A 56899-nucleotide genomic window follows, 5' to 3' on the forward strand; every position below is an offset into this window, starting at 1 on the left:
TTTTGTCGCGACTGACAAAAGTAGGTCGCCAGAAAGCGGACGAAGTCCGCGTGGCGAAACGCCTGTAGCCAGAACCCCGGCACAGCCGCCGGACAGGGCTCCGGCAAGACGCGAAGAAAGCAAACCACCTCTCAGCCAAAGCCTGTGGCCGACCAGCGACGGCTTGGCCTGGCCCTGGCTTCGAGGATGCATCCGGGGCCACTGTACCCCGCAGCCGGAATCAGCCCGGCCACGTTCCGACCATCGGCCCACCGTCGCTGCCCGAAAGCCACTGCCCGTTCCGCCGCCTTCGAAGAGCGCTGTTGCCCACTGGGGTGCAAAGACCGCACAAGAGCTGAACCCGAAATCCGAAGCCAATCGATCCCGCGCTCTACTCTCTCGTCCCTTCTCCCTCGTCCCTGGTCAGGAACATCCTGCGTTCCGGAATCACCGACAGCGCCTTGAAGAACGGCACCGGCGGTTTGCCGACGACCAGCCGGGCCTTGTGATACCAGGGAAGGCGGGCGGCGTAGAAGTTCTCGACCAGTGCTTCGGACAGGGTGTAGAAGCGCTCCATGACCTTGTAGCGTTCGTCCGGCTCGCCGGCTCGGAACAGGAAGCGGTTGAGTACGCGGAAGAAGGCGGTGGTCGTCCACAGCCGCCGTGCGTGGTCGCGGGTGAAGCGGGCCAGCGCGGGACCGTCCATCGGCCAGCGGTCGCAGATCGCGTCGGCCAGCGCCAGGGCCTGCGGCAGCGAATAGCCGGTGGTCGGATGGAACAGCGCGGCGCGCAGGCCGGCGCGTGCGACCGGCGCGTCGGCCGGCCAGAAGCGGTCGAAGTCGGCCGCGATCAGGATCGGCAGGATGCCGCGTTCTTCCCGGATCGTCCGGGTCAGGGTCCAGCCCTGCGCTGCGGCATAGTCGTCGATGGCAGCCGACAGGTCGACATCGTCCAGTGCGGCGCCGTCGCTGTAGCGGGTGTCCTCGATCAGCAGGCGGCTCGCGCTGAACGGCAGCAGGTACACAAAGCGATAGCCGTCGGCCTGCGAGACGGTGGCGTCCATGATGACCGGCACGTCGATGCCGTGCGGCGTGGCGGTTTCGACCTCGCGGCCGAAGAACTTCTGGAAGCCGAGCACCAGTCCGCCGGCGCGAGCCTGGCCGCGGCCGTCGATGACCGCACTGCCCTCGAGCCGCTCGCCGGAGTCGATCACCAGGGCCCGCGGCTCGAGCGCGACGACCCGGGTGTCGGTTCGAAGCTCGATGCCGGCGTCGTCGATGACCGCGCGCAGCGATTCGGAGGTGATGCTGGCGTAGCCGTTGTCGAGGCGGCGCGTGTAGCCCGGGAAGCGCACCTCCTGGGTCGGCCAACGGTGCCGAACCATCGGCGCGACGAAGGCGTGCTGCTCGGCGCTCAGGTCGCCGGCGTGGAACGACCAGGTGTGGTTGCCGCCGGGTTCCGGGCCGGCCTCGAGGATCGTGATCCGCGTGTCCGGGTGCGTTCGCTTCATCCGCAGCGCGAGCAGGGCATTGGCCAGCCCGCCGCCGGCGAGCAGCAGGTGGGGAGTGCGGGGATTCATGCCGCTATTGTGCGCGAAGGCCGGGCCGCCGACAACGCGGGCCCGACCGCGACCGTGCGCGGCGCTGAAGGCTCAGTCGTCGCGGGCGACGCGACGCTTGTCCCTGGCTGGCTCGAGCACTTCCGGACACTCGTCGTCGGGTCCGGTCAGGTTGGCGCCCTTGGTCTCGGCATACGGGTACTTCAGGTGTCCGAAGCGGACCACCAGCACGGCCAGGGCCAGGATCAGGATCGCGCCGGACAGGCCGATCACGTGCCACGGTCCGAGGTGGGCCGCCTCCAGGATGATGTAGCGCGCCATGGCCACCATCGCGATGTACAGCGGCATGCGCACCGGCAGGCGACCGGTTCGCCAGTACACATCGACCATGGTGATGACTTCGAGATAGATGAACAGGAGCAGGATGTCGGTCAACTTGACCGAGCGTGCTTCGATCATCGCCCAGATTTCGATCCCGGCCGCGATGACCGTGGCGATCAGCACCACCCACAACCCGATGTCGCCGGCGAACGAGGCCGAACGAGTACCGGAGCGTCGGAGCAAAGAGTTCATGCGGCTTCTCCCGGAGACGCGGCGATCGACGGGCCGTGCGTGTGTCCCCAGACAGAGCGCGGTCGACCTCGAATGCAAAACAGGATGCCCGTTCGGTCCGGGCAAGTCAATCGCCTCGCCGGCGAGCCGGCGCCAACCGGACGGTCTTCGGTGATCGGCAGTCCGATGGGTCGGGCTTCGGGTGGTTTCGGGCCGCCTCGTTGCGCGGCGCGGCCGGGTTCAGCGCTCGCGGCGCGGCATCCGGAACGGCAGCATCTGCTGCACCCAGTAGTTCGAAAAGCGCCGCAGGGCCAGGCTTTCGTGCACGGCCGTGACCGGTTCGCCGAGCAGCCGGCAGTTGACCAGCGAGCGGGCGTAGAACGGGGTGTCTTCCCAGACCGCTTCGATCCGCGATTGCCCGTCCTCGGAGCGGGTCGGTCGATCGATGCGCCAGCGGCTCTTCGGCAGGCGAACGAAGGTCGGGCTCGGCAGGTGATGCAGTCGGCCTTCGTGATCGAAGTGCAGCGCCAGTGAACTCGTGCCGCCGTCGCGGTAGCGGGTGTCGTACAGCACGACCGGGCCGCGGCGGGTTTCGGTGCGCAGCCAGTACCAGCTGTCGAAGCACCGTTCCAGCGGTTCCCGGCCGGAGTTGTGGTCGAGGTAGCCGGAGCCGGACCAGCGCAGGTCCGGGTGCTGCAGGTCCACCTCGACCCGCGCTTCGGGCCAGACCGGCGTCCAGCGATGACGGCCGGCCGGGTCGAGGTCCAGCGCCCGGCCATGGCTGACCCTGGGCCGCAGCCGGATGCGACCTCGCACCCGCCGCGGCAGCGGAGCGGTCCACTCGCTGAGTTCGATGACCAGCGAGTCGCCGGACCAGTGCAGTCCGCTGGGTCCGACCCGCAGCGAATCATGATCCCGCCGGACCTCGTTGCGGCCCCGTTCGGTCATGCACCAGCGCCCACCCGGACCGTACAAGGCGACGTTGATCGCACAGTGCGCCAGCGGGTCGGCGGGGCCCTGGCCGCGGGCGAAGAAGTAGTAGGGCGAGAACACGCTGCCGATGAACGCGATGACGGTCAGGCCGAAGCGGCCGTCGTCGCTGATCGCGTCGATGTACCACCAGGCGTAGCCGTCGTGTTCGAGGGGCTGGTCGAAGGCCGGGATCGGGGCGGCCGGGGACGATGGGTTCACCGCGACGCGCCTCCGTGACCCAGGCCCAGGTCGGCGGCGACCGCCTCGGCGGCGAGCCGGCCGGAGATGGCGACCATCGGCACGCCGGGGCCGGGGTGCACGCTGCCGCCGGCCAGGTACAGCCCGGGCATCCGGGTTCGTGCGCCGGGGCGCGTGAAGGAGGCTCGCCAGCCGTGCGCGGCCTGCCCGTACAGCGCGCCGCCGGTGCCCGGAAAACGTTGCTCGAAATCGGCCGGCGTGGTGACCACGCGATCGGCCGATCGCAGGTCCAGCCGCAGCCCGCAGCGATCCAGCAGCCCGACCACGGCCGATTCCAACGGCGCCAGCGCAGCGGCATCGAACGGCTGGCGATCGCCGTTGGGTGGTGCATTCATGATCATGAACAGACGCTCCCGGCGGGCCGGGAGCGGGTCGGACAGGCCGCGGTCCTGGGCGCAGATGTAGACCGCCGGCCGGGTGGGCAGTCGGCCGTGCCGGAAGATCTCGGTGAATTCCTGCGGGTAATCGGCGGGAAAGAACACGTTGTGGTGGGCCAGCTCGAAGCCCGAGGTCTCGGCGACCAGCGACCAGGTCACCGCCGAGAGCGACCGCCGGGTCGGCTGCATCGCCGGCACCGCCGATGCGACTTCCGGTCCGAACCGGCCGGTGCCGAGACCCGCGGCGTCGGCGTTGGTCACCACCGCATCGGCCGCGATCCTCTCGCCGGTGTCGAGGCGGACACCGACGGCGCGCCCGGCCTCGACTTCGATCGAGTGCACAGGCTGCGCGAAATTCAGCTCGCCGCCGCGCGCGGCGATCAATGTGGCCAGGGCCTCGGCCAGCCGCTGCATGCCGTCTTCGATCTGCCAGACGCCGCGCTGCTCGACGTGGCTGATCAGCATCAGCGTCGCCGGCGCCTGCAGCGGACTCGATCCGCAGTAGGTGGCGTAGCGCGCGAACAGGCCGCGCAGGCGTGGATCGCGGAAGCTCTTGCCGAGCTGCCGCCACAGCGACTCGAACGGAGCGATGCGCCAGAGCCCGAGCAGGCCGCGCAGGCCCGAGGCGCCGACCAGTGACCCGATGCTCGGCCGCTGGCTGCGGATGAACGGCTGCTCGAGCGTTTCGAACACGCGCCGGGCCCGGTCGCAGAAGGCGAGATAGCGCTCGGCTTCGGCCCGGCCCGAAAGCGCGGTGATCGCTTCGGCCGAGCGCTCGGGATCGGCGAACAGATCCAGTTCGCCGCCGTCGCTCCAGGCATGCCGGGCCAGCCGGTCGACCGGCCGCATTGCCAGGTGCTCGTCGAGGCGGCTGCCGGCGTCGGCGAACAGGGCTTCGAACACCCACGGCATCGTGAACACGGTCGGGCCGGAGTCGATGGCTCGATCGTCGACTTCGATCTCGCGCATCTTGCCGCCCGGACGGTCGGCGCGTTCGAACACCGTCACGCGGGCACCGCGTCGGGCCAGGTCGAGGGCGGCGGCCAGGCCGCCGATGCCGGCGCCGACGACGATCACGTGAGGCTGGCTGACGGCGCGCTGGTCGGTCATGCCGGGTCGAACGGCCGGTCGCCGTTCGGCATGCACGGTTCGTCGTGCAGCCGGAACGCGGTGCGCAATCGGGCCGGACCGATCGAATCGGGCCGTCGGCTGCGCACGGGGTCAGCGAAGCGACCGGGGCGCGATGGGGACAAGCGTTGACTCCCGCTGAAGCGTGTCAGTAGTCTACATAAGGAGAGCTCGATGCCGATCCGATGATCCGGGAACGAAGTTTCGTCGGGGATTTCGCTACGAAGGAGAACAGGATGAACGTCAGCGCGCGCGTCCGGCCGAACCCGAGGGTGCCTCGTTGACTCGCGTCCGGTTCCGGCCGGCGACGCGGCCCGGTCCCCGGGTCGAAGAGTGGGTCCTGTGCCGAGGTGGCGCTTGAGCGGTTCCGGTCGGTGGTCCGCGTCGCTGCTTCGCTGGCGTGATCGTCTGCTGACCGATCCCGGCTTCCAGCGCCGTTCGCTGCGCTGGCCGATCGCGCGCTGGATCGCGCGTCGGCGCATGCGTGCGCTGTTCGACCTGTTGAGCGGCTTCGTCTACTCGCAGGTCCTGCTGGCCTGCGTTCGACTCGACCTGTTCGAGCGCCTGTCCCGTTCGCCGAAGACCGCCGAAGAGCTGGCCGATGAACTCGACCTGTCGCGGGCCTCGCTCGATCGCCTGCTCGAAGCGGCGGTGTCGCTCGGCCTGGTCGAGCATCGAGCGGGCGCCGCCTTCGGGCTCGGCCCGCTCGGTGCCGCGTTGCTCGGCAACCCGGCGGTGGCGATGATGATCGAACACCATGGCGCGCTGTACACGGATCTCGACGACCCGGTGGCGCTGCTGCGCGGTGAGCGGCAAGCCACCGAGCTGGGCCGGTTCTGGGCCTATTCGAGAAACGCCGGCCATGAAATGCCGCTGGCCGCGAACGACACCCGGGCCTACAGCGAACTGATGGCTGCATCGCAGGCGATGATCGCCGACCAGGTGCTCGCGGCCTATCCCTTGAAGCGTCACCGCTGCCTGCTCGACGTCGGCGGCGGAGCCGGTGCGTTCGCGCAGGCGGCCATGCAGCAACACCCACGGCTTCGCGCCTGCGTGTTCGATCTGCCATCCGTGGCCGAACTGGCTCGGGAGCGCTTCGAGCGCGCCGGGCTCGGGACGCGCGGTGATGCGCTCGGCGGCAGCTTCCTTCACGACGAGCTGCCGGCCGGACACGACCTGGTGTCGCTGGTCCGGGTCCTGCACGATCATGACGACGAGTCCGTGCTCGAGGTCCTGCGCGCCGTGCGCAGCGCGATCGCGCCGGACGGCGTCGTGTTGATCGCCGAGCCGATGCTGGGTACGCGTGGGGCCGAACCGGTCACGGCCGCCTACTTCGGTTTCTACCTGATGGCCATGGGCCAGGGCCGTGCGCGCACCCCTGAAACGATCGAGGCGCTGCTTCGCCGGGCCGGTTTCGGCCGGGTGAAGCAGCATCGAACCTCGGCGCCTCTGCTGGTGCGTGTGCTGAGCGCGCGACCGGTTTCGAGCTGAGTCGACATCGGTCGATTCTTCGTGAACGGATGAACGATCGGTCAATCCGATCGATCGCTCAATTGCGCCGGTTTCCGTTTTCTTGACAAAACCTTCACACCATGCAATCGTGGTTTCAAGCCGATCGCCGCTTGGGCGATTGGAGGGAGAATGCATGAGTACCGAGAGGCAGCTATCCGGCATGAGGTCCGGCATACGGTGACCGCGCTGAGCGCGACTGCCGTTGTCGTCGGTGCGCCCGAGCGCGCCGATCTCCGGACGCTGGCGTTGACCTCGCCCGGAGCCGAAGACGTTGTCGTCGATATCGACTACAGCGGAATCAGTACCGGAACGGAGCGCCTGCTCTGGTCCGGCAGCATGCCGCCGTTCCCCGGTATGGGCTATCCGCTTGTCCCGGGGTATGAATCCATCGGTCGAATCATTTCTGCAGGCCCGCAGTCGCAACGACAAGCGGGCCAGTTCGTCTTTGTTCCCGGTGCACGCTGCTACGGCGATGTGCGCGGCCTGTTCGGCGGCGCATCGTCGCGCGTCGTGGTTCCCGGATCGCGCACCGTGCCGATCGAGGGCGACCCGGGACACCGAGGCGTGCTGCTTGCCCTGGCCGCCACCGCCTATCACGCGCTGCGCATGCCGGACGGCGGGCTGCGTATTCCCGAACTGATCGTCGGGCACGGTGTGCTGGGTCGCCTGATCGCTCGGCTGGCCGTGGCGCTCGGCGATGCACCGCCGGTGGTCTGGGAAATCGACCCGCAGCGGCAGCGCGGCAACGAAGGCTACGAAGTCACCCGCTCCGACCACGATTCGCGCAGCGACTACCGCGTGATCTGCGATGCAAGCGGGGCCGACGGTCTGCTCGACGGGTTGATCCAGCGCCTTGCGCCGGCCGGCGAGATCGTGCTGGCCGGCTTCTACACGCAGCCGCTGCAGTTCGCCTTTCCGGCGGCCTTCATGCGCGAAGCGCGGCTCCGCGTTGCCGCGGAATGGCAGCCGGAGGATCTGATCGAGGTGCAGCGGCTGATCGCCGATGGCCGCCTGTCGCTGGATGGGCTGATCACCGATTGCCGGCCGGCCGACCAGGCATCGAGTGCCTACCGCGTCGCGTTCGAAGACCCGGCCTGCCTGAAGATGGTTCTCGACTGGAGGTCACTGCATTGAGTCGAACGGGTTGGAGGCTGTGCGCCGATGGGATCGGTGACCATGCCTGCCCGGCGCTTGTTGACAGAAATCAAACGTGCGACTCCCTGGAGTCTGTACAAAGAAGGTAACCGGCAACCTCGTGTGATGTCGGAAACGCCCGCCGCGGGGCTGATGCGCGGAAACACCCGAGAGGGCTTTTGCAAGGAGAGAGAGTTATGGACAACCAAGACCCGAAAAAATCGATATCCGGTCTGAGCGAGAAGGAAGCCAAGGAGTTCCACAAGATCTTCGTGGTCAGCTTCATCGTGTTCACGGCCATTGCAGTGATCGCGCACATCCTGGCCTGGCAGTGGCGGCCGTGGATTCCCGGCCCGGAAGGCTACGCTGCGGTCGAGTCCGCAAGCACGGCCGTGACCTCGTTCATCGCATCCATCAGCTAGGAGAATCATCATGTGGCGTATTTGGCTTCTTTTCGATCCGCGCAGAGTGCTGATTGCACTGTTCACGTTCCTGTTCGTGCTGGCTCTGCTGATCCACTTCGTTCTGTTGAGCACCGACCGCTTCAACTGGCTCGAAGCCCCGGCGGCGTCCGAAGCGTCTGCCAGTGTGGAGAGTGCACCTGCCTCGCGGCAGGACCTCGACACGGTCAACGTCCCCGGCCGCTGGGTCTAGTGCCTCGGCGAGGCGGGGGGCCCGGCTCCCCGCCGGTCCGGGCGGCATGAATCAATGAACTGAAGGAGGCGCAGCCATGTCGATGCTGAGCTATGAAAGGAAATATCGCGTGCGTGGCGGCACCTTGCTGGGTGGCGACCTGTTCGACTTCTGGGTCGGTCCGTTCTACGTCGGGTTCTTCGGCGTCACGACGATCTTCTTCTCGGTCCTGGGCACCGCGATGCTGGTCTACGGAGCAGCGATCGGTCCGACCTGGAACCTGTGGCAGATCAACATCGCGCCTCCGGATATCAGTTACGGGCTTGCGCTGGCTCCGCTGAAGGAGGGCGGCATCTGGCAGATCGTGACGGTCTGTGCGATCGGTGCCTTCGTTTCCTGGGCCTTGCGCGAAGTCGAGATCTGCCGAAAGCTCGGCATGGGGTATCACGTACCGATCGCGTTCAGCGCCGCGATCTTTGCCTACATCAGCCTGGTCGTGATCCGTCCGGTGCTGATGGGCGCCTGGGGACATGCGTTCCCCTACGGCATCCTGAGCCACCTCGACTGGGTCTCGAATGTCGGTTACCAGTACCTGCATTTCCATTACAACCCCGCTCACATGCTCGCCGTGACGTTCTTCTTCACCACGACGTTCGCGCTGGCCCTGCATGGCGGAGCGGTACTTTCGGTGCTCAATCCCGGCGAAGGCAAGCCGATCGGCACCGCAGAACACATCAACTCATTCTTCCGGGACACCCAGGGTTACTCCATCGGTGAGCTCGGAATCCATCGTCTGGGTCTGTACCTCGCGATCGCAGCGGGCTTCTTCAGCGCGGTCTGCATCATCATCAGCGGTCCGTTCTGGACGCGCGGTTGGCCGGAATGGTGGAACTGGTGGCTCGAGCTTCCGGTGTGGTCGTAATTCAAACGGGACAGTCCTATGGTCGAAAATACCAATCTATTTACCCGGGCCCAGGTCCACGGGCCGGCCGACTACGGCGTTCCGCTTCCCGAAGGCAGTCATGCCCGGACCGGAACTCCCTACAAGTCGTACTTGCTCGGCAAGCTCGGTGACGCCCAGATCGGGCCGATCTATCTGGGCGGCTACGGAATCGCATCGCTGATCTGCGGCTTCATCGCCTTCGAGATCATCGGCCTGAACATGTGGGCCTCGGTGGGCTGGGACCCGATCGAGTTCGTCCGCCAGCTTCCCTGGCTGGCGCTGGAACCGCCGTCGCCGGAATACGGCCTGAGCCTGCCGCCGCTCAATGAGGGCGGGTGGTGGTTGCTGGCCGGGTTCTTCCTGACCGCTGCATTGATCCTGTGGTGGATGCGGATGTACACCCGGGCCAGGGCGCTCGGCCTGGGAACCCACATCGCCTGGGCGTTCGCCTCGGCGATCTGGCTGTACCTGGTGCTCGGGTTCATCCGGCCGATCGCGATGGGCAGCTGGAGCGAAGCGGTGCCGTTCGGCATCTTCCCGCACCTGGACTGGACCGCCGCCTTCTCGATCCGTTACGGCAACCTGTTCTACAACCCGTTCCACATGCTGTCGATCGCCTTCCTGTACGGCTCGGTGCTGTTGTTCGCGATGCACGGCGGCACCGTCATGGCGACCAGCCGCTTCGGTGCCGAGCGCGAGATCGAACAGGCCTTCGACCGCGGTACCGCGTTCGAGCGCGGCGCGCTGTTCTGGCGCTGGACCATGGGCTTCTGCGCCAACGCCGAATCGATTCACCGCTGGGCCTGGTGGTTTGCGGTCCTCACGCCTCTGACCGGAGGTCTCGGCATCCTGTTGACCGGCACCGTGGTCGAGAACTGGTACCTCTGGGGCATGAAGCACGGACTGGTGCCGCCCTACCCGGAAACCGGTGTGGTTGACCCGGCCGCGGCGCTGCAAGGAGGTGGCCAATGATCAAGATCGTTGCCTGGTTCATCGGGCTCTTCGCCCTCGTCCTCACCGGCTTCATGCTGTTCACGGCCGGCTGGGAGCGTCCGCCGATCGAGACCCAGCAGAGCGGGTATCGCGGCACCGGCATGGCCGAGATCATCAATCCGCGCGTCGACCCGCAGCGGCTCGAGGCCCAGTTGGCCCAGGTGCCCGAACTGTCACCGCTGACGCCGGATCCCGGCGTGCCCAGGGCCGGTGATGTCTACCAGAACGTGCAGGTGCTCGGCGACCTCTCGGTTGCCCGCTTCACGCGTCTGATGCAGGCCATCACCGAGTGGATCTATCCGGAAGAAGGCTGTGCAGCCTGCCATCAGCTGAACAACCTGGCCGACGACTCGATGTACCAGAAGGTGGTTTCGCGCCGCATGATCCAGATGACGCAGGCCATCAACAGCGAGTGGACGAGCCATGTCGGTGCGACCGGGGTGACCTGCTTCACCTGTCACCGCGGCGAGAGCGTTCCGCAGTACACCTGGTTCAACGCCGATCCGGCCACGGTGGCCGCCGACGGCATGGTGGGTTGGCGGAACGGACAGAATCGCGCCGCCGAGTTCGCCGGACTGTCCTCGCTGCCCGAAGAGCCGTTCTCCCGCTTGCTCGAGGATGCCGGCCAGATCCGGGTCGAAGGCCGCACTGCGCTGCCGATCGACGGTGACGGGCCCAGCATCCAGTCCACCGAGTGGACCTATTCGCTGATGATGCACATGTCGACATCGCTGGACGTCAACTGCACCTATTGTCACAACAGCCGCAACTTCGGCAGCTGGGAATCCAGCAATCCGCAGCGGGTGAACGCGTGGCACGGGATCCAGATGGCGCAGAGCCTCAACACCGAGTACGTTGCGCCGCTCAGCCCCGTGCTCCCCCCGCATCGCCTCGGCGCGACGGGAGAAGGGCAGAAGATCAATTGCGCGACCTGTCACCAGGGCGTTGCCAAGCCGCTGGGCGGCCTGGCGATGGCCGAGGACTACCCGTCGCTGTGGGGTGACGCGGCGCCTCAGGACGTGGCGGGTGTCGACGACGACGTCGATGCCGATGCCGATGCTCTGGCAAGCGCAGAAGAACCGGTTGACCTGGAGGGGTCGGGCGCGGGAGGACTCTGAGCCTGCGCCGGGGCCGCTCGCCGGCCTCACCGTGGTACCGAAGCCCGGCCGACTCGATCGGCCGGGTTTTTTTTCGGGCCCGTGCTCAGGGCTTCAGGGCCAGTCCGTCGTCCACTCGCTCCAGCACGTCCTGGTAGCTGGCAAGGAATCGTTCGGGCAACTCGAGGTAGGGCAGGGCACCGGTCGGAAACGCGGTGATCCGCCAGTTCGGTCGGTCGGCCACGACCGCGGCCCGCGAGAAGTCGGTGAAGTCGCCGCGAACACCATGCGACAGCCAGGTCGGCAGGCCCAGTGCCGCGTAGTTGGTTGGCATGTCGGCGCCGAACAGGTAGCCGGACAGGAAATGGAACGGCGCTCGATGCGCACCGGGGAACCGGGCCATCAGACAGGAGATGCGGAAGAACTCCTCGTCGATCGCCTTGCGCCCCCAGGTCTTGCGCAGGAAGAAACGGATGCTGGTCGGGCTGCGGAGAAGCCTGAACAAGGGCTGGCCGATCCAGGGCACCTCCAGGACGCGCAGCACTGCGGGCTTGCGGCAGTCGGCGTCCGGGGGGCCGCGAGTAAACGCGTTCTTCGCCAGGCCGGTCGGGCTGACCAGCGCCAGGCTGCGAATCGTCGCCGGAGCCTCGAGTGCTGCGCGGGCCAGGAATTCGCAGGAAATCGAAACCGCAAGCGCATCGACGGGCTTCCGATCGTTTTCGTCCCGGATCCGATCGATCATCGCGTGGAGAGCGTCGATCATCAGGCGCTGGTCGTAGGTACGCTCGCTGCGTTCCGAGTGGCCGTAGCCGGGCAGGTCGATCGCGTAGGTCGGGCCACGCGCGGCAAGGGCAGCGAACAGCGGTCGGACTTCATGGGCCGAGGCCGAGGCGTTGATGCTGTGCACCAGCAGGATCGGATTCGGCGCTGGCTCCCGATCAGGCGCAAGCGAATGTGCACCCCGCGGGTTCGCGGCGTGAGGGTCTGCGACGTCTGCGGTCGGGCCGGCCACGTAATAGCTGATCGTTCCGGCCGCCTCGGACTCGAAGCAGATCCGGTGGCCGTTCAGCGCGTGGGGAGGCGTCGCGCCAGGCTCGCTCAACGAGAGCGACCGGAATTCGAAGCCGCGTGGGCCGGGGACAGCAGCAGCTCAGGCATTGGCCGAGCGCGTGGAGGTCTCGATCGTGTTCGGGTCGTTCGCGCGCGACTTGGTCGGCCCGCCGGAACGGGCGGTCTCCATGCGGCCGTTGCGGGCCGCAATCGCCGGCGCCGGGGGTGCGCCGGCCGGTGCGGCATCTTCGTGCTCGGAATTCTTCAGGCTCCAGCGCCACAGCGTCTCGGCCGGAATCGGCAGGATCATGAACCAGTGTTCGATGACTGCAAGCGCCATCAAGGTTGCCAGCAGGACATAGCCGATCGCGGCGAAGCTGCCGGGTTCGGCCGCTGTCACCTGCTGGACCAGCAGCAGGGTCACGATGGTGCCGGCGGTGACCGAGAACGGGAACAGCAGGTTCATCGGCTTGATTCGGAAGTAGGTCGTCAGGTAGGCCAGTCGGGCTGGAATGAATTCCACGTTCAGGTTCCGGATTCCGAGGAACACGTTGAGCTTGGCGCTGACGTGCATGGCCCAGAGCAGCACGAAGGTCCACAGCCCGAATCGGTTCGGCTGGTCCCAGGTCAGCGCGGCCAGTACCCCGACCGTGGCGATGATCGCCAGCTCGTGGTAGATGCCGGTTCCGGCGGCGCGGAAGAACCGTTTGAGGCCGGTGCAGTCTGCGGGGCAGGGCTCGTTGACCGGGCCGGTGATCACACCCATGTAGTAGCTCATGGTATGCCAGCCCCAGATGATCAGCCCGCAGGAAAATGCGCAGAATGCCCCGGCCACCGTCGGCAGGTCGGCGCTTGCGTGGATGCCCAGCAGGGCCGCGGCCAGTACCAGCGTGCCGCCCAGCATGCTCCAGCGAAAGGTGCGCGGGGGGCGCGCATTCAGATAGAAGATGATGCCGGTACTGAACCACCACAGAAAGGTGGAGTACAGCAGCGCGCCGATGGTCGCGTTCACGCTCCGGGTCCTTCCATCGGCTGCGTCGGTTTCACTGCGGCACCGGGTCGTTTTCGAACAAGGTGCGGAACGAATCGATGTTGGTCGGGCCGAATGCGTACAGGTCGATCAGCACGTCGGTCTGCGGATCCTCGAGCAGGACGGTGCCGTTGGCCTGGAGTCTGAGTACGAACGGATGATCCGGGCCGATGCCGCTGGCCCGGCGCGCGCGCGCCATGCTGCGCAGGATGCCGCGAATGAAGCCGCCTTCACCGGACGGGACTTCGTGGATCAGGCGATCGTTGGCGCCGTCGAGCCACTCGTAGACCAGTACCCCGCCGTTGTCGCTGTCGGCGAACCGCAGCTGGCGTGACGCGATGGTCTTGTCGATGTCGGGAATCTGGGCGGCCGGCTCCAGCCCGGCGATTCGGAACGTGGCCACGGCGCCCAGTGCGACCAGGATCAGCAGGCCGGCGGCGATCAGCGCGCCGCGCGGGACGTGGATCTGGTGATGATGATGGCCGTTCGGATGTTCGCTCATGAATCGGTCAGGAGGCCGCGGAGCGGCGGATTTCCGGCTTGGCGTCCGGGGGTGGCGGGGCTTCGGCATTCTGGCCGGCTTCGATGTCGGTCGACTGGTCGGCGGCCAGCGCGTTGCGGAGCAGTTCCGCGACCCGCTTCGGGTCCTCGATGGCGCGCATCACCGGTACCGGCCGGTTGATGCGCAACCAGCGGAGGTTCGGCCAGACCATGCTGTAGAGCAGGCGCGGACCCGACAGTTCGAGCTCGATGTCGCCGGTGCCGTCCTCGAAGGTCTTCAGGTCGGCGCGGGTGACCTTGGCGAAGGGCAGGTTGACCGAGGTCTGGAGTGCGATGCCGCCTTCGATCACGACCCGCTTGGTGGTGATCGTGTAGACCGACGAGCGCGCGTAGGCCCAGCCGGTCAGCGCGATCATGCCCAGTACACCCAACGAGGTCGGCAACGACCACACCAGCGAGCGAGCCATCGCGGCGAGGCTGCGCTGGTCCAGGTAGGCCGCGGCGGCCACCCAGACCACGATGGCCAGGAAGTAGACGCCGAACTTGGCCAGCTGGAAGACCCGGCGGCTGTAGGGCCGCCAGTCCGGCGTGCCCTGCCAGAGCACACGCTCGCCTGCCGGAAGCGGTTCCGGCAGGGGCTTGATCGGCTTTACGCGGATCTCGCTCAAATCAGCGGATCCTGGCGGGTCGGCAGCGCGTACAGGTGGCCGGCCGAGAAGTACGCGGTGATGCGATCTTCCTCGAGCCGCGTCACCTGTTCGGCGCTCGCGGTCCGCGGCACGGTCGCGAACTGGTCGGCGGTGATCGACGAGACCAGGATCTGGCCGGAGCCGAACTTGACCCGGGCGAATCCGTACGGCAGCAGCGGGTTCGGGGCCGCGTCGTTCTCGGCACCGTCCAGCGCCACTTCGAAGAACAGGATCCGATGCTCGGAGCGGTCGACCCAGAGGTCGGTGACCGTCCCGGCGACCTGCCCGTCGGCCGCGACCACGGCCATGCCGCGCGGGTCCGGATCGTTGTGTTCGACCATGAACCCGGTCGCGATGCGCATCGGCACCACCTTCGGCGCGCCGTCGAGCGCCAGGTCGGGCAGGTCGTCGCGCAGCGCGTAGCTGGCCGGACCCACGCCGTCGAGCATCGGGTTGCCGGTCGGCTCGAGCGGCGAGCCCGGGGCCGGTGCCGACGGTCGGGTGCCCGGAATTTCAGCCGCATAGTGTTCTGCGTGCGGGGCGGTCCGGCTGCCCTGGTTCATCGGCAGCAGGTAGGTCTTGGCGGGCGGCGGGCTCGGCCAGCCGATGACCGGCGTGCGCGGTGCGCGCTCGCTGCGATCCGACTCCAGCGGATAGCCTTCGCGCTTGTCCTCGCGACGCAGGTAGATGATCAGTCCTGCGAAGAAAATCCAGAACGCGTAGAGGACCATCTGCGCGACGTCCATGTAACCAGTGATTGCACCTGTAGGCATGACTCTCTCTCCTCTTGGGCCGGGCTTATCCCGGCATCTGGTCCAGACCGAACCGCTTCGGAGCGGCGGCCGTCGAGCGGCCGCGTTGCCACGGTCGGGTCAAGGGACCGGCGATTGCCAGTGTGACGAATAACAAGATGATTTCAAGTTGATAGACGAACCCGTATCCAACGGCCGGACCGGTCAGGGTCTCGCCGAGGTGGCCCTGAACGGCCAGTCCATCGACGAAATCGCGCAGGCCGCCGCCGAGCGCGATGCCGGTGCCGATCGCCGTGGCCTGCACGGCACCCCAGGCGCCGAGCACCAGGCCGTTGTCGCTGGCCCCGCCCATTCCCATCGCGGCGGTCAGCGTGCTGATCGCGAACAGCCCGCCGCCGAAGCCGATCAGCAGCGTGCCGACCCGGAACATCAGCCCCGATTCGGTCGGCGCGGCGAGCAGCACGGTGGTGAAGGCCACGATGCCGATCATCAGCCCGCCCGCGGCCAGGCGGTGCGGGTCGCTGCCGCGCGCCAGTGCGCGGGCCGCGAAAGTGAAGGCCGCCAGCGCGCCGCCGGCCAGCAGCGCGGTCAGGATCGTGGTCGCGCTGACGCTGAGGCCGAGTACTTCGGCGCCGTAGGGCTCCAGCAGGATGTCCTGCATGCTGAACGCCGCGCTGCCGAGCCCGACGGTCAGCAGGAAGCGGAACATTCCGGGCTGCTGCATCAGTTCGCGCCAGGCCTCGCGGAAGGCCGGACGCGGCCGGTCCTTCGCGGTGCGTTCGGGATCGCGGGCCTCCTGTTTCCACAGCGCCAGGCCGTTGAGGATCATCGTTGCCAGCGCGGCGCCCTGGATCACCCGGATCAGGCGGATTTCGTCGAAGTCGGCCAGCGCCAGCGCGAAGATCAGCGAGCTGCCGATCATGCCGAGCAGCAGCATCACGTAGAGCAGTGCGATCACGCGCGGTCGTGACGCTTCCGGCGCCAGGTCGCCGGCCAGCGCCAGCCCGGCCGTCTGCGCGGTGTGCATGCCGGCGCCGGTCAGCAGGAACGCAAGCGCCGCGCCGACGACGCCGACCCAGACCGGCCCCTGGCCGGCCCCGGACAGCACGAGCAGCGCGAACGGCATGATGGCCAGCCCGCCGAACTGCATCAGCGTGCCGAACCAGATGTACGGCACCCGGCGCCAGCCGAGCACCGAGCGATGGTGGTCGGAGCGGAAGCCGATCAGCGCACGAAGCGGCGCGAACACCAGCGGCAGCGAGACCATCACGGCGATCAGCCAGGACGGCACGCCGAGTTCGACGATCATGACGCGGTTCAGGGTGCCGGTCAGCAGCACCACGGCCATGCCGACCGAGACCTGGAACAGCGACAACCGCAGCAATCGGTGCAGCGGCAGTTCCTTGCTCGCCGCGTCGGCGAACGGCAGCATTTCCGGACCGAAGCGCGTCCAGGCGCTGGCGAGGTTGTCGCTGACCCGCTTCATCGCAACGGCTCGACGGCGAGAGGAGCGAGGAACATGGGCAGGTCAGGCGCAGGCGGCGCGGGAACCGTTCGCCGTCGAGCCGGCGCCGTGCACGACAACCCGGCGGCCGGAAGGCTCCGACCGGATCGGCGACCGGAGCGTCGGTCAGGAACCGGCGCACAGCGACCCGCACCCGAGCGCTCGCGTGCGGAGTTCTTCATCACGCTGACTCGCGGCCGATTGTTCATGCTCCGATCCGACTGGCGGCAGTGACCCTGACCAGCTCCGTTTCCCATTCCGACATTAGCCTGCGTGGATACCCATGTCAATGAATACGCGAACGCCACGCGCGAGCGCTTGACGTGGGTCAAGAACGCTTCGATCGCTTGCCGAAGACGAGGGCTCTCCGCTGGGGTAGACTTCGTGCGATGGCCGCGCCTTCCACGCCCAGATCGGTTCTCGAACTGCTCAAGCCGGTGACCTGGTTCGCGCCGATGTGGGCCTATGGCTGCGGCATCGTCTCGGCCGGCGTGGCGCTGCAGGATCGCTGGCTGTTCGCGCTCGGCGGCGTGCTGCTGGCCGGGCCGCTGGTCTGCGGCACCAGCCAGGCGGTCAACGATTGGTTCGATCGCCACGTCGACGCGATCAACGAACCCGACCGGCCGATTCCTTCCGGTCGCATTCCCGGTCGCTGGGGGCTGTACATCAGCCTGATCGGGACCGCCCTGTCGCTGCTGGTGGCCGCGTTGCTCGGCACCTGGGTGCTGGTCGCTACGGTGGTCGCGCTGGTCCTGGCCTGGCTCTACAGCATGCCGCCGATCCGACTGAAGCAGAACGGCTGGTGGGGCAATGCGGCGGTCGGCCTGAGCTACGAGGGCATCGCCTGGTTCACCGGTGCCGCCGCGATGCTGTCGGCCTTGCCCGGTGGTCCGATCCTGGCGCTTGCCGCGCTGTACAGTCTCGGCGCCCACGGCATCATGACCCTGAACGATTTCAAGGCCGTCGAAGGCGACCGCAAGATGGGCGTGGCCTCGCTGCCGGTGCAGCTCGGCGTCGACAACGCCGCGCGCCTGGCCTGCGTGGTCATGGCGGTGCCGCAGCTGGTGGTCATCGGCCTGCTGCTGGCCTGGGATCGCCCGTATCATGCGGCCACCATCGTGTTCCTGCTGGCCTTCCAGATGGTCCTGATGACCAGCCTCGTCGAACGTCCTCGCGAGCGCGCGCCCTGGTACAACGCGACCGGCACGTCGCTGTACGTGCTCGGGATGCTGGTCTCGGCGTTCGCGGTGCGTGACCTGGTGCCGCTGGCCGGCTGAGTCGCTCCGCGGCGTCGGCACGCTGCACATTGTCGATCCGATCGAACGAAACGGGTTGCGCCGATGGCGCGGCGCCGGTCCCGCGACCGCGCCGGTTGCGAGCGCGGATCGGCAAGGGTATCGTGCGATCAACGCAGGAGCAGATGAGCATGAACAACGATTCCACGAACGAATGCTTCGACGTCGTGGTCGTCGGCGGCGGTCCCGCCGGCGCGACCGCGGCGAACGACCTGGCCGGCCAGGGGCTGTCGGTCCTGCTGCTCGACCGCGGCGGGCGGATCAAGCCCTGCGGCGGCGCCGTGCCGCCGATCCTGCTCGAGGAATTCGACGTGCCCGAATCGCTGCTGGTCGCGCGCTCCCACTGCGCGCGGATGATCTCGCCGAAGTCGGCCGAGGTCGACATGCCGATCAACGGCTTCGTCGGCATGGTCGATCGCGAGCATTTCGACGAGTGGCTCCGCGAGCGGGCCGCCGCGTCCGGTGCGGTGCGCCGGACCGCCCGGTTCCAGGCCATCGAGCACGACGAACAGGGCCGCACGATCGTGGCGTATCGACCCAGCGGCCCCGAAGACGGCCGCGATGCCGAGCTCCAGCGGGTGGCCACCCGACTCGTGATCGGCGCCGATGGCGCCCGGTCCGAAGTCGCCCGGCAGAGCATTCCCGGCGCCGAGTCGATTCCGTTCGTCGCCGCCTATCACGAGATCGTCAGCTCGCCGCCGGAAGGCACCCGGGACTTCGACGGCGCGCGCTGCGACGTGTATTACCAGGGCGAGCTGTCGCCGGATTTCTACGCCTGGATCTTCCCCCACGGCGACTGCACCAGCGTCGGCGTCGGGACGGCCAACAAGGGCTTCTCGATGCGCGAAGCGGTGACCACGCTCCGCGAGCGTTCGGGCATGGGCGAAAGCGAGACGATCCGTCGCGAAGGCGCGCCGATTCCCCTGCGCACCCTCAAGCGCTGGGACAACGGTCGCGACGTGCTGCTGGCCGGTGATGCCGCCGGCTGCGTCGCACCGGCGTCCGGCGAAGGCATCTACTACGCGATGTTCAGCGGCCGGCGGGCCGCCGAGGCGGCCGCGGAGTTCTGTCGCAGCGGCGACCCGAAGGCGCTGCGCCTGGCGCGCAAGCGCTTCATGAAGGCGCACGGCCGGGTGTTCTGGATCCTCGGCATCATGCAGCGCTTCTGGTACACCACCGACAAGCGGCGCGAGCGCTTCGTCAGCATCTGCCGCGATCCCGACGTCCAGCACCTGACCTGGGAAGCCTACATGTACAAGCGGCTTGTCAAGGCCAAACCGATGGCGCACGTGCGGATCTTCTTCAAGGACATGGCGCATCTGCTGGGCTTCGCTTCGGTCAAATGAGTCCGACATCGCAGCGGACCCGGTGGGTCCCGGTCCTGCTCGCTGCGCTGGCGGCGTTGCTGGTTGCCCTGATGGGCGGCCTGGCGACCGACATCGGGGGCTGGTACCGCGCGCTGGAAAAACCGCCCTGGCAGCCGCCGGACTGGTTGTTCGGGCCGGCCTGGACACTGATCTACGCGTTGGCCGCGATGGCGGGCGTATCGGCCTGGCGCGGCGCTGCCGATCCGGCCGGTCGCAACCGCATTCTGCTGCTGTTCTCGCTCAACGCGTTCCTGAACGTGTTCTGGAGCCTGTTGTTCTTCCGACTCCAGCGGCCCGACTGGGCGCTGGTCGAAGTGGTCTTCCTGTGGCTGTCGATCGTCGCCCTGATCGTCGGTTTGCGGCCGCTGTCCCGGGCAACGACGGCCTACCTGCTGCCGTACCTGGCCTGGGTCACCTTCGCGGGGGTACTCAATGCCGAAGTCGTTCGGCTCAACCCGGGGTTCTGAGTGGATGCCGGGCGCGTGAACGCATCGCTGGTCGATCCTCCCGGTGCACTGGACTGGGCGAGCGAACGCGATCGCTGGCCGCACGCCGACGCCAGCCGGTTCGTCGATGTCGACGGATTCGGCTGGCACGTCCAGCAGATGGGCCGTGGGCCGGCCCTGCTGCTGCTGCACGGGACCGGCGCTTCGACCCATTCCTGGCGCAGCCTGGCACCGGTGCTGGCGCAGAGATTCACGGTGATCGCTCCCGATCTGCCCGGGCACGGCTTCACCGCCCCGGCCCCGCGTTCCGGCCAGACGGTGCCCGGCATGGCCGCCGCGGTCGCCGCGCTGGTCGAGCATCTGGGGGTCGAGCCGGTCGCCCTGGTCGGCCACTCGGCCGGCGCCGCGATCGCGATTCGCTGCTGTCTCGATGATCGATTGAACCCGGCCTCGGTGATCGGCATCAACGCCGCGCTGCTGCCGTTCCGCGGACCGGCCGGGCTGCTGTTTCCGCCGCTGGCTCGATTGCTGTTCCTCAACCCGTTCACGCCGCGGGTGTTCGCGCGTCGCGCGGCCGACCGGCGCCGGGTCGAGCGGTTGCTTCGCGGGACCGGGTCGGCGCTCGATCCGGACGGTATCGATCTGTACGCCCGCTTGTTCGTCGATCCGGGACACGTGGCCGGCACGCTCGGCATGATGGCCAACTGGGACCTGGCCCGCTTCGCCCGCGACCTGCCGGAATTGGACGTTCCGCTGCTGTTGATCGCCGCCGAGAACGACCGGACGATTCCGGCCGGCGCCGCCGACCGGGTCGGCCGGATCGTGCCGGGGGCCGTGGTCGAGCGGCTGCCCGGCCTGGGGCACCTGGCCCACGAGGAAGACGCCGGGGCAGTGGCCGAGCGGATCGAAGCGTTCATCGCGCGCGCCGATTCCCCTGCCGCGCAAGCTCGGCAGGCAGTCGACTGATGGCCGAACTGTTCTCCAGTGGTCGCATCGTCGACCTGATCCTGGCGATGATGATCGTCGAAGCGCTGGTGCTGTACGGCGTTGTTCGCGCGACCGGGCTGGCCGTGCCGCTACGTGGGCTGCTGCTGAACCTGGCCGCCGGCGCCTGCCTGCTGCTGGCGCTGCGGGCGGTGCTGACCGGCGCGGCCTGGCCGGTGGCCGCGGTCTGGCTGACGCTCGCCCTGGCGACGCACCTCGGCGACCTCGGCCAGCGCATGCGCCGGCCGCGATGACCGATCGGTTCAGTCGTTCGAATCCCTGCCGTTGTCGGTCGCAGCGTCGGTGGCGGCGGCCCGCGTTTCGTCCCGCTGGCGGTCCTTCTTCAGTTCCTTGTTGACGTCGTACAACTGCCAGAACCCGATGCCGAAGGCCACGGCGACGATCAGGGCCAGTTCGAGAACCTTGATGCTCATGGTTGGCCTCCGCGAGCTGTTTCGTTCGATTCCAGGTCGCGAGTCTAGTGCACCCCGCGCAAGGACGGGTCACGCTCCGGCGACGGCGAGTGCCACCGAACGATCCGCGGGGCCCGTGCGCCGGCCGCTTTCGGCAGCCCGGTGCGCCCTATCGATTCCGCCGTGTGAGGGTTTTGTGAGGTTTTGATCTGGCGCAAGAGCGGTGCCGGAACGCATCGCTAGCATGCCGCCAATCCTGAACCGGCCCCGATGCCAGCGCTCGATCTTCACCCACCCGCCGGCGACGGATTCCGGCCGGATCGCACCAGCGATTCATGCCTGCCCGAGGGACGCACGCAACCGGCAGCAGAGTGAAGATCCTTCGTCTCGGCCTCGTGCGTTCGGGTCGCGTAGCACCACCGATCACGCCGACGGTCCCCGTCGTGCGTCCAAAAGAAGAAGCAGCAGACCAGGAGGGTTAGACAGTGAGCAGATTCCCCGGAACGAACGATCCCGCCACGCCCGAATCGACCGGCCTCAGACGCCGCCCGCTGAGCTCGGTGATGTCGACCTGTTGTCTCGCGCTGGCACTGGGCGCGGTCGCGCCGGCGATGGCGCAGAGCGACATGTCGTCGGACCCGGACCCGGGCGTCGCCCCGGACGAGAGCGTGCTGCTCGAGAAGGTGGTCGTGACGGTTCGCCGCATCGAGGAAATCTCCGATACCGTTCCGCTGACCATCCGCGTCATCGACGAGCAGGAGATTCTCCGCCGTGGGATCTACAGCATCGAAGACGTCGCCCGGCTGACGCCGGGGCTGACCTATGACCTGGGCGGCTTTCCCAACGACACCCGGCCGGCGGTGCGCGGCATGCAGGCCGAACGCGGGCGGCCCAGCGTTGCGGTCATGATCGACGGCATCGACCTGTCGGGCGAGAACCTGGCGATCTCCGGCGGTGGAGCCGGCGTGGTGCCCGACCTGATGGATCTCGAACGCATCGAGATCGTCAAGGGACCGCAAACCACGCTCTACGGCCGCAATGCGTTCGCCGGCGCGATCAACTACATCACCAAGCGGCCCTCCGACGTGCCCGAAGGGCGGCTGGAGCTCGAGCTGGCCGAGTTCGGCCACCGGCGCGCGGCCGGCATGATCAGCGGGCCGATCGTCGAGGACGTGCTCGGCTATCGCATCAACGCTGCGTATCGCGAAAACGACGGGTTCTGGACCAATCCGGTCAACGGCGGACCGCTCGGCGCCCAGGAGTTCCAGGGCATTGCCGGCGCGCTGCAGTTCACGCCGACCGAGGCCTGGGACATCAACCTCCGTTACCAGGTCAGCTCCACCGACCATTCCGACTATCCGACCGCGCAGCTTCCGGCCAACACCCGGCTGCCGGTGCCCGACGGCACCTTCACCGCCGGTCCGCCGGGCTCGCCGTCGCTGCCCTGCCCGGCCGACCTGTCCGGCCAGCCGGCGCCGGTGGTCGGTGCCTGCACCCGAGGCACGATCGTCGGCCCGGTCCGCGCCGACATCGATGATGTCCAGATGGGCTTCAACGAAGTCACCGGCCGGCCGCCGCGTGGCCTGGAGCTCGACCAGCAGATCGTCTCGCTGGACGCGGCCTGGGACATCGGCTTCGGCAAGCTGCGCTACACCCTGGGCTGGATCGACAACGAGAGCTTCGTCGAGGCCGACGGTGACTTCACCGACTTCGACGGCCCGCCCGGCTTCGTGTTCTCGCTGTCGGCGCTGCAGCAGCTCGATTACGCCGACGAGCGCTTCGACCACAACCTGTTCTGGACCCATTCCTTCGGCACCTTCAGCGTGCTGATCGGTGCCCAGTACCTGGAAGAAGAATCGGCGCTGGTCAACAGCTCGAGCTTCTGGGTCCGCAACCCGGACTCGCCGCTGGGGGGGCCGCCGTTCTTCCTGGCCACCGAGCAGGTCACTCCGGCGTTTCCGGTGCGGATCACCCGGGATACCGAGTACTCCGCGGTCTTCGGCAAGATGAACTGGAACATCACCGAAACGCTTCGCCTCGGGCTGGAAGCGCGCTACAACTCCGATGACATCGAGTACGGCGTTCCGGGTTGGCGCCTCCAGGACGTCTCGCTGCGCGGTCTGGAGCCGGTCTGTCTGCCGGGCCTCCCGCAGGGCGCGATCTTCATGGGCGTCCCCGGCCCGGACGTGCCGCCGCCGGGCACCGTGCAGGCCTGCCCGCGTTCGGAAAGCCTGTCGTACAACGAGTGGACGCCGCGCGTGACGCTCGACTGGCAGATCAACGACAACGTGATGGTCTACGGCAACGTGGCGAGGGGCTTCAAGCCCGGCGGCTTCAACGTCAACGAACTGATCGACTTCGACGGCCAGGGCTACCTGCCGGAGTTCGTCGACGCCTACGAAGTCGGCGTCAAGAGCTTCTTCCCGCAGGCGCGCCTGGCGATCGACGCGGCGGTCTTCTACAACGACTACACCGACCAGCAGATCGGCGTCCAGCTGAACCAGACCGGTGCCGGCGACACCATCGTGGCCATTCCGGGCATCGCCAACGCCGCCGAGGTCGAATCCAAGGGCTTCGAGATCGCCGCGGCCTGGACGCCGTTCCACGGCCTGAACCTGGATCTCGGCTACGCCTATACCGACGCGACCTTCCAGGACTATGTGCAGGGACCGGCACCGAACGCCGTGACCGGGCCGGAAACCTTTGCCGCCTGCGGCGTGCCGTTCGGCCAGACCTCGTCGCCACAGATCCGGGCCGAGGCCGGCAACGCCTGTGCCGATTTCTCGGGCAACGCCGTGGCCAAGAGCCCGAAGCACGCCGTCAACGCCGGTGCGCTCTACCGCGGCTCGCTGAATGATCGGGGCGATACCTGGTTCGTCGAGTTGAACGCGCAGTACCGCTCGAAGCGCTACGTCAGCGAAGCCAACCGTGCCTGGATGCCGAGCTACACCAATTACGATCTGCAGGCCGGTCTCGAGTTCGATCGCTTCAGCGTGGTCGGTTTCGTCAGCAACCTGACCGACGACGACACCATCCGCACCGCGCAGCGCAACGTGGATCCCGGTCGGCCCGAAGGGTTCGCACCGGGCCGGGCGATCATCGCCTATCTCCCCGAGCCGCGGGTGGCCGGCGTTCGCTTCATCTATCGCTTCGGCACGCCTTGACGCGCAGGACCGCGCCGATCTCCGGTCCGGCCGTACGCCGGCCCGGTCTCCCGGGCCCCGGGGTCGGTGCGGGTCGGCAGGGCGGGCCGGTTGTCAACCTTGAAATGTCGGCGCACATGGTCTACAACGATGGCCCGGTTCAAGGAAGTCTCCCGCCATGCTGAAGGCCATCTGGGCGGTCATCTGGACATTGCGCATCGCCCTGCCCAAAGTGGCGGTCGGCTGGATGTTCGCCCTGCTGACGATCGATTTCAATCGCGTCGCGATGGTCGAGCTGGGCATTGCCGCGATCGTCGTCACGGCACTGCTGTCCATCCACTACTTCATGGCGCCGTTCCAGGTCGTCGTCGGCCGCATCGCCGACACGCTGCCGATCTTCGGCTACCGGCGAACGCCGTACCTGCTGATGGGCAGCGTGGTCGTCAGCCTGCTGTTCCTGATGCTGCCGAGCGTGGCGATGGGGATGGGCGAGGGTTCGACGCTGGCCTTCTTCAGCGCGATCGTGCTGTTCACGCTGTTCGGCATCTCGATGGCGATCATCGCCGACACCTACCATTCGCTGATCGCCGAGGTCACCACGCCGGAAACACGCGGGATGGTGATCTCCGTGGTCTGGGTCGTATTGATCATGAGCACCATCCTGGCCACGGTGGTGATGAACATCGTTCGTCCTGAGTTCACGCCGGAGGCGATGCAGGACCTCTACAACCTGACCCCGCTGATCGTCATCGGCAGCACGCTGCTGGGGGTGATCGGCATGGAGAAGCGCCTGAACCGGGAGGAACTCGAGGACGCGCGACTCAAGGCGCGGTCGCTGGCACCGCCCGGCAACCCGCTGGCCTCGGCGTTCCGGCTGCTGAAGACGAACCCGCCCACCCGCGCGTTCTTCGCCTTCATCTTCATCGCGATCTTCGCGATCTTCCTGCAGGAAAACATCCTCGAGGTATTCGGTGCCCGGGTCTTCGACATGCCGATCGACGAGTCCACCACGCTGGAACGCTACTGGGCCGGCGGAGTGTTGATCGGCATGGTCCTGACCGGCGTGATCGCCACGGGATTGAAGATCTCGCGCAAGAAGCTCGTCATCGTCGGCGTCATCGGCGCGGCCATCGGCTTCGTGATGCTCGGCATCTCCTCGATGCTGGAAATCCTTCCGATCCTGAAGCCCTCGCTGTTCGGAATGGGCCTGTTCATCGGCATGTTCAACGTCGGCGCGCTGGCGCTGATGATGGAGATGACCGTCGCCAATGCCACCGGGCTGTACATGGGCCTGTGGGGCACCGCCCAGGCGCTCGGCAAGGGCATCTCGTCGCTGCTCAGCGGTACGCTGCTGACCCTGACCATCGATACGGGCTTGCTGACGGCGAACATGGCCTTCTTCGGCATCTTCCTGCTCGAGGCGGCCGGGCTGCTGCTGGCCGGTTACATCCTCTACAACATCAGCATCCGCGAGTTCGCCGACCGTGCGAGCCGGGCCAAGCAGGATGTCGAAGGCGCCGAGGCGCCGATTTCGACCGGAACGACCGTCAACGCCTGAGCCGGCCGGGGACCGAGCCCGATCGGACGCGGAGAATTCTTCATGACCGACCAGTCCGGCCTCGATTACCAGTTCGATACCCGCGTCGCGGAGCAGTACGACGTCATCCGCGGGCATCCCGCCGAGGTCTCCGACGAAATCGGCCGGGCGATTGCCGCGCAGATGCCCGAGGCGGCACGCGTGCTCGAACTGGGGGTCGGTACCGGGCGGATCGCGTTGCCCGTCGCCGCGGCCGGGTGCGAGGTCTACGGCATCGACGTCTCGGCACACATGCTGGCCTGGCTGTCGCGCCGCATCGCGACGGAGGGCCGCGACAACATCCACCTGGCGCGCGGCGACATCACGGCGCTGCCGTTCCGCGAAGGCGCGTTCGACGGCGCGATGGCGGTGCACGTGCTGCACCTGGTCGCCGACTGGGCCGACGTGCTCGAGCAGGTCAGCCGCCTCGTCCGGCCGGGCGGCATGCTGGTGCTGGGCCGCGACTGGATCGACCCGGAGTCGTTTTCCGGCACCCTCCGCAACACCTTCCGCCGGACCGTGGTCGAGGTCGGCACCGAGATGCTGCCGCCCGGCGCCACGGCCGCGGCGCCGCCGAGCGGCGGTGCGGCGATCGTCAAGACGCTGATGGACCTGGGTGCCCATCCGGTCGGCGAAGGCGAAGTGATCGGCGCCGAATGGCAGACCGAGCTCACCCCGCGCCAGGTGCTCGACGGCATCCGCTCGCGCGACGACGCCGAGAGCTGGGTGCTGCCCGACGACGTGCTGACCGAGACCATGCGCCGGCTCGACGCCTTTGCCGAAGCGCAGTGGCCGGACCTCGATGCCGAGCTGCCGGTCACCCGGCGGTTCATGCTGGGCGTGTTCCGCTTCGGCGACCGAGCGCGGGCGTAGCCGTGACCTTTGGCGCATGAGTGCTCGGGAGTCGAGCGCGATTTCGTCATGCCCGGCCAGGCGCTGGCCTGCAAGGTCGGCATGATGAAAATCCTCGAGCGGATCATCGGCGAGTGGATCGCCGAGACGCGGGCCTCGGGGGTCTGATCCCGGTCCGGTCGAACCCTCGAGCCCCGTACGGGCGTTCCGCGCCCCGGCCGCGGTAAGCTTCCCGGCATGGCCGTCTCGACCCTCGCCGCGATTCCGTCCCACGTTCGCGCGTTCCTGCGCCGTCCGCTGCGGTTCGTCGACTCGTGGTGGCTGCCGATCGGGCTGGGCACGACCATCGGCGCGGTCCTGGTGTTCAGTATCGTGTTCCTCGAGCCGATGGGGACCGACCGCTACACCGGCTCCTATCCGACGCTTCGCTACATGGGCTACGGGCTGTGCGTGCTGGGCTCGTTCCTGGTCGTCCATGCGCTGGCCCGGGCCTGGCTGGAGCGGCGCCGTCGGGTCTGGCGGATGGGCCACGAGCTGGTCGCGCTGGTCCTGCTGATCCTGCTGATCTTCAACAGCTGCTACGCCTGGCTCTGCCTCGTCATCAACCAGGTGCCGGTCACCTTCGACGGTTGGTTCGGCTTCTCGACCCGGATTGCCGCTCCCTATCTGCTGCTGCTGACGCCGCCGGCCCTGCTGGCCCGGCGCGCGCTGATCGCCGTACTGGGCGACCGGGCCGGCGAGGAGCGGATCGTGCTGACCGGTCGGAACCAGGGCGACCGGCTGCGCCTCCCGGCGTCCGATTTCGTGTTCGCCGAGGCCGAGCAGAACTACGTCACGATCCACTTCCTGCGCCGCGGCGAGCCCGATCGACGGATGTTCCGCGCCACGCTGGCCCAGATCGAGGACCAGCTGCCGGCCGCGCTGCGCGTGCATCGCTCGTACCTGGTCCACCCGGGCCGGGTGCGCGCCGTCGAGGGCAATGCCCGGAAGCGGACCGCGAGGCTGGACGGCGCCGACCGACCGATTCCGGTCTCGCCGAACTTCGAGCTGGCCAGGCTCGAGGCGGCGATGTCGGAGGCCGGGCCGGGCTGACGGTCGCCCGATCCCGGACCGGCGTCGTCGTCCCGGCCGCGTCGCGTTCGTCCCGCCGGTGTTCGGTTTCGTCAAACAGGCTTCGCGTTCGTCACAGCCCGCTGGACAAGGGGGTCCGGCCGCTCGAGACTGGCTGCACACCCAAGCACGACCGAGTCCGATCATGAACCGATTACTTGCCCCTCTTTTCCTCGCGCTGGCCGTGAGTGCACTTCCGGGCCGGGCTGCCGCGCCCCCCGAGCCGCTGCCGCGCGCCGCGCTCGTCGAGAAGATCCTCGCCACCGCCGAGGCCGCCGTGGCCGACCCGCGCTGGCTCGAAGGCCCGGCATGGCAGGAGTTCAAGGACGCCGTCCGCGATCCCGAAATGCAGGCGCTGGACGACGCGGCGTTCCGCCGCGCGTTCAATGACGCGACCGACGGGCTGCCGTTCACCCATTTTCGCCTGCACTGGCAGAATCCGCCCGAGGGCGAGGACCACGCCGCGCCGCCGATCACCCTGGACTGGCTGAGCGACGGCGTGGCGCGCATACGGGTCCGGATGTTCGCGGGCGATCCGGCCCTCTTCGCGGCTCGGATGACCGAGGTCATCGAGTCCGGCGCCGAGGCGCTGATCCTCGACCTGCGCGGCACGCCGGGCGGCTCCTTCCCGACCGCGGTCGCGGTTTCGCGGGCGCTGGTGAACGAAGCGATGGATGCCGGGGCCTTTCTGACCCGGGGCTGGTACGCGCGTCACCGGACGACCCCGAACGCCGAGCAGTACGCGGCGATCCCGCCCGTGGAGGACTTGGACCTCGAGGTCTTCGTCCGACAGCTGCAGCGCGACGGCGCCGCCCGCCTGGTGCTGCCGGCCCACGACGGGCCGGTGTTCGCCGGTCGCGTGGTCGTCCTGACCGACAGCGCCACGGCCAGCGCCTGCGAGCCCCTGGTCTACCGACTGCAGCAGCGCGGGGTGCCGGTGATCGGCGAACGCACCGCGGGCGGCATGCTCAGCGCCGAGCACTTCCCGATGGACGGGACCTTCAAGCTGTTCGTGCCGGTGGCCGACTACGTCGCGCCCGACCTCGTGCGGCTCGACGGCCGCGGCGTGGCGCCGGATATCGAGGTGCCGGCCGAAGAGGCGCTAATGCGCGCTCTGGCGCTGCTCGATCAATCCGTCTGAGTCGGGTCCCAGGTTCCGTGCGCGGACGGCGTAGGGCGTCGAGCGTGCAAAAAGTCGAAAGAGATGCGGGTGCTTGACCCCCCCCCCCTTCATTTTTGTATTCTGCAATTGGCGTTGGCAAACACCAGGGGTCGTCAACAAGAATCAGACGAAGTAATTTCAGGGTTACGGGGTTCGTTTGAACTAACGTTGGAGTGTCATCATGGCGATGGGGCTCTGGACCCGCATGGCCTTGTTCAAGGCTTCGTCTAGAATCGACATCGTTGGTTCGCTCTTTTTGATGAATCTCAGGCTTTTCGGCGCCGAACAATATTCCGTCAGTTCAATCAGGAGAAAGCAAAATGCGACGAACCTTTTTGCTAGCCCTCGGCATATTTTTCGGTGATGCATCCGCGGACTCTGCATGGTGGCAGCTCTGTGATAGCTGTACTACGTCCCAACAGTTCAGTAATGCCGTCGTTGGCGCACCGGCACCCCATGAAATCGTGTATGTAACGAATCGGCAAACGAACACGACGAAAAAATTCAACCGATTCACGACCTGGGAAGATTTGGGAACTGGCTACGTCCAGATGACCCATGTATATCCGGTGACAATGAGTGCCTCCGAAGAAGATGCATTCGAGTCTGCGGTGGAGAAATCCAGAATCGTTCAGTTGCGAGTCCCCCGATCGGATCTCGATGGCCTCGTTCCTGGCGTCGGACCGAGTGAATCTGCAGTGATCGATATCCAGAACGGTTATCTCGGTAGTCCGATCATCAATGCCATACGAGATATGGTGGAGCTCAGTGGGGCGTTGCCCGACCATGTTTCGGTAAGTGCAGAAGCCGGATTGAGTACTCCAATTGCCGGCGCCAACTATGGACAGGGGAACTCGATTCGCCAGAGTTCTCTGACCGTGATCATCAATTATCCGGATGGATCGAGCCTTCAGGTAGTTCGGAACCCCGATGGATCACTGACCGGATGGGCAGCGGTCGATGCTGACGGAAACGTCATCCTGTTCCAAGCCCAAGATGGCAGTTTGGTGCCCGTCGATGCCAGCTCTATCGGAGATGAATATTCATTCGGTCCTGGGGGTCCGGCTATCGGCGATGCTGCGCGAGAACTTCTAGAAGTCTGGTTCCGTGAGGGGCTGAACTGCTGGAGCGAGCCTACCCCGATTGGAATTCGTGTGAATTGCAGTCGCCCCTAGTTGCAGGCGATTCTTTCGCCTTGCAAACACTGAATGCGGTGCTGTTCGACCGGAGCGAGGGCTGACCCCTCGGTTCAATTGGTCAGAGGCGTGGGCGACATGGTCGCCCGCGCCAGTCATTCTGGCTCCTCGACCGCGTACCCGAGATGCAGCAGTGCCGCCTGCACTTCGTCGAGAATCGCCGGGTCGTCGATCGTCGCCGGCATCGTCCACTCGCGACCGTCGGCGATCGATTTCATCGTGCCGCGCAGGATCTTGCCCGAGCGGGTCTTGGGCAGGCGATCGACGGCCGCGACGAGCTTGAACGCGGCGACCGGGCCGATCGATTCGCGCACGCGGGCGATCAACTCCGCCCGCAGCGTCTCGGCGTCGCAGTCGACGCCGTCCTTCAGCACCACCAGCCCGAGCGGCAGCTCGCCCTTCAGCGCATCGCGCACGCCGAACACGGCACACTCGGCCACCGCCGGATGCCCGGCCAGCGCTTCTTCCATCTCGCCGGTCGACAGGCGGTGGCCGGCGACGTTGATCACGTCGTCGATGCGGCTCATGATCCACAGGTAGCCGTCGTCGTCCTTGATGCCGGCGTCGCCGGTCAGGTAGTAGCCCGGATAGCGTTCCAGGTAGGCGCTGCGGTAACGGTCGTCGGCCTGCCACAGCGTCGGCAGGCAGCCCGGCGGCAGCGGCAGCTTGATGACGATCGCGCCGATCTCGCCGTCGGGTTGTTCGTTCCCGTCCGAATCCAGAACGCGCACGTCGTAGCCCGGCACCGCGCGGGTCGGCGAGCCCGCCTTGACCGGCAGGCGCTCCAGCCCCAGGCAGTTGGCGGCGACCGGCCAACCGGTCTCGGTCTGCCACCAGTGGTCGATGACCGGCACGCCCAGTCGATCCTCGGCCCAGTGCAGCGTTTCCGGGTCGCAGCGCTCGCCGGCCAGGAAAAGCGCGCGCAGGCTCGACAGGTCCGACTGTTCGATGAAGCGGCCCTCGGGGTCTTCCTTGCGGATCGCCCGGAACGCGGTCGGCGCGGTGAACAGGGTCGACACGGCGTGACGTTCGATGACCCGCCAGAAGGTGCCCGCGTCGGGCGTGCCGACCGGCTTGCCCTCGAACAGCACGGTGGTCGCGCCGATCAGCAGCGGCGCGTAGACGATGTAGGAATGGCCGACGACCCAGCCGACATCGCTGGCCGCCCAGAACACCTCGCCGGGGTGCGTGTCGTAGATGTTCGGCATCGACCAGGCCAGGGCCACGGCGTGGCCGCCGTGGTCGCGGACGATGCCCTTGGGCTGGCCCGTGGTGCCGGAGGTGTAGAGGATGTACAGCGGGTCGGTGGCTTCGACCGGCACGCAGTCGGCGGGTTCGGCATCGGCCACTTCGCTCGCCCAGTCGTAATCCCGGTCTTCGATCAGCACCGCCTCGCACTGTTCGCGCGCCAGGATCAGCGTGGACTCCGGCGGATGCTCGGCGGCCTCGATCGCCGCGTCGAGCAGCGGCTTGTACTCGACGATCCGGCCCGGCTCGATGCCGCAGGAGGCCGACAGGATCATCTTCGGTTTCGCATCGTCGATGCGCTTGGCCAGCTCGGCCGCGGCGAAGCCACCGAACACCACCGAGTGGATCGCGCCGATCCGGGCGCAGGCCAGCATGGCCATCGCGGCCTCGGGGACCATCGGCATGTAGACGATGACCCGGTCGCCCTTCGTCACCCCGCGCGCGACCAGCACACCGGCGAGCCGGGCGACCTCGTCGCGCAGTTCACGATAGGTCCAGCGGCGAATCGTTCCGGTGACCGGTGAATCGTGGATCAGCGCCACCTGATCGGCCCGGCCTCCGTCCACGTGCCGGTCCAGCGCGTTGTGGCAGGTGTTGAGCCGGCCGCCGGGAAACCAGCGGTAGAACGGCGCGCCGCTGTCGTCGAGTACGCGGTCCCAGCGGCGATCCCAGTCAATGGCCCCGGCCGCCTCGGCCCAGAACGTTTCGGGGTCTTCGAGCGAGCGTTGGTGAAGTTCGGCATGGGTCATGGTGCGTCCTCCCGGAGGCCTGCGAAACGAGCCCAGCGTCGCACGCCGCCCGCCGCCCCGCCATTCGACCTTTGGCGGACGGGGTGGAGGCGGTGAGCGGTGAGCAGTGAGCAGTGAACAGTGAGCAGTGAACAGTGAGCAGTGAGCAGTGAGCAGTGAGCAGTGAGCAGTGAGCAGTGAACAGTGAGCAGTGAACAGTGAGCAGTGAGCAGTGAGCAGTGAGCAGACAACTGAAAACTGAAAACTGAAAACTGAAAACTGAAAACTGAAAACCGCCGATCTCGTTTTTCGGGCACACTTGCCGACAGTCCGAACCCGACCTGCCCATGGCTGCAGAACCGGCCGTCGAGTCCGTGCCTCGCCGCATTCCCGCCGCGCTTCGTCCGCTGGTCGCGATCCGCGCGCCGTTCCTGCTCGCATCGCTGCTGCCGGTCGCGCTGGGCCTGGCCGGCGCGTACCAGGCCGGCGTCGCGATCGATGGCGCGCTGGCGGCCTGGAGCCTGCTGGCCGCCGCCTTGTTGCACGCCGGAATCAACGTGCTCAACGACGTGGTCGATGCCCGCAACGGCACCGACGCGATCAACGTCGATCGGATTCCTCCCTTCACCGGCGGCAGCCGGATGATCCAGGACGGGGTCTACACCGAGCGCGAACTGGCCCGGCTGTCTGCCATCCTGTTCGGCCTGGCGATCCTGATCGGCCTGTGGCTGGTCGTTGAGTCCGGCCCGGTGCTGCTGCTGCTTGGCGCGGTCGGCCTCCTGCTCGGCTGGAGCTACTCGGCCGAGCCGCTGGCGTTGAACCGCCGCGGGCTCGGTGAGGTCGCCGTGCTGGCCGGCTTCGCGCTGCTGCCGGCCGCGGCCTGGAGCGTGCAGACCGGTGCCTTCGAGCTCCGGGCGCTGGCCCTGGGCCTGCCCGGCGGACTGCTGATCGCGGCGCTGCTCTACATCAACCAGTTTCCCGACGTGGCCGCCGACGCCGCGGTCGGCAAGCGCCACTGGGTGGTGCGGCTGGGAACGGCGAAGGCTCGCTGGGGCTACCTTGTGCCGGTGGCCGCGGCGTGGGCCATCGCCGGGCTGGTGCTGCACTGGCTGGCGCTCGGCCTCGCCGGCGCGCTGCCGCTGCTGCCGGCCGGCCTGTCGATCGCTGCATTCACGGTCCTGGCCCGTGACCACGACCGGCCGTCGGCGCTGAAGCCTGCGATCGTCTGCACCCTGCTGGCGGCGCTCGCGCACATTGCGCTGCTGGCCGCGGTGCTGGCCTGGAGTGCGCCGGCCGACTAGTCGGAACCCACCGCGCCGCTGCCTGGGCGGTCCGTTCACCGGCTATGCTCTGTGCTGATCCGTCGTCAGAGAATCGACCATGACCGACCGCGTCAAGCAGTTCAACGAATACCGCCGCAAGATGAACGAGCGCCTGCTCGCCGAGGACAACCGCGTGATCAAGCGGATGTTCTCGCTGGATTCGCTGACCTACAGCGGCGACGGCGCGCTCGACGCCAAGAGCAAGGAACTGATGGGCCTGGTCGCCTCGCTGGTGCTCAGATGCGACGACTGCGTCAGCTATCACATCGCCCAGAGCGTCGAGGCCGGTGCCAGCCGTGAAGAGATCATGGAAACCATGAGCATCGGCCTGGTCGTCGGCGGCACGATCGTGATTCCGCACCTCAGGCGGGCGACGGAGTTCCTCGATGAAATCACCGGGGCGGGCCGGTGATCCGCGGACCCGGCCGGATCCGCCGGACCGCGTCCGACGCGATCGCTCGCTCGAAGCTGCGATAGACTGGGGTCATGATTCCCGTTCTGCTGCGATGGATATCGATCGCTGCGCTGGCGTTTCATGGTTTGACGTCTGCCAGTGCTTCGCCGCTGCCGCCCGAGGAGGTGCTGCGCCTGCCGCCGAGCTGGGTCGAGCGGCTCGAGCGCGACGTTGCGGGGGCGGCGCTGAGCCCAACGGGGCGAGTCGATCGGCTGGTCGAATTCATCGCCACCGATGGCGGCCTGGGCTTCCGGTACCGCGCCACGCCGACCACCGATGTGGCCGAGACCATCGCCCGCGGCGAGGGCAACTGCCTGAGCTTCACGCTGCTGTTCATCAGCGCGGCCCGCGCGCTCGGCATCGATGCCTATCCGCGAGAGGTCCGAGTGCCCGCGGCCTGGCGCGAGGAGGCCGGCCTGATCGTCGACGTCGGGCACGTCAACGTCGGAATCGACGTGCCGGGGCTGCGCAGAACGGTGGATTTCGAGCCCGACTATCTGTTGTCGCAGCGCCTGGCTGCTCCCTATCGCGGCCGCCGCATCAGCGATGAGCGCGCGCTGGCCCATTTCTACAACAACCGCGCCGCCGAGCTGCTGGCTGCCGGTGAACCGGACGCGGCCGCGGACTGGGCGGCGCAGGCGATCGAGCTCGATGCCGGCTTTGCCGCAGCGCTGAACACCGCAGGGGTCATCGAACGACGACGCGGGCAGCCGGAGCGGGCGCGCGAGCACTTCCTGGCCGCGCTCGAAGTGGCCGCCGACCCCGCATCGACGCTGTTCAACCTGGTCCGCCTCGAGCGTGCCGAAGGCCGGCCGGCGGCCGCCGCGGCCCACGCCCGCCGCCTCGAAGCGCTGCGCCCGGCCGACCCCTGGTTCCTGTGGTCGCTGGGTCGGTTCTACGAATCGCTGGACGAGCTGGCCCGCGCTGCCGATTTCCACGCGCGCGCCGCGCGCCTGGCCGACAGCGAACATCGCTTCCATGCAAGCCACGCGCGCGTCCTGTTCGCGCTCGGTCGCGACGAAGCCGCGGCCGAGGCGATGGTGCGCGCCGCGCACCGGATGGCTGCGGTGAGCGGCGACACCCGCCAGGCCAAGCTGGATGTCAAGGCGCTGATCAAGTAATCGAGTCAAGTCATCGGCGCGCGGCCACGATGGCCGCTCGCGATCACCCGGTGCCGGTGCTGTCGATCCCCCGTTGCCCATCCGTCGACCGGAGCCCGTTCATGAATCGAATCACCGTTTTCCTGATCGCTGTCCTGACCGTGCCTGCGATCGCCCAATCGTTGCCCGAGTCCTTCTCCACAGGCCCGGCCATTCCGGACCACGGCCCGGTCGCGCCGCAGCCGGCCGACGCGTTCAACCTGGTCCCCGGCGAGAGCTACCGCGTGCTCTTCGACGTCGCCAGCGGCTCGGCCGAAGAGCACGTGCTGAACCGCCGGCTGGAATCGGTGGCCCGCTTCGTCAACCTGCACGCCCGCGCCGGCATCGACCCCGACGACCTGCAGATCGAGGTCGTCACCCACGGCGGCACGCTGTTCGACGTGCTGTCGCGCGAGGCCTACCGCGAGCGCTTCGGCGTCGCGCACCCGAACGCCGATCTGCTCGACGCCCTGATGGCCGCCGGCGTCACCATCTACCTCTGCGGCCAGAGCGCCTCGGCTCGCGGCGTCGCGCCGGATGAAATCGCCCCGGGGGTCAAGATCGCCCACTCGGCGATGACCGTGCTGGTGCGGCGGCAGGCCGAGGGTTGGGCCTTGCTGCCCTGATCGTTCGGACCATCGTTTCGGTCGCCCGTCCGAACCGCGCGGCCGGGGCCGGTATGATCAGGCGCTGATCCTGCACCGGAGTTCGCCCCCGATGGCCGCCACGCTCGAAGCGCTCGACCGCCAGTACCTGTTCCACCCCTCGACCGACCTGCGCATGGTCCGCGACGGTCAGCCGCTGATCTGGACGAAGGGGCAGGGCATCCACGTCGAGGACCAGCACGGCAAGCGCTATCTCGAAGGCATGGCCGGCCTGTGGTGCACGGCGCTGGGCTACGGCGAGAAGGAACTGGCGAAGGCCGCCGCCGAGCAGATGGAAACCTTCTGCTACGGCCCGCTGTTCGCGGCGCGGGCCAACGAGCCGTCGATCAAGCTCGCGGCCAAGCTCGCCGAGTGGGTGCCGATCGACGGCGCGCGCTTCCTGTTCGGCTGCTCCGGCTCGGATGCCAACGACACCCAGATCAAGCTGGCGCGCTACTACTTCAACGCGATCGGCAAGCCGCACAAGAAGAAGATCATTTCCCGCAAGAGCGGCTACCACGGCACGACGCTGGCCACCGCCGCGCTGACCGGGCTGGCCCCGTTCCACGCCCATTTCGACGTACCGGGTCCGGACGTCGTTCACCTGACCGAGCCGCATCATTTCCGGCAAGCGCAGGACGGCGAATCGGAAGAAGACTTCGCGACCCGGCTGGCCGAGGAGCTGGAGGCCACCATCGCGCGCGAGGGCGCCGACACGATCGCGGCAATGATCGTCGAGCCGCTGATGGGCGCCGGCGGGCTGATCCTTCCGCCGAAGACCTACTACGAGAAGATCCAGCCGATCCTGTGCGAGCACGAGATCCTGCTGATCGACGACGAGGTGGTCTGCGCCTTCGGTCGCACGGGCAACCCGTTCGGCTGCCAGACCTTCGGCATGCAGCCGGCGACGATGACCCTGGCCAAGGCGCTGTCGTCGGCCTACCAGCCGATCTCGGCGGTGGCCATTCCGCCGTTCATGTACGAGGAGATCGAACGGGCCGCCGGCGAGGTCGGGATGTTCGGTCACGGCCTGACCTATTCCGGCCACCCGGTCGCCGCGGCCGTCGCGCTGCGCACGCTGGAGCTCTACGAAGAGCGCGGCCTGATGGACCATGCCGCGAAGATGGGCGAGGTGATGCAGGCGAAGCTGGCCCCGTTCGCCGACCACCCGCTGGTCGGCAACGTCCGCGGCGTCGGCCTGATCGCCGGGCTGGAGTTCATCGCCGACAAGGCGGCCGGCACGCGCTTCGACGCGTCCGAAAAAATCGCCTTCCAGGTCCAGAACGCCTGCCTCGAGGCCGGCCTGGTCATCCGCGCGCTGCCCGGCGACACCTGCGCCATCTGCCCGCCGCTGATCATCGACGAGGCCGGCATCGACGAGTTGGTGAACAAACTGGCCGAAGGCCTCGACCGGGTGCAGGCGAAGCGGTAGGCATTCGGCTTCGGTCAGGCCATGCGCCCGCGTCCTTGGAAGATGGACGCCAAGGCGATAAGGGGCGAAGGGCGCGAAGACGAGCCGTGATTCCGGATTGAAACGCGCGGTCGCGTGGCCCACTCGAAGAGCTCTTCGAGTTTTCTGTTCCCGGTGTTGAAGGGTCGTCCTCCCGATGAAGATTCGTCGTTGCATTTCCGTTGTCGATGATTCCTTGCGCTCTTCGCCCCTTTCGCGCCTTGGCGTCCATCCTCTATGAAGATCGAAGCCTCCCATCTCTGGGCCAGGCTGTCGACGAGGCCCCGCGAATTGATGCGGCTCGGCTATGCTGCCGGCCATGAATCTTCGAACCGTTCTGATTGCGATTCCGATGCTGGCCGCGACCGGTGTGGCGGCCCGGGAGCCGGCGCCGGTGGTGATCGCCGAGCCGGCGGTCGAGCCGGCGGTGGAGCAGGTCGAGCTGACCGGCTCGTTCACGGCCCGGCGCGCGGCGGATCTGTCGCCACGGCTGGCCGGGCTGGTCGAATCGATCCATTTCGACGCCGGCGATGCCGTCAAGGCCGGACAGCTGCTGGTCCAGCTCGACGATCGCCTGGCCGAGCTGGAGCTGGCCCAGGCCGCGGCCGATGTGGCCCGGGCCCGGGCGGGCTACGACGAAGCGGTTCGGTTGCGCAACGAGGGCCAGCGGCTGGCCCAGGACCGGTTCCTGCCCGACACCGAGATCCAGGCCCGCGTGTCCGGTGCCGAGGTCGCGCGGGCCGAGCTCGCGGTGGCCGAGGCCGCGCGCGATACCGCCGCCGAACGGATGGCCTTCCACCGCGTCGTCGCGCCTTTCGACGGCGTCATCGCGCGTCGCTTGACCGACGCCGGCGAGTGGGTGCAGAGCGGGACGGCACTGGCCGAACTGGTCGCCATCGATGATCTCTGGCTGGAGCTGCAGGCGCCGCAGCGACTGTGGCCGCAGCTGCCGCGCGCCGCCGGAATCGAGGTCAGCGTCGATGCGATTCCCGATCGGAGCTTCGCCGGCGAGCTGGTCGCCCGGGTGCCGGTCAGCGATCCGAACGCGCGGACCTTCCTGGTCCGCGTGACGCTGAGCGATGGTGATCCCGACATCACGCCGGGGATGTCGGCGCAGGCCCGGATCCGGCTGCAGACCGCCGACGACGCGCTGCTGGTGCCGCGCGACGCACTGATCCGCTACCCGGACGGGACCATCACGCTGTTCGTCGTCGATCGCTCGGTCTCGCCGCCGGTGGCCCGCCAGCGCCAGGTCCGGCTCGGCCGGGTCGAAGGCGATCGCGCGGTGATCGCCAGCGGCCTGGAGACGGGGCTGCCGGTCGTGATCCGCGGCAACGAGCTGCTGACCGACGGCCAGCCGGTCCGCATCGTCGACGGCGGGGGCTGAGGCGATGTTCGCCGGCGTGATCCGCCACGGCACCATCCTCGCGGTGGTCGTGCTCGTGATCTGCGTGCTCGGCGTACTGGCCGCGTTGCGCATTCCGGTCCAGATGATTCCCGACCTCGAGGTCCGCGTGGTCAGCGTCGAGACCCGCTGGCCGGGCGCCACGCCGCAGGACGTGGAGAAGGAAATCCTGGTCGAGCAGGAGGAATACCTGCGTTCGCTGCCGGGGGTCGAGCGGATGATTTCCTCGGCCTCCTACGGGTCGGCGCAGATCGAACTGGAGTTTCCCTTCGGCGTCGACATCAACGAGGCGCTGATCCGGGTCAACAACGCGCTGAGCCAGGTGCCCGGCTATCCCGAGAACGTCGACGAGCCGAGCCTCGAGGCCAGTTCGTTCTCGCAGAACTCGTTCATGTTCTTCTCGATCCGGCCGCTGCCGGGCAACCCCTTCGACCTCGACATGGCGCTGATGCGCGACTTCATCGACGACAATGTCCGCACGCGCATGGAGCGGGTGCCGGGCGTGTCGCGGGTCAACATATGGGGCGGCGCCGAACGCCAGGTGCGGGTGCAGGTCGATCCGGCCGCGGCGGCCGAGCTGGGCATCACGCTGGAGCAGGTGCGCAACGCGATCCGCGGCCGCAATCGCGACGTCTCGGGCGGCGACCTGGAGTCCGGCAAGCGCCGCTACCTGCTGCGCACCGTCGGCCGCTATGAATCGGTCGAGCAGATCGAACAGACCATCCTCGACGTGCGCGGCGATGCCATCCTGCGGCTCGGCGACATCGCCGAGGTCGAGATGTCGCACTACGAGCTGCGCGACCGCGCCTCGGTCAACGGCCTGAGAAGCATCACCCTGGCCGTCGACCGCGAGCCCGGCTCGAACGTGATCGACATCAAGCGCGCCATGCTGCCGACGATCGAGCAGATCAACGCCGACCTGGTCCGCCCGGCCGGCATGGAGATCACCCCGATCGCCGACGACGTGGTCTACGTCGAGGCCTCGGTGGCCAACGTCTGGAAGAACCTGATCCTGGGCGCGCTGCTGGCCACCGGCGTGATGTACCTGTTCCTGCGCTCGGGGCGCGCCACCCTGGTCGGCGTCATCGGCGTGCCGATCTGCACCATCGCCGCCTTCCTCGGCCTGGTCGCGGCCGGCCGCACGATCAACGTGATTTCGCTGGCCGGGGTGGCCTTCGCGATCGGCATGACGCTGGACAACACCATCGTTGTGCTCGAGGCGATCGAGCGCAAGCGTCGCCAGGGCATGGAGAAGATGGAGGCCGCGCTGGCCGGCGTCCGGCAGGTCTGGCCGGCGGTGCTGGCCTCGACGATGACCACGGTGCTGGTGTTCGCGCCGATCTTCTTCATCGAACAGGAGGCCGGTCAGTTGTTCTCCGACGTGGCGATCGCGATCTCGGCCTCGATCCTGGCCAGCATGCTGGTGGCCATCACCGTGGTGCCGGCACTGTCGGCGCGGCTGAGCTTCGGCCTGAAGAAGCACGCCGAGACCGGCACGGCGCTGCGCGAGACGATGGTCGCCGGCATCACCTGGCTGATCGGCACGGCACCGCGCCGGCTGGCCACCCTGGCCGGGACGCTGGGCGCGGTGGTGGCGATCCTGTGGACGCTGACCCCGCCGGCGGAATACCTGCCCGAGGGTGAAGAGCCGAAGATCTTCGCCCGGATGATCGCCCCGCCGGGCTACAACCTGACCGAGATGAGCCGCATCGGCGACGCGCTGGAAGAGCACTTCCTGCCCTATGTCGGTGCCGATCCCGAGAGCTTCGCCAGCGGCGAGGCGGAGGTGCCCGCGCTGGCCTACTTCAACCTGTCGGTGAACCCGAATGGGCTGCGCGTGATCGCCGAGCCGATCGATACCCGCTACGTCGGCGACCTGATCGAGGTGATGTCGGCGCACTACGAGACCTATCCCGGCATGCGCGCCTTCGTCAGCCGCGGCTCGATCATTTCCGGCAACGACGGCGGCACGCGCAGCGTCAACCTCGACATCACCGGCCAGGACCTGGCCGAACTCTACGTCGTCGCCGAGACGGCCTACCGTTACGCCGAGGACGCGTTCGACAACCCGCAGATCAATTCCTCGCCGGGCTCGCTGTCGCTGGACCAGCCGCTGATCGAGATCCGGCCGGACTGGGACCGTGCCGCCGAGCTCGGCTTCTCGGCCGACGGCCTGGGCTTCGCGGTCGCCGCGTTGACCGACGGCGCCTTCGTCGACGAGTATTTCCGCGGCGACGACAAGATCGACGTGTTCCTGTTTTCCACCGCCGGCAGCGATCGTGACCTGGCCGGCGTCGAGAACCTGCCGGTGTTCACGCCGTCCGGCGCGGTGGTGCCGCTGTCGGCCATCGCCGAGATCGTCGAGACCGTCGATACGGACTCGGTGCGCCGCCTGAACGGCCGCCGTACGGTCACGCTGAACATCATTCCGCCGCGCTCGGTGGCGCTGGAGACCGCGGTCGGCACCGTGCGGACCGAGGTCATCGAACGAATGCGGACCGACGGCGCGTTGCCGCAGGGCATCTCCGTCGACATTTCCGGGGCCAGCGACGAGCTGACCCAGACGCGCGCGGCGCTGGCCGACAACTACGTCGTCGCGATCGTTTTGAGCTTTCTGGTCATGGTCGCGATCTTCAACCACTGGGGCTGGCCGCTGGTGATTCTCACGGCGGTTCCGCTCGGGATCGCCGGGGGCATTGCCGGGCTGGCGGCGCTCAACGGCATCGGTGTGCGCCAGCCGTTCGACATGATCACGATGCTCGGCTTCCTGATCCTGCTCGGCGTGGTCGTCAACAACCCGATCCTGATCGTCGATCGCACGCTGAACAATCTTCGCGACGGCATGGACGACATCGTCGAGGCGGTGCGCGAAGCCGTGGAGTCGCGGATCCGGCCGATCCTGATGTCGATGATCACCACGCTGTTCGGGCTGGCGCCGCTGGTGTTCCTGCCCGGCGAGGGCACCGAGCTGTACCGCGGCGTCGGCGTGGTGGTGCTGTCCGGGCTGCTGTTCGCGACCCTCGTCACGCTGACCTTCCTGCCGGCGCTGCTGGTGACGATTCTCGGCTGGACCCGGCACCGCCGCCAGCCCGAAGGCGTGCCGGCGGTTCGCTGACCGGCCGCCCGCGGCCCCGGCTGGCATCCGGCGCTGCCGGTTCCTATACTTCCGGGCCGTCGTGCGACCGACGGTGCCGGTCTCCCGTTTTCCGACTCGAGTGAATTCTGGCCATGCTGCTGTCCGTACCGACCTGGATCATCCACCTGCTGACGGTCAGTGAGTGGTTCGCCGCGATCCTGCTGTTCGCCGGCTACGGGCGCGCGATCGACAGCCGGCCGCTGCGCCTGTTCGCGCTGTGCATGGTCCCGCACCTGCTGGCCGGGCTGTCGATCCTGCTGTTCCACGCCGGCGGCGATCGCTGGGACGCCGTGCTCGGCGTCGGGCGCGGCCTGACCTTCGTCGGCGCGCTGTGCCTGCTGGCGGCCACCGTATCGATGCTGCCGGTTCGCGGGTCCGGCCGGGTCTGGTGGCTGGTGCCGCTGGTGCTGGTCAGCGGGCTGGCCTTTGCTGCGACGAGCCCGGAGGGCGTCCGTGCGCTGCTGCCGCTGACCAACGTGCTGTACCTGGTCTTTCTGGTCGCCCTGGTCTTCGTCCGCCGCAGTGATCCGCGCCTGTTCTCGTGGCTCAGCGTGGCCGGGTTCTGGTTCCTGCTGGTGTTCGTCGCGGTGACGATCTACACCCAGCACGTGGCCGTGAACGTCATGGGTCTGCCGAGCCTGTCGCACGCCGACCTGCTGCACGGCGGCAGCGAGGCCTTCCTGTCGGTCAGCAACCTGATGATCGCGCTGGGCGCGATGCTGCAGCTACGGCGTTTCCAGCGCTCGGCGAGCGTCGCCGGGCCGGGCGTGCCGATTCAGTAGTCCAGCCGGTCGAATTCCCGGATATTGATCAGCATCTCGTGGACCGCGGCTTCCAGCGCCTCGCGATCGCGGGCCTCGGAGACCCGACGGATGCTGTCGACGATGGCGATCCACCAGTTCATGTGGGTGGCGCTGAGCTGGGCGGCGACGGCGACCAGGTCGCGGGCCAGCGAGACGGTCTCGACCGCTTCGCGCTTCAGCGCGACCAGGCTGTCGAGGTCCGGGTGGCGCTGTTCGAGCTGCAAGAGCAGCGCGTCGACCATGGACGGGTCGTTTTCCAGCCGCTTCGACGAGGCCGGGTCGGCGTCGGGCTCGAGGAAGGCGATGTCGAGCAGCGACAGCAGGCTGCGGAACGAGCCGCGCAGGCTCAGCCAGAGCTCGCGCCGGCGGGCCGATTCGCGCGAGCGCTGGATGAGCGTCAGCAGGCCGACCAGCACGAAGCCTTCGACGCAGAAGCCGATCAGCTCCGGCAGCAGCGAATCGTGGAACGGGCCGCTGGCGTCGACGTCGTAGAGCATCCACAGCAGCACCAGGCCGATCAGGCCGAACAGCGCCATCGGTGCGATCAGGAACAGCCGGTTCATTCGTCGTCGCCCGATGCGTTGCCGGCGCTGCGGTCGGCGAAGGCCCGGACCACCCGGGCGATCCGGTCGGCCTCCTCGGCGGTCAGGTCCAGCGGCAGGTTGTCGATGTAGACCACGTGATCGTCGCGCACCGGCACCGGCACGATTCGCGATGGGTTCTCGGTGGCCTCCAGCCGGATGCGTTCGGCGGCGCGCTGCTCATCGCTCAGGGCCGGCTCGGCGCGCGAGCCGCGTGCGAAGTTGCGCACCCGCTCGCGTGCGCTGGGCTTGAACATCGACGGCGCGTCGAGCCAGCGCAGGTAATCGTCCAGGCCCTTCTTGAGCCGGTCGCCGTAGACGGCCAGTGTTTCCGGCCGGATGCTGGCGCCTTCGAGCTTGTGGAACCTCGCGACCAGTGCATCGACGTCCAGCGTCCGGATGTCGCCCCGCTCGGCCTCGGTCAGCTCACCGGCGAGGTGATCCAGCGCATTGCGCCGGGCTCGCGCCGTGGCCGGGTTGATCAGACCTTCCATCCCGGCCTGCTTCAGGAACCGGCCGAGGGCCTCGGCGGTGTAGTCGTTCTCGCTCATTCGAACTGCGTCCGTGGTTGCCCGTGCCTGCAGCGAATGATCCGTGCTGCCGGGGCAAACATCAAGCGCGTGGTGCGGACCGTCCTGCGGTCGAGTTGCACATAGAATTAGAAAAGTCTAATATTAAGGAACGCGCATTCACGCAGCGAACCCGAGCGCTGCGCTTTTCCGGGAGGATCCCATGGCACGCATCGTCATCCTCGGCGCCGGCATCGGAGGGGTACCGGCCGCCTACGAGCTTCGCGATCGGTTGGGTCGCGACCACGACATCACGGTCGTCAATCGCGACACCCACTTCCAGTTCACGCCGTCCAACCCCTGGGTGGCGGTCGGCTGGCGAACGCCGGAGGCGGTCAAGGTCGAGCTGGCCCGGCCGATGGAAAAACGCGGCATCCGCTTCGTGGCCGGCCAGGCCGAGGCGATCGAGCCCGAGGCCAACCGGGTCCGGCTGGCCGACGGCGAGGTGCTGGACTACGACTACCTGGTGATCACCACCGGACCGGAACTGGCCTTCGACGCCATCCCCGGGCTGGGTCCCGACGACGGCTACACGGTGTCGGTCTGCACCACGCCGCATGCCGCCGAGGCCTGGGCGCAGTACCAGAAGTTCCTCGAGAATCCCGGGCCGATCGTGATCGGCGCGGTGCAGGGCGCCAGCTGCTTCGGGCCGGCCTACGAGTTCGCCATGATCGTCGATGCCGACCTGCGCAAGCGCAGGCTCCGCGACAAGGTGCCGATGACCTTCGTGACCAGCGAGCCGTACATCGGCCACCTCGGTCTCGGCGGGGTCGGTGATTCCAAGTCCATGCTCGAGCACGAGCTGCGCCAGGCCCACATCCACTGGGTCACCAACGCGCGCGTCGACGAGGTGCGCGACGGCGTGATGGCGATCACCGAGGTCGACGAGGACGGCCAGGACAAGCGCAGCCGGGACCTGGAGTTCGGGTTCGCGATGATGCTGCCGTCGTTCCGCGGTGTGCCGGCGGTGGCCTCGACCGAGGGCCTGTGCAACCCCAAGGGCTTCGTCACCATCGACAAGCACCAGCGCAACCCCACCTATCCGAACATCTTTTCCGCCGGCGTCTGCGTCGCGATCCCGCCGGTCGAGGACACGCCGCTGCCGGTCGGCGCGCCGAAGACCGGCTACATGATCGAGTCGATGATCAGCGCGATCGTCCACAACATCGCCGCCGACATCGAGGGCGGTGAAGCCGACGCGGAGGCGACCTGGAACGCGATCTGCCTGGCCGACCTGGGCGACACCGGCGTGGCCTTCGTCGCGCTGCCGCAGATCCCGCCGCGCAACGTGACCTGGGCGAAGAAGGGCAAGTGGGTGCACTGGGCCAAGATCGCGTTCGAGAAGTACTTCATGCGCAAGGTACGCAAGGGCCATGCCGAGCCGGTCTACGAACGCTACGTGCTCAAGGCGATCGGCATTCGCCGCCTGACCTCACGCAGCTGATCCGGCCTCGGCCGGCCACAGTGCCGTGATCCGGGCCAGCGCATCGCGTGCGCTCCACGGCGGGTTGACGATCGCCATGCCGCAGCCGGTCATGCGCCCGAGTCGCTCGGCCTCGGTGAACCGGATGCGAAGATCCAGCCAGGACTCGTCATCCAGGCCGAGGATGTCCGGCAATGCATCGGGCGTCGTCGCCTTGCCCTCGATCACCGGGTACCAGATCGCGTAGACCCCATGGCCGAACTGCCGGAGTGCGGCGGACAGTGCGTCGGCCAGGTCGTCCAGCTCGGACTTCAGCTCGAACGGCGGGTCGATCAGGGTGAGTCCGCGGCCCGTCTTCGGCGCCGGCAGCGAGGCCAGCGTCGCGTAGCCGTCCCCGGTCACGATCGAAACGTGGCGATCCCGCGTGAACCGTTCGTTCAGCGCCCGCTGTTCGGTCGGGTGCAGTTCACACAGGACCAGCTCGTCCTGCCCCCGTAGCCGGTCGCGCAGCAGCTCTGGCGAGCCGGGGTATCGGGCCAGCCGTTCTTCGGGGTTGTGGCGCCGCACGGCGTCGACGTAGTCGGCCAGGGCGGCCGGAGGGTCGCGCCAGATCGCTCCGATCCCGCGCTCGAATTCCCGGTTCTTCGTCGCGAACTCGTGACCCAGGTCGTAGTCGGCCGGACCGGCGTGCGTGTCGACGAAGCGGATGCCCTTCGGCTTGCGCTGCATCGCCTCGACGAGCGCCAGCAGCACGGCGTGCTTGAAGACATCGGCGGGGTTGCCGGCGTGAAAGCCGTGGCGGTAGCTGAGCATGGGCAGGGACGAGGGGCAAGGGACGAGTCGGTTCGGCGTTCGTATCCGATGATGCGGCGCGCTGGCCTCACGCGCAAGCCCGAATCCAGACTCGCAGCTGATCGAAGGGTACTCGCCCCTCGTCCCTTTCCCCGTCCTGATTACGCATCAAACACAGCTACGGAGTGCTTTTCTTTCAGAAGCTTGTTCCCGATTGAAACCGCAAATGAACGCACATGTCCGAGGGGCGAACCAGGCGGTCGCATCGGCCCGGATGCGCTTCGAACTCGATCGGATCAGCCGCCCTGGATTCCTTTGCGGTTCAGAAGAAAGAGTTCGGGCCGTCCGACGGCTCCTTCCGTTCGCTGGCTGAGTCCGCTACGCAATCAGGTTCCCCTTTTCCCTCGCCCCATGTCCCTCCCAAGGGTATTCTCCCCCCTCAACCCCGTCACCCGCAGGTCCATGCTCGCATCCCTCGGCAACCTGTTCTCCTCCCGCCTCCGACGCTGGATTCCCGAGCCCTTCGTGTTCGCGCTGGTGTTGACCGTGCTGGTCGCCGCGCTGGCCTGGAGCGCTGCGGGGACCCCGATCTCGGAACTGAGCGGCCACTGGTACCGGGGCTTCTGGATGCTGCTCGAGTTCGGCATGCAGATGGTGCTCATCCTGGCGACCGGCTTCGCGATCGCGCTGTCGCCGATCGCCAGCCGAGTGATCGATCGGCTGTCGAGGCTGGCCCGATCGCCCGGCGCGGTCTATGTGCTGGTGCTCGTGGCCGGCGGCCTGTTCAGCCTGGTCAGCTGGGGCTGGGTGGTGCTGACCGCGGTGCTGGCCCGCGAGCTGGCGAAGCGGGTCGACGGCGTGGACTACGCCTACCTGGTCGCCTGCGTCTACATCTCCGGGCAGCCGTGGGTCGGCGGCCTGTCCAGTTCGATCCCGCTGCTGCTCAACACCGACGGCAACTTCCTGATCGAAAGCGGCGTGCTGGCGGCGAAGATCCCGGCTTCGGCCACGCTCGGCAGCGCGCTGAATGCGGCCTACGTCGCGCTGTACTTCCTGGCCGTACCGCTGCTGATGTGGGCGATGCGGCCGCGAGCGGACCGGGCAAAGACAGTGGCCGACCTGGCCGATGCGAACGCGCGCGACGAGGTCGATGTCGTCGACGAGGCCGAATCACTTCGGCTCGGCGGGACGAGCGTCTCGGACCGACTGAACAACGGCTGGCTGCTGCAGACGCTGGTCGGCCTCGCGGCGCTGGCCTACGTGGTCGGCCACTTCGCCGGACGCGGCTTCGACCTCGACCTCAACATCATGATCTTCACCTTCTTCGCGATCGGGCTGCTGGTCCACCGCACGCCGATGCGCTATGCGATCGCGATGAAGCGGGCCTGCGCGAACGTCTCGGGGATCATCTTCCAGTACCCGTTCTACGCCGGGATCATGGGCATCATGATGTTCTCCGGGCTCGGCGCCCAGGTCTCGCTTTGGCTGGCCGACGGGGCGAGCATGGCCACGCTGCCGCTGATCGCCCAGTTTGCCGGTGCCGTGGTCAACTTCGCGATCCCGTCGGCCGGCGGCGAATGGGCGGTGATCGGCCCTTCGCTGACCGAGACTGCGCTGAACCTTTCGGCCCACCTGCCGCCGGACGAGCAGCAGGCCTTCGTTGCGAAGATCGCGATGGCGGTGGCCTACGGCGAGACCTCGACCAACCTGCTGCAGCCGTTCTTCCTGCTCGTCGTCCTGCCGGTCATGGGCGCCGGCGTGGTGCTGCAGGCGCGCGACGTGATGGGGTACCTGGTGATTCCGTTCGCCGCGGTCTATGCGCTGACGGCGCTGTTGCTGGTCGCCGCGCCCTGAGTCGCGCTGCGCGTATTCAGTCGCGCGCCGTGATCGTGACCAGCAGCGCGACGCCCGCACCGGCCAGCATGCCGAGCGGACCGGTGACGAACAGCCCGAGCATCGGCCCCTGGGCGCCGGTCGGGTCCAGCAGTATCGGCCCGATGAAGCCGATCAGGAACCCTCCGGCCAGGCCGACCACCGCGCCGATCGCGACCGTTCGGCCCAGCCCGGCGGAGGGCCGTCCGAGCGCGCGCCAGGTCAGGGCGCCGAAGCCGATCGCCATGATGAATGCAGCGATCGTGGCCAAGCCGGACGCGTCCGGCAGCATGATCACCGCAGCCAGCCAGGTCACCAGGTAGGCGGCCAGTGCCGCGGCCAATGTGGCTGTCCATCGCATGTCGAACCTCTCTTCGTGGTTCAGCGTACCCCGCGTATCGCCAAGCGGCGACCGGCCGTCCGGCGCAAAGTACGTGACTTCGTGTTCTTCTACACTGAAATACGGGAACAGTAGAGGGAAACGTCATGAACAATGCTAGGCGGTGGACGGCCGCGATGGGGATCCTGCTGGCCGGGCGCATCGATGCCGCCAGCTGCGAGGGCGTGGCCGACCGCGAGGTCGTGCCGCTGGTGCAGGTCGAACCGGCCTATCCGGCCGAGGCGGCGATGTTCTGCGTCGAAGGCTACGCGCGCTATGCCTTCACGATCCTGCCGGACGGCACCGTCGCCGACGCCCGGGTGCTCGAGAGCGTTCCCGAAGGCGCCTTCGACGCCGCGGCCAGGATCTTCGAGTTCTGGCGCTTCTCGCCGCGCTGCGTCGACGGCAGGGCGGTATCGCGCACCGCCACCCAGCAGGTCGATTTCACGCTCCCGCCGGGCCTGCCTCACTGCGGCGGGGGGGTTCCGGACGCGGCCGTGCCGCTCCAGATCGAGCTGGTCGCATTGATGCAGCGGGTCGACGAGGCCTTGCGCGCCGGCCGGTCGCCCGACATCGAAGAGGCCCCGGTGCTCGATCCCCCGTATTCCGCGATCGAAGGGGCCTACCGGCGATTCTTCGTGGCCCAGGCCGACCTGATGGCTCACGAAGTGCACCCCTGGGTCCGGGACGCGGACCGCGTGCTGGGTCGGGCCGAGCGGGTGCCGGGCCTCGATCTGCGAACGCATCTGGAGACGCTCGACGAACTGCGTCGGGTCTACGAGACCGACGTGGCCGAATGGTCGCGGCTTGCCGACGCCTTCGACGCCGAGCTGGCCGAGATCGCCGCCAGCGGCGACATTCAGCCCGCGGTCCGCCGCGTGTTCATCGATCCGATGCTCGACGCCGGCGCGCGCGACGCGGAACTGGACCGGGTCATGCAGCCGACCCTGGACCTGCTGGCGGCCGAGCGCACGCTGGTCGAATGGTTGCTCGCTCACGCGCACGAGTGGGAATTGGCCGACGGCGAACTCCGCTTCGCCAGCGATCGGCTGGAGCGGGATTATCTCGGGCTGGCCGAGGCGCGGGACGCCGCGCGCGAGCAGGTCCGGCTGGACGCGGCGCGCCAGGAGATGATGTGGTCGCCGTCGCGCTGATCGCTTTCAGCGCCGCGGCAGGCAGGGGCCGGCATTGTCTGCCATTGGGGCGTCCGGGTGGTCTCGAGCAGTTCGCGATCGATCGGTTCACGCAGCACGCTGTCTTCCGGCAGCATCAGCGCGTGGTCCAGGCGTTCGATCCGTTCGCGCAGGACCGCGGGTCGGAGTCGCCGCGCTGACCGATCCGGTGGATCAGCAGCGGTACCTCGTACAGCACCGCCGGCCCGCGCTCGCGGACCACGCCGTCCAGGGCATCGGTGAGCGTATCGAATCGCCGGGCGCGGAATCGGTGGTCGGCCAGCCTGCCGATCGCGCGGCTTGTGTTCGGCGCCGGCCTGCTGGCCGTGGCGTGGTTCCGGGCTTCGCGAACGGTTAGGATGAAGGCCGGTTCCGGCCGCCTGGGTGCGGGCCGGGTAACTCGACTTCACTCGGGGAGGGTGCAGCATCGGCATCCGCCGGCGCGCACGGTGCATGGGCGAAACGTCATCGGAATCCAGGTCTCGGCGACCCTGGCCCCCGGCCCTGCTCGGCCCCGTGGTCCTGGTCGGGTGGCTGCTGCTCTACCTGGTCGGCACGCTCGGTTCCTACGCGCAGCACGCCAGCCTCTGGTTTCCGCCGGCGGCGCTGACGCTGGCGGCCCTCCTGGTCGTCGGCTGGCGAATCGCGCCGATGATCGCGCTGGCGATCGTGCTGGTCACGATCTGGCCGGTGTTCGGTGATCCGCCGTCGTCGAGCTGGATCGACTCGCTGGTCGCCGGCCTGGTGTTCAGCGCTGCGCACCTGGCCAGCTACGGCCTGGCCGCGATGGCGCTTCGGCAGCTCGCCCGGCGGGCCGAGCATCAACTCCCATTGATCGTCATCGACTTCGTGCTGGTGGCCGTGGTCGGCACCTTGCTGGCCAGCCTGCTCGGACCGCTGGCCCTGATCCTCAGCGGGTTGATGGATGTCGGTGAGCTGGCCGAAAGCTGGCTGGCGTTCTGGGTCGGCGACCTGGTCGCGGTGATCGTGCTCGCCCCCTGGTTGATCGAGATGCTGATGCGGGTGACGCCGCGCCCGGGGTTCCGGGTGCGGCCCGTGGTCGCGGCCGACCCCGGCTGGTCCGGCCCGTTCGCGGTCCGGCTGGCGGCCAATGCCGTCGTGATCAGCGCGGCCATGCTGCTGGCGGCCGGAATGGGCACGGTGGAAAGCGCGTTCGCGATCTTCGTGCTGCTGCTGCCGCAGATGTGGCTGACCTTCTCCGAACCGCCCACCCGCACGCCGATCGCCACGGCCTTCAACAGCGCCGTTGTGGTCGGCTGGCTGTTCGTGCTCGATCTCGAGCCGTTCGTGTTCGTCTACCCGTTCGCCGTGGCCATCGTCGCGACGGTCGCCTATTTCGGGGTCGCCATCCCGCTGCTGGCCCGGGACAATTCGCGCCTTCGCCAGAGCGTCATGGTCGACCGGTTGACCGGCGCCGGGTCACGCGAGTTCCTCGAGCGCCAGGCTGCGCTGGAGCTTCGCCGCATCGAGCGCAGCGGCGCGGCGCTGTCCCTGTTGGTCATCGATCTCGATCGCTTCAAGACCATCAACGACGAGCGTGGCCACGTCAGCGGCGACCGGGTGCTGGCGGCCACCAGCCAGGCGATCCGGGGCGTGCTCCGCTCCGGCGACGTGTTCGCGCGCTTCGGCGGCGACGAATTCGTCGCGCTGCTGCCGGACACCGACCCGGACATCGCCGGCGACGTGGCCGAGCGGATCCGCCGGGTCGTGCGCGAGATCGACACCGACGGACACGGCCCGTTGACGGCCAGCATCGGTCTGGCCGAGAGCCGGACCGGCGATGATTTCGCTCGGCTGTTCGAGCGCGCCGACCGCGCGCTGTACGAGGCCAAGCGCGCTGGCCGCGACCGGCTGCGGATCCACACCGCCGAGTGAAGCGCGCTGCGTCCGTGTTCAGGCCGAATCCATTGCAGATCACCCCAGCTCGAAAATGGCCAGCGCACGTCTCATGAACTCCGGCGCCCATTTCTCCCGCTGCCGCACCTGGCGCTATGCACTGTGGCGCGAGTGGGACGCGGCGCGTCCGCGGGTGATGTTGATCGGCCTGAATCCGTCGACGGCCGACGCCCGGCGCAACGACCCGACCATTCGGCGCTGCATCGGGTTTGCCCGCGACTGGGGCTTCGGCGGGGTCTGGGTGCTGAACCTGTTCGCGTTCCGCGCGACCTACCCCGAGGACCTCAAGATGGCTGACGACCCGGTCGGGCCGAAAAACGATCGTTGGCTACGCCGGGTCGCGAAGGCCTGCCCGCGCCGGGTTGCCTGCTGGGGCAACGACGGCGCGTTCCTCGGCCGCTCCGCACGAGTCCGCGGGCTGCTCGGCGACCGGCTCGAGGTCCTGCGGTTGAACGCCTCCGGCGAGCCGGCCCATCCGCTGTACCTGCCGAAGACGCTGTGGCCGGTGGTCTGGTCGAAGTGAACCTGCTCGGGCGTGCGGCGATGGTTGCGGCCGATGGAATTCGTCTGTACAAGAAGATCCTCCAATGCGCGCGGTCCGCACCCGGCCGAGATTCGATATGACCGATTCGAACCGATTCCAGCGCCTCCAGGCGCTGTTCCATGAACTCGAGGCCCTGGGGCCCGAGGCCCGTCAGGCGCGGCTGGAGGCGCTGGCGGCCGAGGATTCCGCGCTGCACGCCGAGCTGGTCAGACTGCTGGAGCCCGATGATCGGCTGGCCCGAGATGAACAGGCGCTGGACTCGGTGGCCGGCCGCGGCGGCATGGCCGCCTCGATCGGCGAGTTTTCTCCCGATCTTCCCAGCGACCCCGAAGCGGTCGGCCCCTATCGGCTGGTCCGCCTGGTCGGCGAGGGTGGCATGGGTCGGGTCTACCTGGCCGAACAGGACGAGCCGGTCCGCCGGCGCGCCGCGCTGAAGCTGACCCGCCGCGGCCTGGACAGCCAGGAAGCGATGGCCAGGTTCCGCGCCGAGCGCCAGGCGCTGGCGGTGCTGGAGCACCCGAACATCGCGCGGGTGTTCGACGCCGGCAGCCTCGAGGACGGCCGCCCGTGGTTCGCGATGGAGTACATCGAGGGCGTACCGATCACCGACTGGGCGGCCGAGCGGCAGCTGGGGCTGGCCGAGCGCATCGAGCTGCTGCTGCCGGTCTGCGAGGCGGTCCAGCATGCCCACCGCAAGGGCCTGATCCACCGCGACCTGAAGCCGTCGAACATCCTGGTCGTCGACGACGGCGGCCAGCCGGTGCCGAAGGTGATCGACTTCGGCATCGCGCGGGTGCTGGAAGGCGACGCCGACGACCGCACGCAGGTCACGCGGCTGGGCGAGCTGATCGGCACGCCGGAGTACATGAGCCCGGAGCAGGCCGCGCTGGGCGAGGTCGACATCGACACGCGTTCCGACGTCTACTCGCTGGGGCTGGTGCTCTACGAGTTGCTGGTCGGCACGCTGCCGATGACCGGCCGGGAACTGCGCGCGCTGGGCTTCGAGGCGATGTGCCGGCAGATCCGCGAGGGTGAGACACCGCGGCCCAGCCGGGTGCAGGCGGCGCCGGAGACGCTGTCGGACGCGACCACGCAGCGCTGGCGCGCGCGGCTGAAGGGCGACCTGGACTCGGTGCTGCTGAAGGCGCTGGCCAAGGACCGCGAGCGGCGCTACGGCAGCGCGGCGGACCTGGCCGACGACCTGAAGCGCTACCTGGCCAACGAGCCGGTGGTCGCGCAGCCGCCGTCGCTGCGCTACCGGGCCGGGAAGTTCATTCGGCGGCACCGCTGGCCGGTGGCCGCGACTGCGGCTGTGGGGATGGCGCTGATCGGCGGCGCCGTGGTCGCGTTGTTCGGCCTGCAGCAAGCGCGCGAATCCGAACAGCTGGCGCTGGCGGCCGCTGAGCAGGCGCGCGCCGAGCGCGAGACGGCCGAGAAAGCGACGGCCTTCATGGTCGAACTGTTCCAGGCCGCCGACCCCCGCGAGAATGCCGGCTCGGATCCGACGGCACGCGAGCTGCTGGAACGGGGGCGCGAGCGAGTCGACGAACTGGACGATGCGCCGGCGGTGCGGGTGCGTCTGCTCGAATCACTGGGCGAGGTCTACTGGTCGCTTGGCGATCTCGACGGGGCGCTGGAGCTGATTTCGCAGGGTATCGCCGAACATCGTGCGGCCCTGCTCCCCGATTCGCGCCGACTGGGCCGGATGCTGGGTCGCCTGGGCGCGGTCCATCGCGACCTCGGTGAACTGGCCGAGGCCGAACGTTACTTCAGGGAGGCGCTGAACGAACTGGAAGCGGCCGGTACGATGCAAAGCCAGGAAGCCGGATTTAATCTGAATCAGCTCGCGATCGTCCTATCGCGCACCGAGCGCTTCGACGAGGCGGTCGAGACCTACCGCCGCGCACTAGAAGTGACCGAGCGTCTGGGCGCGGCAACCGCCGACGATAGCCTGGCCGTCCAACAGCGTTTGAACGTGCTGCGGGCCAACATGGCGGTGGTCCAGTATCGGCAGGGCGATCTCCGGGGCGCTGCCGATTCTTTCGAGCAGGTCCTGGCAGAAGTTCAGCAGGAGTTGCCACCGACGCATCCGTACATCGGCACCCTGCACAACAATCTGGCCAATGCCTATCAGCGCCTCGGGCACCGAACCGCGACGCGGATGCACGCCGAACAAGCGGTCGAGATCGACAAGGCGGCCTCCGGCGAGCGCCATCCGTCCGTGGCCGACAGCCTCCTGAAGTTGGGCCAGGCGCTCCAGCTGCTCGGGAACTACGACGCGGCCGAGGCCGCAATTGAAGAATCGCGCGAGATCCTGGTCGAAAACCGCGGTGCCGAGAGTATCCAGGTCGCGATGCGGGACTACGAGCTGGGCATGCTGCAGATCCGCCGCGGTGAGTGGGCGCGGGCGCTGACGTACTTCGAGGTCGTGATCGAGCGCGCCGCTGCGACGCCGGATCTGACCGATCGACAACGGGCCAGCCACTACCGGAATCTCGCGATGGTCCTCCGGGGTCTCGGCCGCACCGCCGAAGCCGACCAGGCCGCCCGCCGGGCGCTGGCGCTGGCGGGCGACGAGGCTCCGGCGCGCGGCGAGCGCACCAAGGCCAAGCTGGCGCTTGCCTTGCTCGCGGCCGATCTTGGCGACAACGATGCCGCCGGGCAATGGCTGGATGCCGCGATGCAGGACGATCAATGCGCGATCGATTCTCCGTGCGACGTGCTCGATTACGCCACGACCATTCCCTCAAGGGCTGCTGTGCTGGCCCGGATGGGGCGCACTGCCGAGGCATTCTCGGCGCTCGAGGCAGGCATCCGGAATCCGGGTTGGCATCTCGGGATGCTCCAGGACCCTGACCTGCAAGCGCTGCGCGGGGAGCCGCAGTGGATGGAACTGCAGAAGCGCTTTCAGGCCCGGGTCGAGGCCGATCGACGCGATGGACGACCAGTGCCCTTGCTCGACCCATGAGGTGGGATCAAACGACCGAACAAGCCTCGATCAGCCCGGATTGCGCGGTACGCCTCGATCCAGCCAGTCGGCCAGCCAGCGCCGCGCGAAGCGCCAGTCGCGCTCGGCGGTCGACAGCGAGATCTCGAGCAGGTCGGCGGCTTCCTCCATCGTCGCGCCCCAGAACACCCGCAGGCCCACCAGTTCGGCCTTGCGTGGATCCAGCGCCTGGAGTTCGGTCAGCGCCTCGGGCACGTCGAACAGGTCGAGCGACGATTCGTCCCGCACCCAGGACAGGGTGACGCGCTGGAGGTCGCCGCCGCGCTTCTGCGCGCCGCGCTTGCGCTGGTAGTCGATGATCGCGCGGGCCATGACCTGGGTGGCGTAGGCGAAGAAGTGGCGCCGGTTCTCGAACTCCACCGGCTGCTCGAACAGTTTCAGGATCGCATCGTGGGCGACCATCTGCGGCTCCAGCGTCAATCCGTCCAGCCCGCCGCGGTTGCCGGCGGCCAGCTGGTTACGGGCAATCCGCTCCAGCTGCCCGACCACGGCCGCGACCAGCGCCTCGTCCGCGGCGCGGTCGCCGCGCGCGGCGCGGTCGAGCAGCTGGGTGATCGGCGCTTCGGTCATCGGAGGTCCGCGGGGCGGTGTTTCAGGCCGCAGTATCCGGCGGCCTTCGGTGACTCGTCAAGCGGGTGGGCCGACGTGCGCGGGCCGCCGCGCGGTGAGCCGAGCCCGACGGCGGCTGCCGCAGTGTTCGCCTGGCAGTTGCGCCCGCCCGTTCGATCCGCCTATACTCGGGCGGCCCCGGGGATCGTTTGTGTCGATCGATCCCGGGCCGCTGCATTCATATTGCCGAAGGATTCGAGAGGGAGGGCCGCCCGATGAACGTCAGATCCATTACCGCGCTCGTTCTGTTCGCCATGGCCGGAACGGTGTCCGCGCAGACCGTCTACCTGGCGACCGGGACCGGGATCGATCAGAACAGTCCGGCCGAGCCGCCGCAGGAGACCCTCTACTCGCTGGACGTCGCATCGTGCACGGTGACGACGATCGGTGCGATGGGGGATTCCATCACGGCGATGGACTTCGACAACGCCGGCAACCTGGTCGGCATTCGCGCGACCGATTCCACCCCGCCGTACACGCTGTACTCGCTGGATCTGAGCAGCGGTGCGGCCACGCCGATCATCGACCTGACCGACGGCGCCGGTGGAGCCGCTCCCGGCAACTTCCCGGACATGACGTTCAATCCGGTCAGCGGGACCTGGTACGCCTGGACGGAAAGTTCCGACGACCTGTCGGTGGTCGATCCGGGGACCGGCGTGGTCACCGTACTGGGTGATTCGACCCTCGGTTCGGCCGGTTCCGGCACGGCGGCCGACAGTGCCGGAACCATCTGGTCGATTCCCTGCTCGGGCTGCGGGGACGGCGTGCGGGGTCCGAACGCCAACGGCGAGCCGCGCGGCGGCAACGCCGGCGATGAGATCTGGACCATCGACCCGACGACGGGCGCGGCGACCTTCGTCGTGCAGCTGACCGGCGAAGACACCGGTTCGACGATCAACGGCATGGATTTCGCCAGCGACGATACGCTGTATGCGATCGAAGGTGGATTCTGCTTCGACACGAACTGTCCGACCCGGCTGGTCAGCGTCGACACCACCACCGGCGCGATCACGGAGGTCTGCCCGCAGTCGGCGCTGCCTGTCGGCATCGACGCCATGGCCGTCGCCGGGTTGCCCGCCTCGGTCGCGGTGCCGTTGATGAACCACTGGATGTTCCTGGCCATCGCGCTGCTGCTCGGCAGCGTCGCCGCCTCCCAGGCCTGGCGCCGCCAGGCTTGATCGATGGCGCCGTCGCTTCGGCGGCGGCACGGCAATCGACGGAACGGCCGCCCCTCGGGGCGGCCGTTCCTGTTTCGACGTGCTGCCGCCCACCAGTGGCTGCCGCGTCCATGAAGCGCGCGATTCCCGGTCCGGGAGCGGGGTTGCGGTTCCCGGCCGCGCCAGCCGTGCGGCGTCGCCCGTGGATCGGAGCGCTCGGGGTGACCGCGCCGGGGGGCGGACTCGGCCGCCGACCCGTCGGACGGCGCTCGGCCGGGCCGTTGCATTTCCGGCGGTCGGCATCCTATACTCCACGCATCCTATCGTTTCGGGCCTGCGAGT

The 56899-nt window shown here is 68.1% G+C and carries 52 protein-coding genes; 35 read left to right on the forward strand and 17 right to left on the reverse strand.

From position 1 onward, the window contains the following. Positions 1 to 370: 370 nt before the first annotated feature. The 4 genes from crtY to crtD all read right to left on the reverse strand — a co-directional run bounded on the left by crtY (position 371) and on the right by crtD (position 4806). On the reverse strand, positions 371 to 1558 hold the full coding sequence (gene crtY / locus HFP89_RS06715) for a lycopene beta-cyclase CrtY (protein WP_168716878.1): 1188 nt from the start codon (positions 1556 to 1558) through the stop codon (positions 371 to 373). A 72-nt stretch (positions 1559 to 1630) separates the two neighbouring features. Further along, positions 1631 to 2110 (reverse strand): phosphate-starvation-inducible PsiE family protein, encoded by a 480-nt coding sequence (locus HFP89_RS06720; protein WP_168716879.1) that lies wholly within the window; start codon positions 2108 to 2110, stop codon positions 1631 to 1633. A 219-nt stretch (positions 2111 to 2329) separates the two neighbouring features. Then, positions 2330 to 3280 (reverse strand): hypothetical protein, encoded by a 951-nt coding sequence (locus HFP89_RS06725; protein ID WP_168716880.1) that lies wholly within the window; start codon positions 3278 to 3280, stop codon positions 2330 to 2332. Then, entirely contained in the window at positions 3277 to 4806 is a 1530-nt protein-coding gene (crtD, locus tag HFP89_RS06730; protein WP_168716881.1) for a 1-hydroxycarotenoid 3,4-desaturase CrtD, read from the reverse strand. Before crtD ends, HFP89_RS06725 begins: the two co-directional genes overlap by 4 nt. A 375-nt stretch (positions 4807 to 5181) precedes the next feature. On the opposite strand from crtD, the gene HFP89_RS06735 reads away from it, so the two are divergent. From HFP89_RS06735 to pufC, 7 genes are all read left to right on the forward strand, one after another. Beyond that, positions 5182 to 6315: an acetylserotonin O-methyltransferase gene (locus HFP89_RS06735; protein WP_240956159.1), complete on the forward strand. Its 1134-nt coding sequence runs from the start codon at positions 5182 to 5184 to the stop codon at positions 6313 to 6315. 150 nt (positions 6316 to 6465) lie between these two features. Further along, positions 6466 to 7470, forward strand: coding sequence for a chlorophyll synthesis pathway protein BchC (gene bchC, locus HFP89_RS06740; RefSeq protein ID WP_168716882.1), 1005 nt, complete (start codon positions 6466 to 6468; stop codon positions 7468 to 7470). A gap of 197 nt (positions 7471 to 7667) precedes the next feature. After that, positions 7668 to 7892, forward strand: a complete 225-nt coding sequence (gene pufB, locus HFP89_RS06745; protein WP_168716883.1) for a light-harvesting antenna LH1, beta subunit — start codon at positions 7668 to 7670, stop codon at positions 7890 to 7892. A gap of 10 nt (positions 7893 to 7902) precedes the next feature. Continuing rightward, on the forward strand, positions 7903 to 8124 hold the full coding sequence (gene pufA / locus HFP89_RS06750; protein ID WP_168716884.1) for a light-harvesting antenna LH1, alpha subunit: 222 nt from the start codon (positions 7903 to 7905) through the stop codon (positions 8122 to 8124). A gap of 76 nt (positions 8125 to 8200) precedes the next feature. Beyond that, complete coding sequence (gene pufL, locus HFP89_RS06755) at positions 8201 to 9025, forward strand: photosynthetic reaction center subunit L (protein WP_168716885.1); 825 nt, start codon at positions 8201 to 8203, stop codon at positions 9023 to 9025. A gap of 18 nt (positions 9026 to 9043) precedes the next feature. Further along, positions 9044 to 10018, forward strand: a complete 975-nt coding sequence (gene pufM, locus HFP89_RS06760) for a photosynthetic reaction center subunit M (protein WP_168716886.1) — start codon at positions 9044 to 9046, stop codon at positions 10016 to 10018. Continuing rightward, on the forward strand, positions 10015 to 11157 hold the full coding sequence (gene pufC / locus HFP89_RS06765; RefSeq protein WP_168716887.1) for a photosynthetic reaction center cytochrome PufC: 1143 nt from the start codon (positions 10015 to 10017) through the stop codon (positions 11155 to 11157). The genes pufM and pufC overlap by 4 nt, the downstream gene beginning before the upstream one ends. An 85-nt stretch (positions 11158 to 11242) precedes the next feature. Here the strand turns inward: pufC and HFP89_RS06770 are convergent, their stop codons facing one another. The 6 genes from HFP89_RS06770 to HFP89_RS06795 form a co-directional block, all read right to left on the reverse strand. Continuing rightward, positions 11243 to 12148, reverse strand: a complete 906-nt coding sequence (locus HFP89_RS06770) for an alpha/beta hydrolase (RefSeq protein ID WP_346775210.1) — start codon at positions 12146 to 12148, stop codon at positions 11243 to 11245. Between the two features lie 138 nt (positions 12149 to 12286). Continuing rightward, on the reverse strand, positions 12287 to 13198 hold the full coding sequence (puhE, locus tag HFP89_RS06775; RefSeq protein WP_168716889.1) for a putative photosynthetic complex assembly protein PuhE: 912 nt from the start codon (positions 13196 to 13198) through the stop codon (positions 12287 to 12289). 31 nt (positions 13199 to 13229) lie between these two features. Continuing rightward, complete coding sequence (puhC, locus tag HFP89_RS06780) at positions 13230 to 13718, reverse strand: photosynthetic complex assembly protein PuhC (protein WP_168716890.1); 489 nt, start codon at positions 13716 to 13718, stop codon at positions 13230 to 13232. A 7-nt stretch (positions 13719 to 13725) separates the two neighbouring features. Then, positions 13726 to 14385, reverse strand: coding sequence for a photosynthetic complex putative assembly protein PuhB (gene puhB, locus HFP89_RS06785; RefSeq protein ID WP_168716891.1), 660 nt, complete (start codon positions 14383 to 14385; stop codon positions 13726 to 13728). Further along, a complete protein-coding gene (gene puhA, locus HFP89_RS06790) occupies positions 14382 to 15179 on the reverse strand; it encodes a photosynthetic reaction center subunit H (RefSeq protein WP_168716892.1) in 798 nt (265 codons plus the stop codon). The genes puhB and puhA overlap by 4 nt, the downstream gene beginning before the upstream one ends. A gap of 25 nt (positions 15180 to 15204) precedes the next feature. Then, positions 15205 to 16644 carry a BCD family MFS transporter gene (locus HFP89_RS06795; RefSeq protein ID WP_168716893.1) on the reverse strand — a complete coding sequence of 480 codons (1440 nt, stop codon included), beginning with the start codon at positions 16642 to 16644 and terminating at the stop codon, positions 15205 to 15207. Positions 16645 to 17051: 407 nt separating this feature from the next. Here HFP89_RS06795 and chlG point away from each other — a divergent pair, with 407 nt between their 5' ends. The 5 genes from chlG to HFP89_RS06820 all read left to right on the forward strand — a co-directional run bounded on the left by chlG (position 17052) and on the right by HFP89_RS06820 (position 21008). Further along, a complete protein-coding gene (chlG, locus tag HFP89_RS06800; protein WP_168716894.1) occupies positions 17052 to 17939 on the forward strand; it encodes a chlorophyll synthase ChlG in 888 nt (295 codons plus the stop codon). Between the two features lie 149 nt (positions 17940 to 18088). After that, on the forward strand, positions 18089 to 19303 hold the full coding sequence (locus HFP89_RS06805; protein WP_168716895.1) for a geranylgeranyl diphosphate reductase: 1215 nt from the start codon (positions 18089 to 18091) through the stop codon (positions 19301 to 19303). Beyond that, complete coding sequence (locus HFP89_RS06810) at positions 19300 to 19791, forward strand: TspO/MBR family protein (RefSeq protein ID WP_168716896.1); 492 nt, start codon at positions 19300 to 19302, stop codon at positions 19789 to 19791. Before HFP89_RS06805 ends, HFP89_RS06810 begins: the two co-directional genes overlap by 4 nt. Positions 19792 to 19806: 15 nt before the next feature. Beyond that, on the forward strand, positions 19807 to 20736 hold the full coding sequence (bchO, locus tag HFP89_RS06815) for an alpha/beta fold hydrolase BchO (RefSeq protein WP_346775200.1): 930 nt from the start codon (positions 19807 to 19809) through the stop codon (positions 20734 to 20736). Beyond that, the gene (locus HFP89_RS06820) at positions 20736 to 21008 is read left to right on the forward strand and encodes a hypothetical protein (RefSeq protein WP_168716897.1); all 273 of its coding nucleotides are present in this window, start codon (positions 20736 to 20738) and stop codon (positions 21006 to 21008) included. Before bchO ends, HFP89_RS06820 begins: the two co-directional genes overlap by 1 nt. A 9-nt stretch (positions 21009 to 21017) precedes the next feature. Here the strand turns inward: HFP89_RS06820 and HFP89_RS06825 are convergent, their stop codons facing one another. Beyond that, positions 21018 to 21188 carry a hypothetical protein gene (locus HFP89_RS06825; RefSeq protein ID WP_168716898.1) on the reverse strand — a complete coding sequence of 57 codons (171 nt, stop codon included), beginning with the start codon at positions 21186 to 21188 and terminating at the stop codon, positions 21018 to 21020. A 464-nt stretch (positions 21189 to 21652) separates the two neighbouring features. Here HFP89_RS06825 and HFP89_RS06830 point away from each other — a divergent pair, with 464 nt between their 5' ends. The 7 genes from HFP89_RS06830 to HFP89_RS06860 all read left to right on the forward strand — a co-directional run bounded on the left by HFP89_RS06830 (position 21653) and on the right by HFP89_RS06860 (position 30185). Continuing rightward, a complete protein-coding gene (locus tag HFP89_RS06830) occupies positions 21653 to 24331 on the forward strand; it encodes a TonB-dependent receptor (RefSeq protein WP_168716899.1) in 2679 nt (892 codons plus the stop codon). 157 nt (positions 24332 to 24488) lie between these two features. Next, positions 24489 to 25868, forward strand: a complete 1380-nt coding sequence (locus HFP89_RS06835) for a BCD family MFS transporter (protein ID WP_168716900.1) — start codon at positions 24489 to 24491, stop codon at positions 25866 to 25868. 42 nt (positions 25869 to 25910) lie between these two features. Further along, a complete protein-coding gene (locus HFP89_RS06840) occupies positions 25911 to 26759 on the forward strand; it encodes a class I SAM-dependent methyltransferase (RefSeq protein WP_168716901.1) in 849 nt (282 codons plus the stop codon). Positions 26760 to 26807: 48 nt separating this feature from the next. Continuing rightward, positions 26808 to 26906, forward strand: a complete 99-nt coding sequence (locus HFP89_RS15965; protein WP_168716902.1) for a DUF885 domain-containing protein — start codon at positions 26808 to 26810, stop codon at positions 26904 to 26906. 69 nt (positions 26907 to 26975) lie between these two features. Further along, a complete protein-coding gene (locus HFP89_RS06850; RefSeq protein ID WP_168716903.1) occupies positions 26976 to 27830 on the forward strand; it encodes a LytTR family DNA-binding domain-containing protein in 855 nt (284 codons plus the stop codon). 163 nt (positions 27831 to 27993) lie between these two features. Next, a complete protein-coding gene (locus HFP89_RS06855) occupies positions 27994 to 28989 on the forward strand; it encodes a S41 family peptidase (RefSeq protein WP_168716904.1) in 996 nt (331 codons plus the stop codon). A 341-nt stretch (positions 28990 to 29330) separates the two neighbouring features. Beyond that, positions 29331 to 30185, forward strand: a complete 855-nt coding sequence (locus HFP89_RS06860) for a hypothetical protein (RefSeq protein WP_168716905.1) — start codon at positions 29331 to 29333, stop codon at positions 30183 to 30185. Between the two features lie 116 nt (positions 30186 to 30301). On the opposite strand, the gene HFP89_RS06865 is transcribed toward HFP89_RS06860, so the two are convergent. Further along, entirely contained in the window at positions 30302 to 32203 is a 1902-nt protein-coding gene (locus tag HFP89_RS06865) for a propionyl-CoA synthetase (protein WP_168716906.1), read from the reverse strand. A gap of 326 nt (positions 32204 to 32529) precedes the next feature. On the opposite strand from HFP89_RS06865, the gene HFP89_RS06870 reads away from it, so the two are divergent. The 8 genes from HFP89_RS06870 (at position 32530) to HFP89_RS06905 (ending at position 42514) form a co-directional block, all read left to right on the forward strand. Next, the gene (locus HFP89_RS06870; protein ID WP_168716907.1) at positions 32530 to 33483 is read left to right on the forward strand and encodes a prenyltransferase; all 954 of its coding nucleotides are present in this window, start codon (positions 32530 to 32532) and stop codon (positions 33481 to 33483) included. A 79-nt stretch (positions 33484 to 33562) separates the two neighbouring features. Next, positions 33563 to 33916, forward strand: coding sequence for a carboxymuconolactone decarboxylase family protein (locus tag HFP89_RS06875; protein WP_168716908.1), 354 nt, complete (start codon positions 33563 to 33565; stop codon positions 33914 to 33916). A gap of 74 nt (positions 33917 to 33990) precedes the next feature. Then, complete coding sequence (locus HFP89_RS06880; protein ID WP_168716909.1) at positions 33991 to 35079, forward strand: transglutaminase-like domain-containing protein; 1089 nt, start codon at positions 33991 to 33993, stop codon at positions 35077 to 35079. A gap of 101 nt (positions 35080 to 35180) precedes the next feature. Further along, on the forward strand, positions 35181 to 35723 hold the full coding sequence (locus HFP89_RS06885; protein WP_168716910.1) for a DsrE family protein: 543 nt from the start codon (positions 35181 to 35183) through the stop codon (positions 35721 to 35723). A 91-nt stretch (positions 35724 to 35814) separates the two neighbouring features. Beyond that, positions 35815 to 37173: an aminotransferase gene (locus HFP89_RS06890; RefSeq protein ID WP_168716911.1), complete on the forward strand. Its 1359-nt coding sequence runs from the start codon at positions 35815 to 35817 to the stop codon at positions 37171 to 37173. A 337-nt stretch (positions 37174 to 37510) separates the two neighbouring features. Then, positions 37511 to 38578 (forward strand): efflux RND transporter periplasmic adaptor subunit, encoded by a 1068-nt coding sequence (locus tag HFP89_RS06895; protein WP_168716912.1) that lies wholly within the window; start codon positions 37511 to 37513, stop codon positions 38576 to 38578. Positions 38579 to 38582: 4 nt separating this feature from the next. Then, a complete protein-coding gene (locus tag HFP89_RS06900; protein ID WP_168716913.1) occupies positions 38583 to 41711 on the forward strand; it encodes an efflux RND transporter permease subunit in 3129 nt (1042 codons plus the stop codon). 113 nt (positions 41712 to 41824) lie between these two features. Beyond that, positions 41825 to 42514, forward strand: a complete 690-nt coding sequence (locus HFP89_RS06905) for a DUF3593 domain-containing protein (RefSeq protein ID WP_168716914.1) — start codon at positions 41825 to 41827, stop codon at positions 42512 to 42514. On the opposite strand, the gene HFP89_RS06910 is transcribed toward HFP89_RS06905, so the two are convergent. Then, positions 42508 to 43098, reverse strand: a complete 591-nt coding sequence (locus HFP89_RS06910; RefSeq protein WP_168716915.1) for a hypothetical protein — start codon at positions 43096 to 43098, stop codon at positions 42508 to 42510. The two genes, HFP89_RS06905 and HFP89_RS06910, sit on opposite strands and share 7 nt — an antisense overlap. Continuing rightward, positions 43095 to 43667 (reverse strand): hypothetical protein, encoded by a 573-nt coding sequence (locus tag HFP89_RS06915; RefSeq protein ID WP_168716916.1) that lies wholly within the window; start codon positions 43665 to 43667, stop codon positions 43095 to 43097. The genes HFP89_RS06910 and HFP89_RS06915 overlap by 4 nt, the downstream gene beginning before the upstream one ends. A 181-nt stretch (positions 43668 to 43848) precedes the next feature. Here HFP89_RS06915 and HFP89_RS06920 point away from each other — a divergent pair, with 181 nt between their 5' ends. Next, positions 43849 to 45129 carry an FAD/NAD(P)-binding oxidoreductase gene (locus HFP89_RS06920; RefSeq protein ID WP_168716917.1) on the forward strand — a complete coding sequence of 427 codons (1281 nt, stop codon included), beginning with the start codon at positions 43849 to 43851 and terminating at the stop codon, positions 45127 to 45129. Here HFP89_RS06920 and rlmJ read toward each other — a convergent pair. Next, positions 45118 to 45921: a 23S rRNA (adenine(2030)-N(6))-methyltransferase RlmJ gene (rlmJ, locus tag HFP89_RS06925; protein ID WP_168716918.1), complete on the reverse strand. Its 804-nt coding sequence runs from the start codon at positions 45919 to 45921 to the stop codon at positions 45118 to 45120. The genes HFP89_RS06920 and rlmJ overlap by 12 nt on opposite strands. Positions 45922 to 46362: 441 nt before the next feature. On the opposite strand from rlmJ, the gene HFP89_RS06930 reads away from it, so the two are divergent. Next, positions 46363 to 47754 carry a TIGR00366 family protein gene (locus HFP89_RS06930; RefSeq protein ID WP_168716919.1) on the forward strand — a complete coding sequence of 464 codons (1392 nt, stop codon included), beginning with the start codon at positions 46363 to 46365 and terminating at the stop codon, positions 47752 to 47754. A 16-nt stretch (positions 47755 to 47770) separates the two neighbouring features. Here HFP89_RS06930 and HFP89_RS06935 read toward each other — a convergent pair whose 3' ends face one another. Next, entirely contained in the window at positions 47771 to 48133 is a 363-nt protein-coding gene (locus HFP89_RS06935) for a hypothetical protein (protein ID WP_168716920.1), read from the reverse strand. 125 nt (positions 48134 to 48258) lie between these two features. Between HFP89_RS06935 and HFP89_RS06940 the strand changes: the two genes are divergently transcribed. The 5 genes from HFP89_RS06940 to HFP89_RS06960 all read left to right on the forward strand — a co-directional run bounded on the left by HFP89_RS06940 (position 48259) and on the right by HFP89_RS06960 (position 54752). Next, on the forward strand, positions 48259 to 49305 hold the full coding sequence (locus tag HFP89_RS06940) for an energy transducer TonB (RefSeq protein ID WP_168716921.1): 1047 nt from the start codon (positions 48259 to 48261) through the stop codon (positions 49303 to 49305). Further along, the gene (locus HFP89_RS06945) at positions 49287 to 49484 is read left to right on the forward strand and encodes a hypothetical protein (protein ID WP_168716922.1); all 198 of its coding nucleotides are present in this window, start codon (positions 49287 to 49289) and stop codon (positions 49482 to 49484) included. The genes HFP89_RS06940 and HFP89_RS06945 overlap by 19 nt, the downstream gene beginning before the upstream one ends. A gap of 355 nt (positions 49485 to 49839) precedes the next feature. Beyond that, positions 49840 to 51219: a diguanylate cyclase gene (locus HFP89_RS06950; protein WP_168716923.1), complete on the forward strand. Its 1380-nt coding sequence runs from the start codon at positions 49840 to 49842 to the stop codon at positions 51217 to 51219. 55 nt (positions 51220 to 51274) lie between these two features. Beyond that, positions 51275 to 51763, forward strand: a complete 489-nt coding sequence (locus HFP89_RS06955) for a DUF1643 domain-containing protein (RefSeq protein ID WP_206212251.1) — start codon at positions 51275 to 51277, stop codon at positions 51761 to 51763. Positions 51764 to 51860: 97 nt separating this feature from the next. After that, positions 51861 to 54752 carry a serine/threonine-protein kinase gene (locus HFP89_RS06960; protein ID WP_168716924.1) on the forward strand — a complete coding sequence of 964 codons (2892 nt, stop codon included), beginning with the start codon at positions 51861 to 51863 and terminating at the stop codon, positions 54750 to 54752. Between the two features lie 30 nt (positions 54753 to 54782). On the opposite strand, the gene HFP89_RS06965 is transcribed toward HFP89_RS06960, so the two are convergent. Then, a complete protein-coding gene (locus tag HFP89_RS06965; RefSeq protein WP_168716925.1) occupies positions 54783 to 55361 on the reverse strand; it encodes an ECF-type sigma factor in 579 nt (192 codons plus the stop codon). Positions 55362 to 55615: 254 nt separating this feature from the next. On the opposite strand from HFP89_RS06965, the gene HFP89_RS06970 reads away from it, so the two are divergent. After that, positions 55616 to 56578: a hypothetical protein gene (locus HFP89_RS06970; RefSeq protein ID WP_168716926.1), complete on the forward strand. Its 963-nt coding sequence runs from the start codon at positions 55616 to 55618 to the stop codon at positions 56576 to 56578. Positions 56579 to 56899: the final 321 nt, after the last annotated feature.

The sequence above is a fragment of the Wenzhouxiangella sp. XN79A genome (assembly GCF_012272825.1).
Taxonomy (GTDB): domain Bacteria; phylum Pseudomonadota; class Gammaproteobacteria; order Xanthomonadales; family Wenzhouxiangellaceae.

Coding starts and splice junctions, on each gene's coding strand:
- crtY (WP_168716878.1), bottom strand. CDS start 1,558: ATGAATCCCCGCACTCCCCACCTGCTGCTCGCCGGCGGCGGGCTGGCC.
- HFP89_RS06720 (WP_168716879.1), bottom strand. CDS start 2,110: ATGAACTCTTTGCTCCGACGCTCCGGTACTCGTTCGGCCTCGTTCGCC.
- crtD (WP_168716881.1), bottom strand. CDS start 4,806: ATGACCGACCAGCGCGCCGTCAGCCAGCCTCACGTGATCGTCGTCGGC.
- bchC (WP_168716882.1), top strand. CDS start 6,466: ATGCATGAGTACCGAGAGGCAGCTATCCGGCATGAGGTCCGGCATACG.
- pufB (WP_168716883.1), top strand. CDS start 7,668: ATGGACAACCAAGACCCGAAAAAATCGATATCCGGTCTGAGCGAGAAG.
- pufA (WP_168716884.1), top strand. CDS start 7,903: ATGTGGCGTATTTGGCTTCTTTTCGATCCGCGCAGAGTGCTGATTGCA.
- pufL (WP_168716885.1), top strand. CDS start 8,201: ATGTCGATGCTGAGCTATGAAAGGAAATATCGCGTGCGTGGCGGCACC.
- pufM (WP_168716886.1), top strand. CDS start 9,044: ATGGTCGAAAATACCAATCTATTTACCCGGGCCCAGGTCCACGGGCCG.
- pufC (WP_168716887.1), top strand. CDS start 10,015: ATGATCAAGATCGTTGCCTGGTTCATCGGGCTCTTCGCCCTCGTCCTC.
- puhC (WP_168716890.1), bottom strand. CDS start 13,718: ATGAGCGAACATCCGAACGGCCATCATCATCACCAGATCCACGTCCCG.
- puhA (WP_168716892.1), bottom strand. CDS start 15,179: ATGCCTACAGGTGCAATCACTGGTTACATGGACGTCGCGCAGATGGTC.
- HFP89_RS06795 (WP_168716893.1), bottom strand. CDS start 16,644: ATGAAGCGGGTCAGCGACAACCTCGCCAGCGCCTGGACGCGCTTCGGT.
- chlG (WP_168716894.1), top strand. CDS start 17,052: ATGGCCGCGCCTTCCACGCCCAGATCGGTTCTCGAACTGCTCAAGCCG.
- HFP89_RS06805 (WP_168716895.1), top strand. CDS start 18,089: ATGAACAACGATTCCACGAACGAATGCTTCGACGTCGTGGTCGTCGGC.
- HFP89_RS06810 (WP_168716896.1), top strand. CDS start 19,300: ATGAGTCCGACATCGCAGCGGACCCGGTGGGTCCCGGTCCTGCTCGCT.
- HFP89_RS06820 (WP_168716897.1), top strand. CDS start 20,736: ATGGCCGAACTGTTCTCCAGTGGTCGCATCGTCGACCTGATCCTGGCG.
- HFP89_RS06825 (WP_168716898.1), bottom strand. CDS start 21,188: ATGAGCATCAAGGTTCTCGAACTGGCCCTGATCGTCGCCGTGGCCTTC.
- HFP89_RS06835 (WP_168716900.1), top strand. CDS start 24,489: ATGCTGAAGGCCATCTGGGCGGTCATCTGGACATTGCGCATCGCCCTG.
- HFP89_RS06840 (WP_168716901.1), top strand. CDS start 25,911: ATGACCGACCAGTCCGGCCTCGATTACCAGTTCGATACCCGCGTCGCG.
- HFP89_RS15965 (WP_168716902.1), top strand. CDS start 26,808: ATGCCCGGCCAGGCGCTGGCCTGCAAGGTCGGCATGATGAAAATCCTC.
- HFP89_RS06850 (WP_168716903.1), top strand. CDS start 26,976: ATGGCCGTCTCGACCCTCGCCGCGATTCCGTCCCACGTTCGCGCGTTC.
- HFP89_RS06855 (WP_168716904.1), top strand. CDS start 27,994: ATGAACCGATTACTTGCCCCTCTTTTCCTCGCGCTGGCCGTGAGTGCA.
- HFP89_RS06860 (WP_168716905.1), top strand. CDS start 29,331: ATGCGACGAACCTTTTTGCTAGCCCTCGGCATATTTTTCGGTGATGCA.
- HFP89_RS06865 (WP_168716906.1), bottom strand. CDS start 32,203: ATGACCCATGCCGAACTTCACCAACGCTCGCTCGAAGACCCCGAAACG.
- HFP89_RS06870 (WP_168716907.1), top strand. CDS start 32,530: ATGGCTGCAGAACCGGCCGTCGAGTCCGTGCCTCGCCGCATTCCCGCC.
- HFP89_RS06875 (WP_168716908.1), top strand. CDS start 33,563: ATGACCGACCGCGTCAAGCAGTTCAACGAATACCGCCGCAAGATGAAC.
- HFP89_RS06880 (WP_168716909.1), top strand. CDS start 33,991: ATGATTCCCGTTCTGCTGCGATGGATATCGATCGCTGCGCTGGCGTTT.
- HFP89_RS06885 (WP_168716910.1), top strand. CDS start 35,181: ATGAATCGAATCACCGTTTTCCTGATCGCTGTCCTGACCGTGCCTGCG.
- HFP89_RS06890 (WP_168716911.1), top strand. CDS start 35,815: ATGGCCGCCACGCTCGAAGCGCTCGACCGCCAGTACCTGTTCCACCCC.
- HFP89_RS06895 (WP_168716912.1), top strand. CDS start 37,511: ATGAATCTTCGAACCGTTCTGATTGCGATTCCGATGCTGGCCGCGACC.
- HFP89_RS06900 (WP_168716913.1), top strand. CDS start 38,583: ATGTTCGCCGGCGTGATCCGCCACGGCACCATCCTCGCGGTGGTCGTG.
- HFP89_RS06905 (WP_168716914.1), top strand. CDS start 41,825: ATGCTGCTGTCCGTACCGACCTGGATCATCCACCTGCTGACGGTCAGT.
- HFP89_RS06910 (WP_168716915.1), bottom strand. CDS start 43,098: ATGAACCGGCTGTTCCTGATCGCACCGATGGCGCTGTTCGGCCTGATC.
- HFP89_RS06915 (WP_168716916.1), bottom strand. CDS start 43,667: ATGAGCGAGAACGACTACACCGCCGAGGCCCTCGGCCGGTTCCTGAAG.
- HFP89_RS06920 (WP_168716917.1), top strand. CDS start 43,849: ATGGCACGCATCGTCATCCTCGGCGCCGGCATCGGAGGGGTACCGGCC.
- rlmJ (WP_168716918.1), bottom strand. CDS start 45,921: ATGCTCAGCTACCGCCACGGCTTTCACGCCGGCAACCCCGCCGATGTC.
- HFP89_RS06930 (WP_168716919.1), top strand. CDS start 46,363: ATGCTCGCATCCCTCGGCAACCTGTTCTCCTCCCGCCTCCGACGCTGG.
- HFP89_RS06935 (WP_168716920.1), bottom strand. CDS start 48,133: ATGCGATGGACAGCCACATTGGCCGCGGCACTGGCCGCCTACCTGGTG.
- HFP89_RS06940 (WP_168716921.1), top strand. CDS start 48,259: ATGAACAATGCTAGGCGGTGGACGGCCGCGATGGGGATCCTGCTGGCC.
- HFP89_RS06955 (WP_206212251.1), top strand. CDS start 51,275: ATGGCCAGCGCACGTCTCATGAACTCCGGCGCCCATTTCTCCCGCTGC.
- HFP89_RS06960 (WP_168716924.1), top strand. CDS start 51,861: ATGACCGATTCGAACCGATTCCAGCGCCTCCAGGCGCTGTTCCATGAA.
- HFP89_RS06965 (WP_168716925.1), bottom strand. CDS start 55,361: ATGACCGAAGCGCCGATCACCCAGCTGCTCGACCGCGCCGCGCGCGGC.
- HFP89_RS06970 (WP_168716926.1), top strand. CDS start 55,616: ATGAACGTCAGATCCATTACCGCGCTCGTTCTGTTCGCCATGGCCGGA.